General features: G+C 50.9%; 51 protein-coding genes and 1 CRISPR repeat array (2 of these 52 running past the window's edge). Of the genes, 25 read left to right on the forward strand and 26 right to left on the reverse strand.

Features of this window, described 5'->3' with window-relative positions; all coding sequences use genetic code 11:
• The 4 genes from R2103_RS12655 to R2103_RS12670 all read right to left on the reverse strand — a co-directional run.
• Positions 1-472, reverse strand: partial view of an NAD-dependent epimerase/dehydratase family protein gene (locus R2103_RS12655; protein WP_317532097.1) — the beginning only. Its footprint begins 506 nt before the window's first position; 472 of the gene's 978 nt are visible here — the first part of the coding sequence; its start codon is at positions 470-472; the stop codon falls past the left edge of the window.
• A 5-nt stretch (positions 473-477) separates the two neighbouring features.
• Positions 478-1,500 (reverse strand): ketopantoate reductase family protein, encoded by a 1,023-nt coding sequence (locus tag R2103_RS12660; RefSeq protein WP_317531745.1) that lies wholly within the window; start codon positions 1,498-1,500, stop codon positions 478-480.
• 405 nt (positions 1,501-1,905) lie between these two features.
• The gene (locus R2103_RS12665; RefSeq protein ID WP_317531746.1) at positions 1,906-2,469 is read right to left on the reverse strand and encodes a PAS domain-containing protein; all 564 of its coding nucleotides are present in this window, start codon (positions 2,467-2,469) and stop codon (positions 1,906-1,908) included.
• Complete coding sequence (locus R2103_RS12670) at positions 2,466-5,387, reverse strand: chemotaxis protein CheB (RefSeq protein WP_317531747.1); 2,922 nt, start codon at positions 5,385-5,387, stop codon at positions 2,466-2,468. Before R2103_RS12670 ends, R2103_RS12665 begins: the two co-directional genes overlap by 4 nt.
• Before the next feature lie 254 nt (positions 5,388-5,641).
• Here R2103_RS12670 and R2103_RS12675 point away from each other — a divergent pair, with 254 nt between their 5' ends.
• Both R2103_RS12675 and R2103_RS12680 read left to right on the forward strand, forming a co-directional pair.
• On the forward strand, positions 5,642-6,133 hold the full coding sequence (locus R2103_RS12675) for an SRPBCC family protein (protein WP_132424108.1): 492 nt from the start codon (positions 5,642-5,644) through the stop codon (positions 6,131-6,133).
• Between the two features lie 72 nt (positions 6,134-6,205).
• A complete protein-coding gene (locus tag R2103_RS12680) occupies positions 6,206-7,240 on the forward strand; it encodes a methyltransferase (protein ID WP_317531748.1) in 1,035 nt (344 codons plus the stop codon).
• On the opposite strand, the gene R2103_RS12685 is transcribed toward R2103_RS12680, so the two are convergent.
• The 5 genes from R2103_RS12685 to R2103_RS12705 form a co-directional block, all read right to left on the reverse strand.
• Positions 7,237-8,331 (reverse strand): ADP-ribosylglycohydrolase family protein, encoded by a 1,095-nt coding sequence (locus tag R2103_RS12685; protein ID WP_317531749.1) that lies wholly within the window; start codon positions 8,329-8,331, stop codon positions 7,237-7,239. The two genes, R2103_RS12680 and R2103_RS12685, sit on opposite strands and share 4 nt — an antisense overlap.
• Before the next feature lie 134 nt (positions 8,332-8,465).
• Positions 8,466-9,287: a GTP cyclohydrolase FolE2 gene (gene folE2 / locus R2103_RS12690; RefSeq protein WP_317531750.1), complete on the reverse strand. Its 822-nt coding sequence runs from the start codon at positions 9,285-9,287 to the stop codon at positions 8,466-8,468.
• 72 nt (positions 9,288-9,359) lie between these two features.
• Complete coding sequence (gene dxs, locus R2103_RS12695) at positions 9,360-11,204, reverse strand: 1-deoxy-D-xylulose-5-phosphate synthase (RefSeq protein ID WP_317531751.1); 1,845 nt, start codon at positions 11,202-11,204, stop codon at positions 9,360-9,362.
• A gap of 35 nt (positions 11,205-11,239) precedes the next feature.
• Complete coding sequence (locus R2103_RS12700) at positions 11,240-12,133, reverse strand: farnesyl diphosphate synthase (protein WP_317531752.1); 894 nt, start codon at positions 12,131-12,133, stop codon at positions 11,240-11,242.
• On the reverse strand, positions 12,123-12,377 hold the full coding sequence (locus R2103_RS12705; RefSeq protein WP_317531753.1) for an exodeoxyribonuclease VII small subunit: 255 nt from the start codon (positions 12,375-12,377) through the stop codon (positions 12,123-12,125). The genes R2103_RS12700 and R2103_RS12705 overlap by 11 nt, the downstream gene beginning before the upstream one ends.
• Before the next feature lie 454 nt (positions 12,378-12,831).
• Between R2103_RS12705 and R2103_RS12710 the strand changes: the two genes are divergently transcribed.
• The 10 genes from R2103_RS12710 to R2103_RS12755 all read left to right on the forward strand — a co-directional run bounded on the left by R2103_RS12710 (position 12,832) and on the right by R2103_RS12755 (position 22,219).
• On the forward strand, positions 12,832-13,296 hold the full coding sequence (locus R2103_RS12710) for a hypothetical protein (RefSeq protein WP_317531754.1): 465 nt from the start codon (positions 12,832-12,834) through the stop codon (positions 13,294-13,296).
• Positions 13,297-13,390: 94 nt separating this feature from the next.
• Complete coding sequence (locus R2103_RS12715; RefSeq protein WP_317531755.1) at positions 13,391-14,542, forward strand: N-acetyltransferase; 1,152 nt, start codon at positions 13,391-13,393, stop codon at positions 14,540-14,542.
• A complete protein-coding gene (locus R2103_RS12720) occupies positions 14,539-15,378 on the forward strand; it encodes a nucleotidyltransferase family protein (RefSeq protein WP_317531756.1) in 840 nt (279 codons plus the stop codon). Before R2103_RS12715 ends, R2103_RS12720 begins: the two co-directional genes overlap by 4 nt.
• Positions 15,379-15,445: 67 nt before the next feature.
• Positions 15,446-16,528, forward strand: a complete 1,083-nt coding sequence (gene lptF, locus R2103_RS12725; RefSeq protein WP_317531757.1) for an LPS export ABC transporter permease LptF — start codon at positions 15,446-15,448, stop codon at positions 16,526-16,528.
• On the forward strand, positions 16,525-17,589 hold the full coding sequence (gene lptG, locus R2103_RS12730) for an LPS export ABC transporter permease LptG (protein ID WP_317531758.1): 1,065 nt from the start codon (positions 16,525-16,527) through the stop codon (positions 17,587-17,589). Before lptF ends, lptG begins: the two co-directional genes overlap by 4 nt.
• A gap of 101 nt (positions 17,590-17,690) precedes the next feature.
• A complete protein-coding gene (locus R2103_RS12735; protein ID WP_317531759.1) occupies positions 17,691-18,923 on the forward strand; it encodes a CDP-alcohol phosphatidyltransferase family protein in 1,233 nt (410 codons plus the stop codon).
• 25 nt (positions 18,924-18,948) lie between these two features.
• Positions 18,949-19,953 (forward strand): diacylglycerol kinase family protein, encoded by a 1,005-nt coding sequence (locus R2103_RS12740; protein ID WP_317531760.1) that lies wholly within the window; start codon positions 18,949-18,951, stop codon positions 19,951-19,953.
• Positions 19,954-19,968: 15 nt separating this feature from the next.
• Entirely contained in the window at positions 19,969-20,943 is a 975-nt protein-coding gene (locus R2103_RS12745; RefSeq protein ID WP_317531761.1) for a hypothetical protein, read from the forward strand.
• A gap of 42 nt (positions 20,944-20,985) precedes the next feature.
• The gene (locus R2103_RS12750) at positions 20,986-21,633 is read left to right on the forward strand and encodes a DUF2959 domain-containing protein (RefSeq protein ID WP_317531762.1); all 648 of its coding nucleotides are present in this window, start codon (positions 20,986-20,988) and stop codon (positions 21,631-21,633) included.
• 37 nt (positions 21,634-21,670) lie between these two features.
• Positions 21,671-22,219 carry a YaeQ family protein gene (locus R2103_RS12755; RefSeq protein WP_317531763.1) on the forward strand — a complete coding sequence of 183 codons (549 nt, stop codon included), beginning with the start codon at positions 21,671-21,673 and terminating at the stop codon, positions 22,217-22,219.
• Positions 22,220-22,238: 19 nt separating this feature from the next.
• Here the strand turns inward: R2103_RS12755 and R2103_RS12760 are convergent, their stop codons facing one another.
• From R2103_RS12760 to R2103_RS12775, 4 genes are all read right to left on the reverse strand, one after another.
• Complete coding sequence (locus tag R2103_RS12760) at positions 22,239-22,499, reverse strand: hypothetical protein (protein WP_317531764.1); 261 nt, start codon at positions 22,497-22,499, stop codon at positions 22,239-22,241.
• A 35-nt stretch (positions 22,500-22,534) separates the two neighbouring features.
• Positions 22,535-22,840 (reverse strand): hypothetical protein, encoded by a 306-nt coding sequence (locus R2103_RS12765; protein ID WP_317531765.1) that lies wholly within the window; start codon positions 22,838-22,840, stop codon positions 22,535-22,537.
• Positions 22,841-23,008: 168 nt separating this feature from the next.
• Entirely contained in the window at positions 23,009-23,359 is a 351-nt protein-coding gene (locus R2103_RS12770; protein WP_317531766.1) for a DUF488 domain-containing protein, read from the reverse strand.
• A 79-nt stretch (positions 23,360-23,438) separates the two neighbouring features.
• Positions 23,439-23,822 carry a surface-adhesin E family protein gene (locus tag R2103_RS12775; protein WP_317531767.1) on the reverse strand — a complete coding sequence of 128 codons (384 nt, stop codon included), beginning with the start codon at positions 23,820-23,822 and terminating at the stop codon, positions 23,439-23,441.
• Between the two features lie 321 nt (positions 23,823-24,143).
• Between R2103_RS12775 and R2103_RS12780 the strand changes: the two genes are divergently transcribed.
• From R2103_RS12780 to R2103_RS12800, 5 genes are all read left to right on the forward strand, one after another.
• Entirely contained in the window at positions 24,144-24,791 is a 648-nt protein-coding gene (locus R2103_RS12780; protein WP_317531768.1) for a MotA/TolQ/ExbB proton channel family protein, read from the forward strand.
• Positions 24,778-25,179 (forward strand): biopolymer transporter ExbD, encoded by a 402-nt coding sequence (locus R2103_RS12785; protein WP_317531769.1) that lies wholly within the window; start codon positions 24,778-24,780, stop codon positions 25,177-25,179. Before R2103_RS12780 ends, R2103_RS12785 begins: the two co-directional genes overlap by 14 nt.
• Positions 25,180-25,189: 10 nt before the next feature.
• Positions 25,190-26,053 (forward strand): hypothetical protein, encoded by an 864-nt coding sequence (locus R2103_RS12790; RefSeq protein WP_317531770.1) that lies wholly within the window; start codon positions 25,190-25,192, stop codon positions 26,051-26,053.
• Positions 26,054-26,199: 146 nt separating this feature from the next.
• Entirely contained in the window at positions 26,200-27,537 is a 1,338-nt protein-coding gene (locus R2103_RS12795) for an HD-GYP domain-containing protein (RefSeq protein WP_317531771.1), read from the forward strand.
• Positions 27,538-27,566: 29 nt separating this feature from the next.
• Positions 27,567-28,868 (forward strand): GGDEF domain-containing phosphodiesterase, encoded by a 1,302-nt coding sequence (locus R2103_RS12800; protein WP_317531772.1) that lies wholly within the window; start codon positions 27,567-27,569, stop codon positions 28,866-28,868.
• Positions 28,869-28,884: 16 nt separating this feature from the next.
• Here the strand turns inward: R2103_RS12800 and R2103_RS12805 are convergent, their stop codons facing one another.
• Positions 28,885-29,274: a hypothetical protein gene (locus tag R2103_RS12805; RefSeq protein ID WP_317531773.1), complete on the reverse strand. Its 390-nt coding sequence runs from the start codon at positions 29,272-29,274 to the stop codon at positions 28,885-28,887.
• 116 nt (positions 29,275-29,390) lie between these two features.
• On the reverse strand, positions 29,391-29,990 hold the full coding sequence (locus tag R2103_RS12810; RefSeq protein WP_317531774.1) for a glycoside hydrolase family 19 protein: 600 nt from the start codon (positions 29,988-29,990) through the stop codon (positions 29,391-29,393).
• A gap of 100 nt (positions 29,991-30,090) precedes the next feature.
• On the opposite strand from R2103_RS12810, the gene mutL reads away from it, so the two are divergent.
• From mutL to R2103_RS12825, 3 genes are all read left to right on the forward strand, one after another.
• Positions 30,091-31,881 carry a DNA mismatch repair endonuclease MutL gene (mutL, locus tag R2103_RS12815; RefSeq protein ID WP_317531775.1) on the forward strand — a complete coding sequence of 597 codons (1,791 nt, stop codon included), beginning with the start codon at positions 30,091-30,093 and terminating at the stop codon, positions 31,879-31,881.
• A 114-nt stretch (positions 31,882-31,995) separates the two neighbouring features.
• A complete protein-coding gene (locus R2103_RS12820; protein WP_317531776.1) occupies positions 31,996-33,315 on the forward strand; it encodes a carboxypeptidase-like regulatory domain-containing protein in 1,320 nt (439 codons plus the stop codon).
• Positions 33,316-33,387: 72 nt separating this feature from the next.
• Positions 33,388-33,780, forward strand: a complete 393-nt coding sequence (locus R2103_RS12825) for a surface-adhesin E family protein (protein ID WP_317531777.1) — start codon at positions 33,388-33,390, stop codon at positions 33,778-33,780.
• A gap of 346 nt (positions 33,781-34,126) precedes the next feature.
• Here R2103_RS12825 and R2103_RS12830 read toward each other — a convergent pair whose 3' ends face one another.
• From R2103_RS12830 to R2103_RS12845, 4 genes are all read right to left on the reverse strand, one after another.
• Positions 34,127-35,395 carry a lipase family alpha/beta hydrolase gene (locus tag R2103_RS12830; protein WP_317531778.1) on the reverse strand — a complete coding sequence of 423 codons (1,269 nt, stop codon included), beginning with the start codon at positions 35,393-35,395 and terminating at the stop codon, positions 34,127-34,129.
• 192 nt (positions 35,396-35,587) lie between these two features.
• On the reverse strand, positions 35,588-36,418 hold the full coding sequence (locus tag R2103_RS12835) for a pyruvate, water dikinase regulatory protein (RefSeq protein WP_317531779.1): 831 nt from the start codon (positions 36,416-36,418) through the stop codon (positions 35,588-35,590).
• The gene (gene ppsA / locus R2103_RS12840; protein ID WP_317531780.1) at positions 36,415-38,790 is read right to left on the reverse strand and encodes a phosphoenolpyruvate synthase; all 2,376 of its coding nucleotides are present in this window, start codon (positions 38,788-38,790) and stop codon (positions 36,415-36,417) included. Before ppsA ends, R2103_RS12835 begins: the two co-directional genes overlap by 4 nt.
• Before the next feature lie 63 nt (positions 38,791-38,853).
• The gene (locus tag R2103_RS12845; protein ID WP_090316580.1) at positions 38,854-39,813 is read right to left on the reverse strand and encodes a LysR family transcriptional regulator; all 960 of its coding nucleotides are present in this window, start codon (positions 39,811-39,813) and stop codon (positions 38,854-38,856) included.
• A gap of 177 nt (positions 39,814-39,990) precedes the next feature.
• Between R2103_RS12845 and R2103_RS12850 the strand changes: the two genes are divergently transcribed.
• From R2103_RS12850 to R2103_RS12865, 4 genes are all read left to right on the forward strand, one after another.
• Positions 39,991-41,451, forward strand: coding sequence for a ribulose-bisphosphate carboxylase large subunit (locus R2103_RS12850; RefSeq protein WP_218131630.1), 1,461 nt, complete (start codon positions 39,991-39,993; stop codon positions 41,449-41,451).
• A gap of 20 nt (positions 41,452-41,471) precedes the next feature.
• On the forward strand, positions 41,472-41,906 hold the full coding sequence (locus tag R2103_RS12855) for a ribulose bisphosphate carboxylase small subunit (RefSeq protein ID WP_090316586.1): 435 nt from the start codon (positions 41,472-41,474) through the stop codon (positions 41,904-41,906).
• Positions 41,907-42,041: 135 nt separating this feature from the next.
• A complete protein-coding gene (cbbX, locus tag R2103_RS12860) occupies positions 42,042-42,983 on the forward strand; it encodes a CbbX protein (protein ID WP_317531781.1) in 942 nt (313 codons plus the stop codon).
• 33 nt (positions 42,984-43,016) lie between these two features.
• The gene (locus R2103_RS12865) at positions 43,017-43,364 is read left to right on the forward strand and encodes a hypothetical protein (protein ID WP_132423988.1); all 348 of its coding nucleotides are present in this window, start codon (positions 43,017-43,019) and stop codon (positions 43,362-43,364) included.
• 114 nt (positions 43,365-43,478) lie between these two features.
• Here R2103_RS12865 and R2103_RS12870 read toward each other — a convergent pair.
• Positions 43,479-44,242, reverse strand: a protein-coding gene (locus R2103_RS12870; protein ID WP_317530936.1) for an IS5 family transposase whose coding sequence is annotated in 2 segments (ribosomal slippage) — positions 43,479-43,927 and positions 43,927-44,242 — 765 coding nt in all. Because the reading frame shifts where the segments join, the coding sequence is not laid out codon by codon here.
• Between the two features lie 41 nt (positions 44,243-44,283).
• On the opposite strand from R2103_RS12870, the gene R2103_RS12875 reads away from it, so the two are divergent.
• Positions 44,284-45,420 carry a class II fructose-bisphosphate aldolase gene (locus R2103_RS12875; protein ID WP_317532098.1) on the forward strand — a complete coding sequence of 379 codons (1,137 nt, stop codon included), beginning with the start codon at positions 44,284-44,286 and terminating at the stop codon, positions 45,418-45,420.
• A gap of 90 nt (positions 45,421-45,510) precedes the next feature.
• On the opposite strand, the gene R2103_RS12880 is transcribed toward R2103_RS12875, so the two are convergent.
• From R2103_RS12880 to R2103_RS12905, 6 genes are all read right to left on the reverse strand, one after another.
• A complete protein-coding gene (locus tag R2103_RS12880) occupies positions 45,511-46,215 on the reverse strand; it encodes a TIGR02594 family protein (protein WP_317531782.1) in 705 nt (234 codons plus the stop codon).
• 185 nt (positions 46,216-46,400) lie between these two features.
• Positions 46,401-48,481: a CRISPR direct-repeat array (repeat unit 36 nt; unit sequence GTTCCGGCCAGAGCACAAATCCCAATATGCTAAACT).
• A 69-nt stretch (positions 48,482-48,550) separates the two neighbouring features.
• The gene (cas2, locus tag R2103_RS12885; protein ID WP_317531783.1) at positions 48,551-48,877 is read right to left on the reverse strand and encodes a CRISPR-associated endonuclease Cas2; all 327 of its coding nucleotides are present in this window, start codon (positions 48,875-48,877) and stop codon (positions 48,551-48,553) included.
• Between the two features lie 6 nt (positions 48,878-48,883).
• On the reverse strand, positions 48,884-49,813 hold the full coding sequence (cas1, locus tag R2103_RS12890; RefSeq protein WP_317531784.1) for a type II CRISPR-associated endonuclease Cas1: 930 nt from the start codon (positions 49,811-49,813) through the stop codon (positions 48,884-48,886).
• Between the two features lie 5 nt (positions 49,814-49,818).
• The gene (gene cas9 / locus R2103_RS12895) at positions 49,819-52,938 is read right to left on the reverse strand and encodes a type II CRISPR RNA-guided endonuclease Cas9 (RefSeq protein WP_317531785.1); all 3,120 of its coding nucleotides are present in this window, start codon (positions 52,936-52,938) and stop codon (positions 49,819-49,821) included.
• A 174-nt stretch (positions 52,939-53,112) separates the two neighbouring features.
• A complete protein-coding gene (locus R2103_RS12900; protein WP_317531786.1) occupies positions 53,113-57,597 on the reverse strand; it encodes an Hpt domain-containing protein in 4,485 nt (1,494 codons plus the stop codon).
• Between the two features lie 40 nt (positions 57,598-57,637).
• Positions 57,638-57,671, reverse strand: partial view of a methyl-accepting chemotaxis protein gene (locus tag R2103_RS12905; RefSeq protein ID WP_317531787.1) — the final stretch only. It continues 2,072 nt past the right edge of the window; only the last 34 of its 2,106 coding nucleotides appear in the window; the start codon falls outside the window, past its right edge; its stop codon occupies positions 57,638-57,640.

The following is a 57,671-nucleotide window of genomic DNA, read 5'->3' on the forward strand; positions in this document are numbered from 1 at the left end:
GAGCGCCTTCTTCCCTGACCAGACGAAAAACCTCTTTCTCCGCATGAAACTTGCTAAGGCAATAAGGTCCCACCATATCACTGGCCTTGAGGCGAAGTTTCTCAACGAAGCGCTCCTCCACATTATGCGACGACAGGATGCTCTCCGTACTGGTATACAGGATTCGTTTAGCCCCGCTGTCAAGCGCGGCGCGCATGACATGGACAGTGCCGAGATGGTTTATCTTGTCAAATTCCCTGCGGTCACGGCACCAAAGATTAGGATCGGCAGCGAGATGATAAACATAATCGCAATTACGCGTGGCCTTACGGATGGAGGGCTCATCACGAATGTCAGCACTGACCAGCTCAATTCGATCCAGCGGCAGATGACTGACGGAGGCTCCCGGACGCTCCAATACGCGAACGGACTCATTCGCATCCAGTAATTGTGTCACCAGATGCGAACCCAGGAAGCCAGCGCCGCCTGTCACCAAAATCAAGATAGAACTCCCGCTGGCAACTGCGCAGCCAAATCCCGCAAATGCTGATATTGAGGCTTCAGACCTTCAGAGGTTATCTTTTCCATGCGCGCAAACGTCGCGCGATTCAAAGCACAAGGAAACTCTCCGGCAAGCCGGATAAGATGACCGGTGTAGGCGTCGATTTCTGTGCGCGCATTTTCGGCGTGAATATCCGGAGCCATTGAGCAATACGTCCCGCGTAACGATGGACGGAAAAACATCGCCATGAGTGCCGGTAACCAAGGCGTGCGCAGGATCATTGACACCGTATCGGGATGAAACGGTCCGATACGCGCCAGAGGAATTTTTGCCTGTTGCAGAATGGCGTAATTTTCAAGCAGCAAGGCAAAGAAGAGCTTCTTTGCCAGCACGTCGGTCAATAATTCCCCGTTATCCACGCCAGCCATCGCCGCCAGCGGCGAGATGGCAGCGTTGTACATCAGCTTGGTTGCTTTATAAGGCCGGATATCCGGAACAAGTTCGACGGGAAATAATATGTTTTTGCCCAGCGCCATTGCCAGTGACGTTATTTCAACCTGCTCACCGGCAGTGGTCGACCGGCGCGCTCCGATATGCAGTTTTCCGGGTCGCGTGATTCGGGTGATGGGGCGATCGCGTTCGCATTCCGATACAAAAGAAGCAATGCCTTCGCACGCATGTCCGCGCCGCTCCAATTCCGGATCAAAGCCATTCTGAATCGGCACTAGGAAGGCATCGTCCGGCAAACGGGAAAGTATCGCGGGATTATCATACGTTTTAGTGCACAGCAGAATAAAGCCTTCATCCGGCGGCACCCAGTCAGCAAAATCCACGATGGGTATCCAACGGGTTTTCAGTCCAACCACCGATATACCCTTCTTTCTACCTTCTGCGACTTTACCGGGATGATTGTCAATCAGGATCACGGAATATCCGTCACGAGCCAGAGCCCATCCAAGTGCTGTGCCAATACCGCCTATGCCTAAGATATGAATCGGTTTGTTGAGAAATTGAGGCATGATAGAGACCCGTAAAATTGATCGCGCTAAGCAGCCTATGCGGACGCACCGGAATGAATCCACACCCAAAAACATAGGCGGATTCAAGCACTCGCTACAGCTAATGATGTTAATTACTTAGGCCAAGGGTGCATTGTATAAACCCCCATGAACAGCGTATGTGCGGTGACGTACATACGGTATATTTGATTGCAAGATAGGCGGGTGCCACACCCATGCGCTACTCAGGGTGGACTATCAATAACAGCAAGTAGGAGGCAAAGCGGCGTGCGCTTCATGCATATTCAATGAAGCGATTCATTGTGATTACAGATGAAATCAAGCTGTCTTGCAGCTACGGCAATTCAATCCATCGTCAGGGATTGGATAAGCACACAGTGCGCTGGAAATACAGCGATTACCTGCTCAATCCGGTTTTTTTTGTTGCGTGATATCGGTCAGAGCAACTCGCAGCACCGGGGGTTCATCTACTTTCACTTTGCGCAGGCAGTCGAGATGGCCATCAAACTTCGATCCATTGGTACGCACCATCTCCAGACGAAATTTTTGTGGCTCAGAATACTCATGCTCCATCATATTCATGAACTGACGATGCCAATGATCTCTATCGCTGTCGGCGACAAATGCCGAGAAACGATGATTGATCAGTTTTGCGCGCTCGGCAGCCAACAACACAGCGCCCGTCAGATTAATTGTGTTAATCAAGCCGTTCCGGTTGATAGTGATGTAGCTGATCGGAGCAAACTCATAGAAATCCACATAGCGATCGCGCGCTTCTTCCATTGCGGCATGCGCTCTTCGCAACTCTTCATTTTGCGTTTCCAGCTCAACTTTATGCACCAAAAGCTCGTGCACCAGTATTTCGGTAGGATTGGCTGCATTAGCACTTCCCGAGAAACTTTCCACCATAGCCTCGGCCTCTGCTCTCAACAGTTCGCGCCGTTCAATACCATCCCACTTTTTTTTCATGCGCTAGTTTCCTTTATTTCACTGAAAGGCGGTTGATCGCCGGCACTTTCAATCATCAATAGAATCAACGATAATTCACTGGATTTTCCGACAATGCGGCGGGCATTCAAGCGTATCTTTTGGTGCCCGATCACAGGAAAATCATGTTCTACTATAAATCCCTCAAAGGCCTGATCACGCGGCAAAATAATCTCCAGCAGTTCCCGCAAGGCTGGGATATTCCATTGACCGTTACCCAAATCGTAAATCTTCCGCTCAATTGTATCAGCAGCGGTTACTTGGAAATACTGAAAAAAAACACGATTGGCCGAAATAACCTTTAACCCCCCATCCATGACTAATAGCGGCTTATCGATAGTATCGACGACGCTCTCCGCCAGATCACGCGTCAATCGCATATCCGTCTCTGCTTGGACGCGCTTGCTGATATCGGTGAACGTCAGCACAACGCCATCTATCACATTATCCAAGGTACGATAGGGTTGAATACGCACGAGATACCAGATCCCGTTATCGGTTTGCACCTCCTGTTCGAACGGTATCAGCGTTTCCAGCACGGTATGCGCTTGCGTCAACAGTGCTTCACCGGCGATATTGGATTTAATATCGCTCAAAGGCCGCCCCACGTCGGTAGGTACCAGCCGGTAAATCATGGTCGCATCACGCGTAAATCGTCGAATAATCAACTTTTCGTCAAGGAATACCGTGCCAATATGCGTATTATCAAGCAAATTCTTCATGTCATTCTGCATGCCAGCCAGCTGCTCAATTTTGGCTTGCAGTTCAGAATTGACAGTGATCAGCTCTTCATTGACCGATTGCAGCTCCTCTTTGGAAGTTTCCAGTTCTTCATTGGTTGACTGCAATTCCTCATTGGTCGATTGCATTTCCTCATTGGTCGACTTGAGTTCTTCGTTAGAGGCCTGCTGTTCCTCCAAGGTGGCTTGGTAGTTTTCTTTCAGGTAGGCAAGATCACGCTCTAATTCTTCGATGCGCCCCAGCTCTGCCGGCTTAGCACCCCGTTTGGATCGCGGCTTCACGTTTTTTGGACTAGCGGTCTCTTGGAAGCTCACCAACAGAAGGCTCTGATGGCTATCATAGCTCGCAAGCGATCGGACACTCAGCTCAACCGTTGTGACACCATCATTCGTTTTGATCTGCACGGCCTTGTTCAGGGTTGGCGTGCCTTCATTGGCTGCTGCGCGAATGGCCGCACGCAGCTCCAGTTCCAATCCCTCACGAGCCATCTCAATGACATTCAGGCTGGCCTGCCCTGGCGCCGGACGCAAATATTTGCCGGTCTCGCCATGTACATAAAGGATATCACCATTGAGGTCGGTCACTACCGAAGCCGGTGAAAAACATTGCAGCAGCACGCGGCGGGTGAGTTCAGCAAAATTGGTTTCCTTCGGTTTCATCATGATTTCCTCAGGTGCTTTTCCAGCCACTCCTGTAGTCCAGGTTAAAACGTTCGTCATCACGGCACGAGAAGAAGCGATCGAATGGATAGCCCGGTAGAATTTCCATTTGCGATTGATGGGAGAGAACAGCTCGGTATGATTGCCAATGCTTTCCGAGGGTGAAAGAAACAGAACGCCGCCGGGCCTGAGCGCGTAATGGAAGGTTGGAATTAATTGGTTCTGTAATTCCGATCCGAGATAAATCAGCAGATTGCGGCAACTGAGCAGATCGAGTTTGGTGAAAGGAGGATCTTTCAGTACATTCTGAATGGCGAATACCACCATTTCGCGGATTTCCTTCTTTATCCGATAGCCAGTATCATCTTTGGTAAAGAAGCGGCGCAATCGTTCCGGGGTAATCTCCTGAGTGATATTGGATGGATAGATACCGGCACGAGCGATAGCGATAGCCTCATCATCCAGATCCGTGCTGTAGATTTGCACTTTGAATTCACGATGATTTTCCTCCTTCCATTCTTTCAGCAATATCGCGATAGAGTAGGCTTCCTCGCCGGTAGCGCAGCCTGCAACCCAGGCGCGGAATGTGGATTGTTCCGATTTGTCTTTGCATAACGCCGGCAGAATCTCTTCCCGCAGCACGCCAAACGCATCCGTATCGCGAAAAAAACTGGTGACATTGATCAGCAGTTCTTTGAATAAGGCGGTTACTTCCGCGGGATTTTCTTTGAGAAACCGGGCATACACATCCGTATCCGCAATCGCATGATGCAACATGCGCCGTTCAATTCTACGGGTGATGGTGCTTTTTTTGTAGAGTGAGAAATCGTGACCGGTTTTGGCGCGCAATTGCATCAAGATACTACTCATTCTACTGGCCCTTTTAGGGTCATGGAGCGTTTGATCATGCTCATTCAACGGACGGACACCCAATTGCAGCGCTTCCGGCATTTTGTCGACCGGTAGCACATGCGTGGCACAACCTGCCTGAATGGCGCTGGATGGCATACCGTTATATTTGGCGGTAGTTGGTTCCTGCACCAGCGTCACGCCGCCTGCACCGAGAATGGCGCGTAACCCCCGCGTGCCGTCAGATCCGGTGCCGGATAGAATGATCCCGATAGCATTTTCACGCTGATCTTCAGCCAAGGATTGCAGAAAAGCATCGATGGGCAGACGCTGTCCACGCGGCTCATCAGGCAAGCTCAATTGCAATTTTCTGTGAAAGATCGTCATATCGCGATTAGGCGGAATGACATAAACGTGATTGGGTTCAACTAATATTTCATCTGAAGCTTCGGTCACCGGCATGGCCGTAACACGCTGGAGAATTTCAGTAAGCAGACTGGTATGGCTGGGATCAAGATGCTGCACCAGCACAAAAGCCATACCACTGCTGGCGGGAACATAGCGGAAGAATTGTTCCAAGGCTTCCAAACCACCGGCTGAAGCCCCAATGCCCACAATAGGAAAAGCAACTGCTGTGTTTTCAGAGGTCATGAAAGCAACACTGAACTAGTAGGTGGCAGATAGCTGATCTCGGATGGTTGGTTTGCTTTCAAAAAAGTTCTTTTACAGGGTTTCCCGAGGCTTTCTTCATTATATCCTTCATGTTCTTGATTTGCATACCCGCTCTCATCTTTTCACTCTCACCCGGCAAGCAACCAAAGTACTTGTAATCCTCTCTTGATTGGTTTAACGTCTCGGTTGGCAATCGATTAACCTGCTGAACTCGACGGCAAGGGCGCAACGCTATGTTCAACTTAGGTTCCATGCTCAATCTGGGCTCTACCGAGCCGGTCATCGGACGGGCGCACACCATCGTGTCCTGCTCGGCCGCGGAGCTTTTCCAGTATATTGGCGTGGGTCTATTCGATAACTATCCGAAATGGTCTCCGGAAGTGAAAGAGCTGGAGCAAATCACGCCCGGCCCTGTCCAGCTTGGAACGGAAGGGCGGCAGGTGCGCGTTGATCAGGGGCGGCGTTCGGAATCGAAGTTCAAAATTTCCGCCTTTGAGCCAGGTCAGCGCATCACATTGGTTGGCGTATCCGACCCTTTCCGCTGCACTTATGAATTACAGGAAATCAGTCCGGCGCAATCCACTAAATTGACATTTTCTTTTGAGCTGCTGGAAATTCTGGCGATTATGCGGCCTTTTGAAGGATTGGTACGGGTTGCCATCAAAGACGGCGCGGGCAGGACCGTACAAAACATCAAGCGCTTGGTTGAAGCGAAGCCATCATGAAAATTCCCGTTTGTCCGCAACCGCTTTGGCTGATGATCTTCACCGCAATCGCTTAATGTTCAAGGAGAACTAATGACACAACCTACCTCTTCCAACATTCAAATACCGCGTGTCGATGATCGTCCGGTATGGGATGTGGTGTTCGCGGTTTATGGTTATCCTGCTTTATTGCTGGCGCACCGGCTCAAAGTGTTTGCCTTGCTGGAGGATAATCCGCGCACGTTGACAGAGATTTGCGATGCGCTCAATCTCAAGCCGCGTCCGGCAGAAGCGATTCTGACCGTCGCTACCGCACTGGGTTTTTTGTCGCTACAGCAGGAGCGTTATGCTCTCACTGCGGTGGCGGAAGAATACTTACTGCTGAAAAGTCCCAATTACTTCGGTTTTCTCTGGGATCTGATGATCGACAATTATCAGGTATGCTCCTTCACAAGCCTGGAAAAATCCATTCTGACCGATTCACCGCAGATTTACGGCGGCGGCGACATTTATCAATCGCACGAAGAACAGCTCGAATTGCTGCATCGCTTTACCAGCGGCATGCACAGCATGAGCATGGCTTCCGCGCTGATTTGGCCGGGCATTCTGGATTTCTCCCGGCACCGGATGATGCTGGATATCGGCGGCAGCTCCGGCGCGCATTCGATCGGCGCGGCTCTGCGTTTGCCTAATCTGCAAGCGATTGTCCTGGATTTTCCACAGGTATGCGAAGTGGCCGAAGGATACATTGTGGAATACAACCTGCAAGAGCGCATTAAAACCTGCGGCGTCAATATCTGGAACGATCATTGGCCATCCGCCGATCTGCATTTCTTTTCCAACATGTATCATGACTGGCCGCCGGAAAAATGCCATTTTCTGACCGCAAAAAGTTTCAGGTACTTGGAATCCGGCGGGCGTATCGTGATTCATGAAATGCTGTGCAACGACGATAAGACCGGCCCGTTCGCACCGGCCGCTTTCGGCATGATGATGATGGGCTGGACGGAAGGGAAGCAATACTCCGGTTTGGAACTCTCAACCATGCTGAAAGAAATCGGCTTTGAGGACATCCAAATCCATAAGGCTTCCGGCTATTACAGTATCGTAACCGGGCGAAAGCCTTAATTTCCAGTGATTGCGCTATCCGTCTGCGCAGCGAGGCTTTTCGCTAGATTTATAAGTGATTCCGAGTCCTCGAGTCCATCGAGAAAGCGCTGAGGGATACCAGCCAACCCCACCTGGGCACCCACTAGCGCACCGGTAAGAATCGCACGCGCTTGATTCTGGCCTCCGCCATTGACGGCATGCAACACAGCGGACTCAAAATCATCCCCAAAACGAGCAGCAAGATAATACACGGCGGGCAGTTGGTGATAAATGGCGCACGGCATGCCATAGACGATCGACACTTTCCACGCCGGTTCGATGCGAATATCCTCATCCGCCGCCGCTTGGGCCATATAAGACGGCGTCAGCAATGCATCCGGCGATGCAAAACGCCCGGCGCGTGGCGGATCAGGATCGCCTGGGCGCGGCGGTTGCAAATCGGTGAAGGTTACGGCATGAAAGGGCAGTTTCCCGGTTTTCACCAGTTGCATCAATTTTCCGGACAACGCCGCATCCAAAGCATGCCCTTGCATCAGCATGCTCAGCACGGCCGCATAAGCAACCGTCATTGAAATTACCGTATCGTCGATCTGGGTCAGGTGAGTATTGCTTGCTACTGTAGCGGCCAGCTCGGCAGGCTGGAAAGCATAGCGGACAGCAAGCGCCAACGTGCGCTCAATCGCTTCGGTGGTATCCGCATGTCCGCCTGTTTTCCCCCACGGCAATTTTTGCTCCACCCGGCAGCGCCAGGCATCACGAATCGATTGGCTGGTGTAACCGCCCGGCCCGCTCATGGGCGTGCCGTCGAGAAATGGAAACAGTTGTTCGTCCAACCTGCGGCAAAAATCGGCTTCGTCGTATCGGCCATTTTCAACGAGGGAATGCAACATGTGCGTGAGGATGATGCCTGATTGGGAGAGCTGACCGGCCTTGCGTCCGCTATGGTAGCGGCCCGGTTTGGGATCGGTATAAGTGGTGATCCATTCCCCGTAATCACGCCGCAATTCGGCGAGATTGTAATACCAATGAGGACCAAGCGCCAAAGCATCGCCGATGAAAGCGCCCATAATGGCACCGGCGGCGCGTTCCTGGTTAGTCGTGTGCGACATGAAAGCCTCCTTGACCGGTCACAAGTGCTGCGGCAGCACTTCTTATGCTGCTGAAACCATTGACAGCTGCGGCGCCTCCGGTTTCAGGTGCATTCCTAGCTGTACTAGCCGCAAAAAAGCTTCAAAGCGGCGATTTATTCCAGCGCTATCCCCGAGGATTGGGTTTTGTCATTCTTAATCAGTGCATACGCTGAATGATTATGAATCGATTCAAAATTCTCCGACTCAACCACATAGGCATCGATTCGTTCATCGCGGTTCAACACTTCGGCGATATCCCTGACGATGTCTTCGACAAATTTGGGATTGTCGTACGCTTTTTCAGTCACGTATTTTTCGTCCGGCCGTTTCAGCAAGCCATAGAGTTCGCACGACGCATTCGTCTCGGCAATCCGGATAACATCCTCAATCCATACAAAACTGTTGGTGCGTACGGAAATCGTCACATGCGAGCGCTGGTTATGCGCGCCGTAATCGGATATTTTCTTCGAGCACGGACAAAGGCTGGTGACCGGAATGATGACTTTCATGGTGAACAGGTACTCACCATCTTTAATTTCACCAATAAAGGTCACTTCGTAATCCAACAAACTTCTGACCTGAGAAACCGGAGCGGATTTATTGATGAAATACGGAAAGGACATTTCGATATGACCCGAGTCCGTTTCCAGCTTCTGAATCATTTCCCGCAAGATGACCTGGAACGACTCAACGGAAATTTCTCGTTCATGGCTGTTGAGGATCTCGACAAAGCGGGACATGTGCGTGCCTTTGAAGTTATGCGGCAAATTCACGTACATGTTAAATACCGCGATGGTATGTTGCACACCATCGCTTTTATCCGCCACAACCACGGGATGGCGTATAGCTTTAATCCCTACCCGGTCGATCGCAATACGCCGGGTATCGGGCGAGCTTTGCACATCGGCAATCGGCAAATCTATCTGTTTATTCATGTCTCTCTCCTGTGCGATGAGGAATTCATTCCCGGCAACATCGAATCAAATATTCAGCCGATCCCAGAAACGTTACGCAGGCAAAATTGCTCGCACTGATTTAATAATACCGTCTTTATCCAGCCCGCAATCCGCCAGCATTTGCGCATGATCGCCCTGGTCGATAAAAACATCCGGCAAACCCAGTTGCAGCACCTTGACATTGATCCGTTGACTGTTGAGTGACTCTGTTACAGCACTTCCAGCGCCACCCAGAACCGTATTCTCTTCCACCGTCACCAGCACATCGTGACTGGCTGCCAGAGAGGCCACCAAATCATCATCTAAAGGCTTGATAAAACGCATATTAGCGACCGTCGCGTTCAATTCTTCCGCTGCGCTCAGACACGGTGTCAGCATGCTGCCAAACGCCAGCAATGCAATCTTCCCCCCCTGGCGGCGGATTTCCCCCCGGCCTATGGGCAACGCCTGCATGTCCTTTTGAACCTTCACACCCGGCCCGGTTCCCCGCGGATAGCGCACCGCCGACGGTGTATCCAGTTTAAAAGCAGTATACAACATCTGCCGGCATTCATTTTCATCCGCCGGCGCCATGACGGTCATATTCGGAATACAACGCAGGTACGACAAATCAAAGCTACCCGCATGCGTCGGCCCATCCGCGCCCACCAGACCGGCCCGGTCAATGGCAAACACCACCGGCAAGTTCTGGATGGCGACATCGTGAATCAGCTGATCGTAAGCACGCTGCAAAAAGGTCGAATAAATCGCCACCACAGGCTTCAAGCCGTCGCAGGCCGCGCCTGCGGCGAAGGTGACGGCGTGTTGCTCGGCAATACCGACATCAAAATAACGTTCGGGATATTCCTGTGAAAAACGCACCAATCCCGAGCCTTCGCGCATCGCCGGAGTAACGCCGATCAAGCGGGAATCCTGCGCTGCCATATCGCACAACCAATCACCAAATATTTGCGTATAGGCTGGTTTTCCAGCCGGCTTGGCGACAATGCCTTTTTCCGGATCGAATTTTCCAACACCGTGGTACAGAATCGGATCTTCTTCGGCCACTTTGTAACCGGCGCCCTTGCGAGTCACCACGTGCAGAAATTGCGGGCCGTCCAGTTGTTTGATGTTGTTCAGCGTGGTAATCAAGACATCCAGATCGTGGCCGTCGATCGGGCCGATATAATTAAATCCGAATTCTTCAAACAAAGTACCCGGTGTCACCATGCCTTTGACATGTTCTTCGGCGCGTTTAGCCAGTTCCAGCACCGGTGGAACGACTCCCAGCACTTTCTCACCGGCGCGCCGTGCCGTGGCGTAGAAACGTCCCGACATCAGCTTGGCCAGATAATTGTTCAATGCACCGACCGGCCGCGATATCGACATATCGTTGTCATTCAAAATAACCAGCAAATTGGCGTCCATCACACCGGCGTTGTTCAATGCTTCAAACGCCATCCCGGCGCTCATGGCGCCATCGCCGATGATCGCAATCGCGCGCCGGCCGGTATGATTCAGACGCGCGGCAACCGCCATGCCCAGCGCGGCACTGATCGAGGTGCTGGAATGCGCGGTACCGAAGGCATCGAATTCACTTTCGTCACGGCGCGGAAACCCGGCAATCCCGCCGTGCATGCGCAGCTTGCTCATGCCTTCGCGCCGTCCCGTCAGAATCTTGTGCGCGTAAGTCTGATGCCCCACATCCCAAACCAACTGGTCGTGCGGCGTATTAAAGACATAGTGCAACGCAACGGTTAATTCGACCGTACCCAGATTGGAGGACAAATGCCCGCCGGTTTTTGCTACCGATTCGACAAGAAAGTCACGGAGCTCATTGGCAAACTGCGGCAATTTCTTTTGCTCCAGTTCACGTAACTGGGATGGCGAGTTAATGGTATCTAACAGTGGATACATTCAAGACCTGAAAATAAAAAAGAAAGAAGAAAAACTTAGAATTTACGTTTAATTATAAAATCGGTTACCTGGCGCAATCTTGCCGCGGCTTCACCGAAACCATCCAGTGCTTGATCCGCATCGCGTTGCAATTTTTCCGCCAGCTCACGCGCCTGACTGATACCCAGAATACTGACATACGTGGGCTTATTGTTTTCCGCGTCCTTACCGGCTGTTTTGCCCAATGTAGCGGTCGTCGCTTCGGCATCCAGCAAGTCGTCGACCACCTGAAATGCCAGACCGACACACTTGGCAAAATGATCCAGCTTGTTTAACTGTTCGTCAACCAAACGGCCGCTGCACCGCGCGCCCAGCATCACCGCCGCGCGAATTAATGCGCCGGTTTTATGGATATGCATGAATTCCAGCTCCGGCAGGCTGAGCATTTTGCCGACACTATCCAAATCAAACGCCTGTCCGCCCGCCATGCCGCGCGAACCCGAAGCCAGCGCCAATTGCGCAATCATTTCCAGTTGCGCTTGCGGTGTATCCGCCAAACGCTTTTCCGCCAACAATTCAAAAGCCAGTGTTTGCAAACTATCGCCCGTCAACAGTGCGGTTGCTTCGTCAAATTCAATATGACAGGTCGGTTTACCGCGCCGCAACACATCATCATCCATACACGGCAGGTCGTCATGCACCAACGAATAGGCATGGATTAATTCCACTGCTGCCGCGGCGACCGTTACGCGCTCTACATCCGCTGCCGCAAGCTCACCTGCCGCAAATGACAACAGCGGACGGACTCGTTTGCCGCCACCCAGCACGGAATAACGCATGGCTTTATGCAATCGTACCGGAACGCAATCGCTCGCGGGCAGTCTCGTATCCAGAAACGTTTCAATCCGTGCCTGACAACCGCTTGCCCAACTCTGAAAATCAACGCCCATCGCTATCGGATCTAGTGAAGTTTTTTAACATACCGGCTTCCAGCACACGCACCTGCTGTTGCGCGCCTTGCAGTTTATTTTGACAATATTGCAACAACTCCGCTCCCCGCTGATAGGCTGCCAGAGAAGCTTCCAATGACATCTGCCCCGCTTCCATGGCCGTCACGATTTTCTCCAATTCAGCCGACGCCGCCTCAAAGCTCTCCGGTTGCGATGGCGCAGCCTGTTTAGATGATTTGGTCATAAGACGCCAGCAAGAAACTCATATGCAGAATAATAAGTGGTTCAATTACAAAAAAACAGACAAAAATAACGCAATTAGCCGTATCAGGTCAATTCAAATTTAGAAATGGCTATCATCATACCTTCTTGAAGCCGGGGACAAGCACTCAAGAAGCCGCACAGATCACCGGTTACCTGTGATTGCAATTATCGCAGGAAAATTGACTGCGATTTCCCGATGACTTGTTTGCACTGTCAGCCGCGCACTGGTAATCATATTGATCCATGCATATTACTATGGCAAGATACGGGCCTTGGATGGCATCATCGAAACCGGTAAGCATATGTGATGAAATAAAAATGGCCGCTTGCCTATTTTGATCGCCACACCCGCTTATTTCAGCAATATTCTTGGTAGCGGTTCGCAGTATAAGAACCTATTCTATTTTTTCTAACGCACATTAATTGAGAATATCGTGAACGAAATCCTTGATCAAATCGCCTCATATTTTGAAACCGTGCCGCTATGGCCCTTTGTCTTATTCGGCTTGCTTGGGGTAGTGGCTATTATGGTCGATATCGTTAACCGCAAGCGCCGCGCCATGGCCATCGAAAATTTCCGCTATACCATCGAAATTGAATTGGCCGATATGTATCCGCAACATAAACGCTGGCCGCCCAACATTAACCATTACCTGACATCCCGGTTGCCGGAGATGTATCAAAATTTTGAAGTGCTGCGTGTTTTCATCCGGCAGGATCATTTACTCAAATACAACACGGATTGGAACAATTTTCGTGATTTCTGCCGCACGCTTACCGATGAAAAAATTGCCGCAGCGGAACAGAACGCTACCGGCCAATCCGCCAGCAACGAACCCGATCCCAAAGCCGTTTTTCATCAACTGGTAACAAACTTACTGAAGCATACTGAAAAGTAGCAATTCCCGGCCACGCCGGTCAGAACAGCAAATCAGCATGAATTTATAATTCTTTTTCGCGGCACTATCATCAAAACGACATCGTTCACCTGCCATGACTCAACACGATAAGCCGGTCAATCCCAGAGTAACGGTGCGCCCGGTCATGTCTTACCGCGATATGGGTAAGTTTATCGAGGTGCCGTGGCATGTCTATGCGAACGACCCGATGTGGGTGCCGCCGCTACGTCTGGAGCGGCGTTTTCATTTTTCCCGCTTCAATCCCTATTTTAAGCATGGCGAATGGCAAGCCTGGGTCGCCTTTCAAAACGGTCAGCCGGTTGGGCGCATCAGCGCGCAAATCGATTCGCTGCATCAGGAACGCTATGGCGCCGACAGCGGCCACTTCGGCCTGCTGGAATGTATCGACGATGCGGAAGTTTTCGCTGCGCTGCTGCTGCACGCGGAAGCTTGGCTCGCTTCACGGGAAATCCGCCGGGTCAGCGGCCCGTTTAACCTGTCGATCAACCAGGAATGCGGCATTCTGGTCGAAGGATTCGATACGCCGCCAGTGGTCATGATGCCGCATTCGCCGCGCTGGTATAGCCGTTTACTCGAAGCACAAGGCTATCTTCCGCAAAAGGATTTATTGGCTTACAAAGTCAAAGTCGATTTTGAAATACCGCGTGTCATGCAAGCAGTAATTAACCGGTTCTCGCCGAAAATCAAATTACGCACATTACAACGCGATCGATTCGATCAGGAAATGGAGACGCTGCGCGACATCTTTAACGATGCCTGGTCGGAAAATTGGGGTTTTATCCCGTTTACGCGTGAAGAATTTGCTGAACTGGGCAGCAGCCTACGGCTGTTATTGCCCGACGACTATATTCAAATCGCCGAGGTCAACGGCGAACCGGCGGCATTTATGGTCGCACTGCCCAACCTCAACGAAGTGTTGATCGAACTCAACGGCAGTCTGTTTCCGTTCGGCTGGCTGAAACTAATCAATAAAGTCCGCAGCCACCAAATCCACACTGGGCGCATTCCGCTGATGGGAGTGCGAAAAAAATATCATAATACTCCGGTCGGTTTGGCGCTGGCCTGCCTGGTCATCGATGCGCCCCGTCAAGTAGGCATGAAGCGGGGTGTCAAGGAAGTTGAGATGTCCTGGATATTGGAAGATAACATAGCGATGCGCGGCATCCTCGACAGCATTGGCAGCGAACAATACAAGCGCTACCGTATTTATGGAAAAACACTATGAGCGCTGAACCCCATCCGGCAGCGCAGCGGTTCGCCGCGGTGGTTCTAGCTGCCGACCGCACCGGCAAAGATCCCATTACGTTGCATACCGGCTCGGCCTGCAAGGCTTTCGCACCGGTGGGCGGGGTACCGATGATTATTCGCGTTTTGGATACATTGAAGGCTTGCGATCTGATCTCCAGCGTCATCTTGTGCGGGCCTCCCGAATCGCTGCACGATCGCTGCCCGGAATTAAAGCAGCGTATCGCTTCCGGGCAGGTGACCTGGCTGCCGAATCTGGATTCTCCCAGCCGCAGCGCTGATCGCGGCCTCAGCCACATACCGCTCGACACACCGGTATTATTAACCACGGCCGATCATGCCTTACTCACTCCCGGCATCGTGCGCAGTTTTTTACAGAATGCCCTGACCATGCAGTGTGATGCCGCGGTAGGCGCCGTCAGCGGGCAAGCCATCGCCGATGCATTCCCCGGTTGCAAGCGCACCATTATCCGTTTGCGCGATGGCGGATTCCGCGGCTGCAATCTGTATGCATTCAACCCGCAAGGGCGCGCACTGGTCGGATTCTGGCAGCAAGCCGAAGATTTGCGCAAACGTCCGTGGCGGTTGATCGGACAGGTGTTGGGATTCAACGCAGTATTGTTATATGTCTTTGGACTGCTCACATCGCAACGCGCTTTAGCTGCGGTATCGGAAAAATCCGGGGTCAACATCCAGCTGGTTATGCTGGACGATCCTCGCGCCGGTATCGATGTCGACAAGGTTGAAGATTTAATGCTGGCGGAAGCAATCCTCGGCCGGAAAACCGGTTCCGAAGGCAGCACTGATCCATCTTGAACAATATTCACCTGTATTCCCGATGATATTCGCCTTATTGTCAGTCAATAACTGATCAAACCGATGTATGAAATTAATTGAACGGTATATCGCGCGCGAAATATCACTGCCTTTCACGGTAGTTATCCTTGTTTTGGTCGGTCTATTCGCCAGTTTCATCAGCGCCCGGCTGTTAGCAGGCGCCGTAACGGAAACCTTGGGCGTTACCGCGCTGCTCAAGCTGGTATTCTTAAAAACGCTGATCGCGCTGGAAGTATTAATCCCCATCGCACTCTATATTTCGGTCATCATCGGCCTCGGCAGGCTCAGCAAAGATCAGGAACTCAACATCATCCGCACGATGGGGGTCAGCGGCACGCGCATTGTACTCACGGTATTGACGGTAGCAATACCGGTTGGCCTTATCAGCGGCATGCTGTCATCGTATGTGCGCCCGTGGGCCTATGCCGAAAGCTATATGCTCGATGCGCAAGCGGAAGCGGAACTCAACACCAATCGTTTCCAAGCCGGGCGTTTTTATGGCAGTGAAAAAACCGGCCGGGTTGTGTATGTGCGCAGCAAAAACGACGCTGACAAGGAAATGCAGAATATTTTTCACTACATCAAGAAAAAAGAAGGCAGCGAAATTGTCATTGCCAAGCAGGCCCGTCAGATTCAACCGGCAACTAAGGAAGAAAGACCGCACATTCTGTTATCCGACGGCGTAGTGTACGAGTTGAGTAAAACAGCCAATATCGACGATGTCATACAGTTCGAGAAGATGACTTATTTCATCGACAACGACTATGTGCTGAATTACCGGCGCAAGGCAGCCGCCACTCGCACCTTATGGGAATCCACGCAGCCGCGTGACATCGCGGAACTGCAATGGCGGCTTTCCCGCCCGCTCTCGGCGATTCTAATGGCTTTGATCGCGGTGACATTCATTCGTATCTCGCCGCGCCAGGATAAAACCGAGCGAACCTACATCGCCGCCGCCCTGGTTTTCGCCGCCTATTACAATCTCAGCGGATTGGCCAGATCCTGGGTTGAACAAAGTGTGGTCGGCAGCATACCGGGTGTCTGGTGGCTGGATCTGCTAATGCTGACAGGACTCGGTATGTACGCATTGTTATCAAACAAAAAACAGCTCTTCGCGCGCCCGCAATGATTATTTATCGCTACATTGCCTACCAGGTCCTGATCGGCTTCGTGATGTCCACCGCCGTCCTGCTGCCATTATTCAGTTTCTTCGACCTATTGGATCAACTGGATGACGTGGGTAGAGGAACTTACCGCGCCCAAGACGCGTTCCTCTACACAGCCATGATATTGCCGCGCCGGTTTATTCAGATCGCACCTTTTATCGCATCTCTCGGCACGGTGGTTGCGTTGGGAAAACTAGCGGTCAATTCGGAATTGATCGCCATGCGGATTGCCGGCGTTTCCCCGTTGCAGATCAGCTTCGCGCCGTTGAGCGTTGGTATTGCGCTACTGTTGCTTGTCGCCATCCTGGAACAATTTGTCGCGCCGCAACTGCAACAAAAAGCCATCACCAATCGCGCCATCGCGCTGGAACAAAGCGCGGAACTAGGCAAGAACCTGGGGATCTGGACGCGCAACGAGCATAACATTCTGCGCATCGGCATGATCGTGCACAACAAACGCGCGGCCGATATCGAGATTCTGCATCTGAGCGCGGAAGATCGCCTGCTCTCGCATACCGTTGCTGAATATGCCGACATTGTGGAAGATCAAGTCTGGGAACTCAGCAATGCAGTAATCAGAACATTCCACGACGACGGCCGGATCTCGGTGAATCATGCCAGTTCGATCCGCTGGCCTTCCTTCGTCAATCCGGAAGATATTGCAACATTGACCAAGCCGCCGGAAAGCTTGTCCCCGCTGGAATTGGTACGGCATGTGGAATTTCTCCGCAGCACCGGCCAGGAAGCCGACTCCTACGCCCTGGCGCTGTGGCGCAAAGCGGGCGGCGCAATAATGACGGTCGCCATGTTGCTGCTATCGGTTCCGCTGGTATTCGGGTCGATCCGCTCCGGGCTGAGCAATAAGCTCATTCTCGCCGCGTTGATTGGTCTTGCGGTTTACTTGCTCGATCAAATTATCGCCAATGCCGGTCTGATCCTGCGCTTGAACCCCGCGCTCGTCGCTCTGGCGCCGGGATTGGCGTTGATCAGTCTGGCCATGCTCTGGTTACGCCGGACTTCTTAACAGCCGTGTATTAACTGCTGTTATTGTTACCGCAAAACATCTAAAATCTCATAGTTTGGCGTAACGTGTTGCACTTGAATAATCCTAATTCTCCATCACACATGTCGACTGCAACTTATATCTATTTTTTCGGTGAAAGTGAAATAACCATCTGGGGATTGACCGGACGCGAGCGCTTGCGGCGCATGCTGCAAACGCATAAGGACATCATACTGACCGATGACGTTGAAAAAATTCCCGTTACCGCTACCGCCCTATTCCTGAATTCCAATATTCTATTCGATGCCCGGGTGCTTAGCGCATTGCTCGGCATGGATAAGAAAATCGCCTTGTATAGCGACGAAGGCTGCCCCGCGGCGATCCGCACCGACGGCAATTATGCGCCGCAATTGTTGCGCAATCTCAATAACAACAAGGATCAGAACTATAAATTCGCGCTGCTGACGATCCCGCGCGTTGGATTAAAAGATCTGCATATCGATTACCAGCAGAATCTAAAAAAGAAAGATCCGCCGTACATTCTGCCGGTCAGCGAAGCCAACCGTCCGTTACTGGAACAAGAGCTGTTTTCCGGATCGTATAAAGGCGTCACCGATCTGGTCACCAAATGGGTCTGGCCGGTACCGGCATTTTGGACCACGCATTTTTGCGTGCGCCACGGCTGGTCACCCAATCACGTGACCTATCTCAGCGTGGTGTTTGCCGTGCTGGCGGGATTGGCGTTCTGGGGGGGATTCTTCGGTATCGGATTACTGATGGGCTGGTTCATGACCTTTCTCGATACGGTGGATGGAAAACTGGCACGCGTCACGGTGACATCCAGCCGCTTCGGTGATGTCTTGGACCACGGCTTGGATATCATTCACCCACCGCTGTGGTATCTGGCTTGGGGATTGGGTCTGGAAGGCACAGCGACGCCGCTGGCTCCTTTGGGAATTCTAATGGGACTGATGTTTTTGGGATATGTCGGCGGACGGTTGTGCGAAGGCGCATTCCAGTTCTGGCTGGCGCACTTCGACATGTTCATCTGGCGCAAAATGGATTCTTTCAACCGCTTGATCACGGCCCGGCGCAATCCGAACCTGATTTTGCTCACGTATGGCTGGTTAAGCGGCCGCCCGGACATCGGATTGCTCTTAGTGGTGCTGTGGCACCTGGCTTCAACCGGCATTCTGCTCTGGCGCTTGGCCGATGGCTGGCAAACCAAACAAAAGGAAGGCTCGTTGCGTTCCTGGTTGCAGGATATCGATCCGGCGCGTGATCGCGAACAATGGGCAGTGAAAATTTTCACGCGCGCCCCGATCGATCTTAGAAAACCGTTTCCGCTTTCGTAACAGCTACATTTCATAACAATACCTGATGACGTTACAAGCGCGGATTGACCGTCTGAAAAGCGGAACAGCCAAAACCGGTTGTTTGCTCAACCCCATGGGCGGTCAGGTACGTAAACGCAAACCGGCGATCCGGCAAGCGCTGGACGACATACCCGGCATGCTGGTGTGCGAAGCCAATGATGCGATCACTTTCAAGAGCGCGGTTGATCAATTGCTCCAAGCGGATATCGACTTACTGGTGATCGTAGCCGGTGACGGCACCACGCACGCCATCTTCGGCCATTTATTCGCAGCACGCGCTCCCGCTGACTGGCCGCTCATCACGATCATACCGGGCGGCACCACGAATATGACGCCGCTGGACCTGGGCGTGCGCGGCAAACCCGAACAAATCATCCAGCGCTTGCACGCCTATTTGCGCAGACCATCCGCTCCGAAACTGGCGCAACGCCCGGTTTTACGTATCGAACAGGCTGGCATGAATCCCATTTATGGCATGTTTTTCGCTGTCGGATTGGTCGCGCGCGGCGTAAAATTTTCACGCAGCCCGGTCAAGCAAATCGGTATCACCGGCGGTATTTTCACCGCGATGATCATGCTGCGATCGTTGATCGGCATGCTCGCCAACATGATTCTGGGCCGTCAGCAAAGCGAATGGGCGCCGGTCAACATGACCCTGACGGAAGCCAGCGGACGGATTCACCAGGGCACTTATCTGTTTGCATTGGTCAGCGCGCTGGATTGCCTGTTATTGAACATCCGCCCGTACTGGGGAACAGAACCGGCGCCGTTGCATGTGACATTGGTCGATCAGCAACATAAGCGTCTGTGGCGCTCGGTATGGCCGATATTATCGGGTGGCGGCGCGGTGCTACAGGAAAAAGACGGCTACTACAGCCACAATACCGGCTCCTTATCGGTGCACATGGACGACGAATATATTGTCGACGGTGAATTGTACCGGTCGGTTAATCCGCAAGCGCCAATCAACATTACCGCCACCGATCCCGTGACATTTCTCGTGCTATAGCTATAGGATATCGCCATGACCAACCCTTTACTCTCAGCCATTGCGCAACTGCCCGCCGAATTGATCGATGAAGTCGCGGCGGAAAGCAAAAAAGCGGTTTCCGCCGATTTCGCCCCTTTGGTGGATGCGCTTATCATGCGCTTTGGCGAGTCGCTCGATGCCGTGATTCTGTACGGTTCCTGCCTGCACTCCGCCGTGAGCCTGGAAGAAGGCATCGTCGACCTGTATGTCGTCGTCGACAGCTATCACAAAGCGTATCCGGAACGCTATTTGGCGACCCTCAATGCCTGGCTGGCGCCCAATGTGTTTTATCTGGAAGTTCCGCACCAGGAAAAAACATTGCGCGCCAAATACGCCGTCATTTCCACTGCCGATTTTGCACACGGCGCGCAGTTCTGGTTTCACTCCTACATCTGGGCGCGCTTTGCGCAACCGTCACGGCTGCTGTATGCGCGCGACGATACGGTGCGGCAGCGTATTTATGCCGCATTGGCGCATTCCGTCATTACCTTTTTAAAATCCGGCGTACCTGCGCTGGAAGCCGACACCCTGGATGTCGAGGAAATCTGGACTCGTTGCCTGATCCTCACCTACGCCGCTGAGTTGCGCGCCGAAAATGAAACGCGCGCGCGTCATCTGGCGCAAGCCAACCGGGATGCATTTACCCGCCTGACAGCCGCCGCCAGTCCGCTATTGACAGAAATCCTGGAAAAACAGGGAAACGGGCAGTACCGCTGCCTGACCCGTCCGGTCAGTCAACGGCAAGCATTGTTGCGCTGGCGGCTGCGCCGCTGGCAGGGCAGAGTCCTGTCGATCCTGCGCTTGGCCAAAGCTACGCTGACCTTCAGCAATAGCGTCGACTACGCCGCCTGGAAAATCGAGCGGCACACCGGTGTGCGCGTGGAAGTCACACCGCTGCTGCGCCGCCACCCTATTTTATGGGGCTTGAAAGTAGCCCGGCAATTATTACGGCGCGGCGTATTGCGCTGACGAACATCATCTGATTAACATAAACTTTCATTGGAGACACGCATGAATCATGTCATTCGCTTATTTAGCCTGCCGGTATTGTTGATGCTGAGCGCTTGCACCACGATGTATCTCGAAGGCCTGGAAAAAGTCGGCATTCCCAAACGCGACGTGATGGTCTACCGCGTTGAGAAAGCGCGCGACACGCAGCAAGAAACCAAGGAACAGTTCAAGTCCGCCCTGGAACAATTCACCGCCGCGACGAATTTCCAAGGCGGCGATCTGGAAGCCACCTACAAAAAACTGAACGATGCTTATGAAGCCAGCGCCGGTAAGGCGGAAGAAGTCAGAAGCCGCATCGCCGATATCGAAAGCGTCTCGGAGGCGCTGTTTACCGAATGGAAGCAAGAGATCACGCAATACAGTAATGCATCACTGCGGCAAAACAGCCAGAAAAAACTCGACGCCACCCAAGTGCACTACCGCCAGCTGATCGCATCGATGAAACAGGCGGAAGCCAAAATCGAACCCATCCTCACCGTGTTTCACGATCAGGTCATGTACCTCAAACACAATCTGAATGCGCGCGCCATCGCTTCGCTCAAAGGCGAATTGGGCAACATCAAATCGGATGTTTCGGTTTTGATCGCTTCGATGGAAAAATCCATCAATGAAGCGAATACGTTCATCAGCACGATGGAAAATAAATGACACCGGCCACTCGCTTAAAAAATTCAATGGGGTATCTGTGGCACTGAAACCGACCATTTATAAATTCAAAATCGCGCTGACCGACCTCAACCGCCAGTATTACGACACACTCAACCTGACCATCGCGCAGCATCCGTCCGAAACGCTGGAACGGATGATGGCGCGCATGCTCGCGTTCTGCCTCAATGCGCAGGAATCGCTAACGTTCACCAAAGGACTCAGCAGCGCTGAAGAACCCGACCTCTGGGCGCACACCCCGGATGGCCGGATTGCGCTCTGGATCGACGTCGGCGAACCCGCCCCCGAGCGCATCAAAAAAGCCACCCGGATCGCGCAAACCGTCAAGGTATATAGTTTTAACACAAAATCGACTGTGTGGTGGATGCAGGAACAAGCAAAATTCAACGAATTGACCGCGGCCATTTTGCAGTTTCAATCTCAGGACATTCAGGCATTGGCCAAGTTGGTACAACGGACGATGGATATCTCCGTCACCATCAGCGAACAATCGGCTTATGTGGCGGCGGAAGCGGGGGAATGTGAGGTGAATTGGGCAATGCTATGTAATGACTTATATAAAACATAATAGTTTTAGCTTAAAAGCATTAAGAATCAATTAATGATTGCAGTTCAGAACTATGCAATAGCTCATAGGCCATTTGCCGAATTGCGACAAAGTGAGCATTGGTAATTTGCTCGTCACATTCTATACCATCCTGATTAACCAATAATAAGCCAAGACCTCCATCCTTTGAAAGCTCTGCATAATTAGGCTTAAGCCTGGAATCAACATGCGCTCCACCATCTTGATTTGCGGCAGCTAGTACAATGTCTTTTCTTGAAAGCCTGACATCTGGATTGAGCACGTAAACGACTTGCTCCCACCACTGCTGCGCAGGTATTAGCTGCTTAGTCCACCCCCCCCTAATCCAGGTTGGTAGGACGGACCATCAGAACCAACCTGCAAAATACCTAATCCCATATAATAAAAAACAGTTTCAATATTTTCACACTCAGCTGTGCTCAGAAGATTGATTTTCTCCGCACTTAAGTGCTGTAATAATGAAGTTGATTGAGAGGTCTGATGCAGCAATACACGCATTACCGTGGCCATGCGAATTGCTTCGTCATGATAACCTAGATCATAAGCTGCGGCTGAACGTTCCAAAAATGAGAGCTGCCGTTTTAATTGAGCGACAAAATCCATTTCCATTTTGCTTTCTGACCAAAATTAACAAACCACAAATTAAAACACAAAGCTCGTTCAATCCATACAAACCGTCTCTTCAATATAAAGGAACATCGAATTCGCTGCAAAGCCAAACCAATCCAGAGATTCTTCATGTTGTGCGCCGATCACGCCATCTTAGCGACGTTACGTTAAGTCCTCGAGATATGCTTTGAGTACCAGCGCGTGAGTATGCTCCTTATCCTTTGCACCGTACACGAGTGTAACCGGTCCACGATGGACCTGTTCCGCGAGTTGTTCCACTGCTTCAGCATTATGGCGCAGCTCTGAAAAGTAACGATCGCTAAATTCGCTCCATTTTGCTGGATCGTGATCAAACCACTTCCGTAGGGATGTACTGGGGGCGATATCCTTGAGCCACAAATCAATGCGCGCCGAATCCTTGGAGACTCCCCGCGGCCAAAGCCGGTCTACCAAAACCCGGAATCCATCATCCGGCCCGGGCGGTTCATACGCACGTTTCAGCAAAATGACCATCGGCGGTTACTCCATGAATAATCACTGAATTAACATTTGTTTCAAATTCCCCCACACCGCGAAATACCAGCCGGTGGATTCAATCTATGCAAACCGTTTCCTCAATATGCCGGAACATCGAATTCGCTGAAAAGCTAAACCAATCCAGGGATTCTTCGTGGTGTGCGCCGATCACCATGCCGGTGGCTTCTTTATCCGGGTACAGCAACATCGTGATTGAACGGGCTTTGTGGCGGGTGCAGTCGAATTCGTACAAAGTTTTCACCGCATGATGCCCGCCTTTTTGCTTCTCAGCGTAACTGGACAACACCCAGATCTTCCTGAATTGACCGTCTTTCCGCAGAGTTCCGGGATCAAAATAGTGCGTTTCACCGGATTTCCCGGCAATATCCACGCTCACCCATTTGGCCTGCACGGGTAGCGCAGCTAGCAGTAAAACAAGTACCAATACACATTTTTTCATGATTAATCGCTATAATTGATTGTGCAATTTTATTTTCTTCTCCCCCAGAATCCCCACGCCGCAGGTCATTCCCACCGGGGCTTCTTCTTTGTTGCAGAAAGCAATAAATGCCGGTCATTTTGCCACTAAATAGTTTCCACTGTGGGTGTTTTCAACTATTCTTAGCATCCAGTCAGCCTCGTCATGGCAGCAATGAGAATTTATTTTGTGCGGACATTTTGCATCGTTTGACTGACTGCAAGAATTGCTTGTGTGCATTAAATCCGCCGGGTACTGGAAGTCTACCGCGTTATGAATAGCATTAATCTGGAGTTAAATATAATGGAAGAGTTGAATCAAGCCTGGGTCATGTTGAAGCTTGGCGGGATCATTATCGTTCCGCTGGCTTTACTGGCGATTGTCGCGCTGGCAATCATGTTCGAGAAAGCGTTTATCTACTGGCGCTACGCACGGTTATCCAGCGATTTGCTAAACCTGGTGGAAACCTATGGGTTCAAATGGAATGATCTGGAAAAAATACTTTCCGGATTGGACAGCCGCCACTATTACAAGCGTTTTTTCGAGGTCGTGATTTCCAACCGGCATCAACCGGCCTGGTGGACGGAATCGCGCGCCGCCGATGAAGCGCAGATTATCGAGGAAGCGCTGGCGCGCCGTCTCTGGGCTTTGGAAACCATCGTCACCGCCGCGCCGCTGCTGGGGCTGGTCGGTACCGTGGTCGGTATGATGCGCGCCTTCCAGGTGATCGGCAGCGAAGGCGTGGTGAATCCCACAGCGGTTACCGGCGGTGTGGCGGAAGCGCTGATTGCGACCGTGGTTGGGTTGGCGATTGCGCTGGTAGCGTTGTTCGGTTTCAATTACTTTTCCCGCTTGCAATCGCTGACGATGGATGAAATGGAACGCCTGGGTACGCGGCTGATCGACAACATCCGTCTGGATCAACAGAGCACTAGCAATGAAGCTCCGTAAATCGCGCACGGTTCAGAAAGGCAGAATCGAGATCATCCCGATGATCGACGTGATGTTTTTCTTGCTGGCGACATTCATGCTGGCTTCGTTATCGATGCAAAATCTGGATTCATTGCAGGTCGACCTGCCCGAAGGCCAGGCGGAAAAGCTCAGCGCGGAAAAACCGGCTACATTGACACTGACCAAAGACGGCAAAATCTATATCAATCAGACTGCGGTTACACTGGATACACTGGCCAACACGCTCAAACCGCTGCTGGCAGACTCCAAGCAAAAATTGATTGTGTCGGCGGATAACGAAGCGCCCCAGGGTATCGTCGTGCAAGCCATGCTGCGAGCCCGCGCCGCCGGTGCCCAGCATTTTCTGATTGCAGTGAAACACAAATAACGTACAAAGCATGGCCAGCTCCCGATCGAGAGAAATTCGCCTATGGTGGCCGTTGCCGCTGGCTGCGCTCGTCTGGGTACTGATTATCTGGGGTTTGGGATTTTTTCTGTCCATGCCGGAGGTGGAAATTGACACACCGCCGCCCATCGCCGCCAGTTTTATCGATCTGAGCGAAGACGAAAACGCCACCAGTTCGATGCCCGCATCCGCGCCCAGCCCGCCCCCGCCACAACCGGAAAAACCCAAAATCGAAGAACCCAAGCCCGCGCCCAAATCACCGCCGCTGCCTGCTCAGGCAAAGCCGCAAACCAAGCCCAAGGCAGCCGATAAACCCATAAAACCGAAAGCGCCCATTCCTGCGAAAGAAGTCGCAAAAACCAAAGCGCCGCCGCAACCGCCCGCCGATGCGCCGTCGGATCTTTCCGAATACATCAATCAATCCAAAGCACGCCGCCGCGCGGAAGGGCTTTTCGATACGCCGGATTCCGCTCCCGCCGCCACGGCCAAGCAACTGTCCGCGGATGAAATCCGCATGGCCAATATCCGGCGCAATCTGCAAAACCCCGGCACCAGCGGCATATTTCAGATTCTCCGTATCGGCCCGCGCACCGCCGATTTCTCATTTCGCGCCTGGACCACGGGGCAAAGCAATCCGCGCCTGCAAACGGTTCACGTCGAAGCCGGGCCGGATGGCAATGTCGAACTGGCCATTATCCGCCGCATGATTCAATTGATCCGCGAACATTACAAAGAAGATTTCAACTGGGAATCGCACCGCCTGCATCGTGTCGTGGTGTTATCTGCACGCGAGAAAGATACCGCGGGGCTGGAAGAATTTCTGATGCGCGAGTTCTTTATTAATCCTGTACGGTAAAGTCTGCCGGACTTAAGAAACACTCCCAATACGTCGTAACAATAAAATATGAGAAAGCTTCCGCGATCTCTATTTTTATTTACCTGGAATTAAACATTAAACTCTGATAGATAAATATTATCTACCTACCCGCCAGCCTTCATAGAATGATAAGCAATAGCACAATCGAAGTTTCCGTTAGTGACTTACAACTGGGAATGTTTGTCAGTGATCTTGATCGCCCCTGGCTTGAAACACCTTATCTGATTCAAGGCATTCTGATCCAGTCGCAGAATGACATTGACGAGCTTAAACGCTATTGCGCGCATGTTTACGTGGACATGGATAGAAGCGAGCCATTCATTGCGCAACAACGCGCGCCGCATGCCACCACTGCGCCGGATTCTTTGCTTCAGCAATCTCCAGGGCGACCCATGCCTCACGCCGATTCTCGCACTTCATCCAGCGCTACAAGCTGGCACCAGCCGCCAACAGGAACGCAAGAAGCCGAACCGCTGGATGTGCTGCGGCGCGTTAAAACCTATGCGGATATTTGCACGGCTGAACAAGAAATCCCGGCAGCAGTAAAGGCACATGACATTGCCTCCACTTTATTCAACGATATCAGTTTCAACCTTGAGCACGAAATCAAGATTGATATGCAGAAGGCTCATGAGGTCGTCGACACATTGTGTGAAAGCGTTATCCGTAACCCCGATGCAGCACTTTTACTGGCGCAGCTTAAAACCACTGGCAAAGCGCTTTACGATAGCGCGATCAAGACCTCGGTCCATCTGTTGGCGTTCGGGCGGCATCTTGGTCTGCCGCGTAAAGAACTGGCAATACTGGGTTTGGGCGGATTGCTGATGGATATCGGCAAATTACGCTTACCCAAAGCGATTCAAGCCAAAAGAAACATGTCGCTCACGCCGGATGAGCGCAAGCTGATGAAACGCCACATCGCCTATGGAGAAGAGATAGCTTCTCAGCTGAGTGATGCACCGGAAGAAGTCATTAAAATTATTCTTCAGCACCATGAGCGCGAGAACGGCAATGGCTACCCTTTCGGTTTGTACGCCAATCAACTACATGCTTATTCGCGCATGGCGGCTATCGTCGATTGCTATGAAGAGATCATCTGGGGAGAGCCCAGCATGCCGGGCATGAAACCATTCCAGGCTTTGAAGGAACTCAAGGAAAATGCGCAAAACGGCCTCAATTATACTTTGGTGGAACAATTTGCCCAGTGTGTCGGCATGTTCCCGGTAGGCAGCCTGGTTGAGCTCAATACAGGCGAGATTGCCATCGTGCTCACGCATAATCGCACACAACGCTTTCTTCCTTGCATCATGATCATTTGCGATGCCGGAAAAAAACCCTACAGCACCCCGTTGACCCTAGACTTAAGAACCGCTGGAGCAAGCCCGAGCGGTATCCAGTATGCCATAGTCAATGATTTACCCCAGGGTGCTTATGGAATCGATCCCCAGAAATATTACTTATAAGCTGTTGCACTTACCGGCGCCGTGAATTTATGACTGTACTTGTTTATCAGGATTTCTTGCAACACGCTTCCCGCCAATTGGGCAGTGCCCACCCCAGCGGTCTGCGCAGCGCGGTGCTGATCGTCAACTTTGAGCGGCTAGCGGAATTGGACGGCGTGCTTGGCTTTACCGTCGTCGACGACATTCTGCAACAAATCGCCGGTCAGCTCAGAAACGCTTTAAATCCGCAAGATCTGGTCGGTATAACCGGACGCTATCAATTGTGCTGTTTACTGGCCGATTTGCTCACCGATGCGCATGCCATGCTGGCTGCGCATAAAATTATCCGGATTTTGGCACAGCCTTTTGCATTTGGCAGAAGAAACATCATCCTTGCTCCGCGCATTGGCGTGGCTTTACCCGATGAAAGCAACCATACGCTCGATCAACTGATGAGCAGCGCCAGTTCGGCGGTACGTCAGGCAAAACTGGAGCAAGAGCCGATCAAGCTTTTTGTGGCCGAATTGCAAGACCCCTTGCTTTTTCATATCGATCTTTGGTCCGATCTGGGAAACGCCATCGAAACAGGCGGATTGCATTTGGGTTATCAACCGCAAATCGATATACCCAGCGGCAAGATCAAAGCAACCGAGGCGTTGCTGCGTTGGAATCACCCCAATCATGGACCGATTCGAACGGATAAATTAATCCAGATCGCGGAAGGAACCGCGCTCATGCCCAAACTCACTTTATGGGTTTTCCACACCGCGTTGAGAGAATGTGCTGAATATCGCAAAGCCGGATTACATGCCGGTATTTCGATTAACTTTTCCGCCGACGATCTGCGCGATCCGGAACTCACGGAACTCGTCGCGCAAGGCTTAGCCTTGTGGAATGTCCCGGCTGGCGATATCACCATCGAGCTGACCGAAACAGCGGTAATGGCTAGTCATGCTGGCACACTGGACACTTTGCATCAGCTTAAAAACATGGGCATAAAACTCGCCATGGACGATTTTGGAACGGGATATTCATCAATGGCGCGCATGTTGGATTTGCCTTTGGATGAAGTAAAAATCGATATGGTGTTTGTCCGGCATATGGCAACCCGCCATAAGCATGACCGTATCGTCGATTCCATGATCACTCTCGCGCACCGCCTGAATCTGTCGGTGGTTGCCGAAGGCGTGGAAGATCTTGCGACTTATCAGCGTCTACGAACATTAGGATGTGACGTCATTCAAGGCTACCTCATTGGCAAAGCCATGCCGTTGCCGGAGCTCATCAAAGCAGTCAATAATCAATCCTTCGATTTTCTACGAACCTCGCCGCACACGGCAACTGAAAGCTGAATTACGTTCTGCCGGATTAATCAAGCCCCGGAATCTGGAATTCATCCCGGTCAGCAGGCAAGTTTGCATGGCTGAAAAATTCCTCGCTTAATTTCGACACCGGCACATCCCGGCATTCCAGGTTAGCGGCTAATTGCCCGTTCTTCTCCACCGCAACACCGTCCTTCGCGCCCCATCCCTTGCCGATTGCGGTATACACGATGTAGTGATGCTGTCCGTTGATAAAACGCAGATAACCGCCGCCACCGCCCGCAAACATCAGTGTTCGCGCTTGCACGTACGACGCAGCCGGGGCAGCTTTCGTCAAATCGGGAAACACCAGCTCAGGCGCGCCTTTCAATCCGAAACGGTATTGCAGATAACCGCTGCTGGCGGAGAAATCGTGCGATGCGCACACAGAAACCATTTTTTTTCCGAATGAACACGAAAATATGATTTGTTCATCCGCTTGGCAATGCGATTCCCCTGCCCAAACGGGGGCGGCAATCAAGCCGAGCAATCCGCCAATTAACGAAACCGTTTTCAAGCCAATAACGCGTAATATTGTTTGAAATGGTTAATCCGGTCATCCAGCCCCAGCGTTCCGCCATTCACTTTCTTGGTGATCCTGGTTACCACGTCATCGCTCGCGCCTTGATCGGCCAGATCATTGAGCGCTCTGGTACTCCAGAACCACGCCGCGGATAACAGCGGATATTTGGTTTTGACCCAATCCGGATTGGCGGCTACATCATCGCCGATCGCCTTGGCCAACGCGCTGTAATTATCTTTACCGGTCAGTTGAATATAGCCCCGGCCACGGTATTTATAGCCTTCTTTGCTGGCTTCATCGCCGTTTCCCATACGATTGGCATAAACGCGCGAGGCGATTTTTTCCGGTTGACGGGCATAGCTATCCGCCAGGTCGCCGGGAAAGTATTTTGAAAATACTTTTTTCAATCCATCGGCGGAATAATTCAGATTTTCTTCCAAGGCTTTGAACTCTGCACTTTCGTGGGCGCATTGCGCGAGAAAATGCGCCAGACGCAATGGTGAATCGATGCCAAACTTGGCGGCGCAATCCGGGATTTGGGCCAGTACGGCATCGGGAACATGGGTTTTCAGTTTATCCAGGGGTAACATCTTCGCTCTCCCAAATGTTTAACAGTGAAATGACTGATCGACATACAATGAACTCGTTTGTTTCCGCATTATAATCACAATTTTATAACCGCAGCTTGTTATGCCGACGATTAAACCGCTCCCCGAATTATTGATTAATCAAATCGCCGCGGGCGAAGTGGTCGAACGCCCTGCGTCGGCGCTCAAGGAAATGCTGGAAAACAGTATTGACGCCGGCGCCAAAAAAATCACCGTGCAATTGCAACAGGGCGGGGTGAAGCAAATTCGTGTCACGGATGACGGCAGCGGCATCGCCAAAGACGAATTATTGCTGGCGCTAACGCGCCACAGCACCAGCAAAATCAGCACACTCGAGGATTTACACCGGATCACCAGCTTGGGTTTTCGTGGCGAAGCACTCGCCAGTATCGCGGCCGTTTCCCGGTTGACCTTGACCAGCCGCCAAGCCGGGCAAAGCCATGCGTGGCAGATCGGCATTGAAGGCAAAGCGGTCTCGCAACCCGAGCCCGCCTCGCTGGCCAGCGGAACAATGCTGGATGTCAATGATATGTACTTCAATATCCCCGCCCGGCGCAAATTCCTGAAATCCGAAGCCACCGAGTTCGCGCATTGCGACGAAACCTTCAAACGCCTGGCGCTATCGCAAGCCGGGATTGAATTCGTGCTGCAACATAACGGCAAAGTGCGCCGCCTGTTACGCGCCACCAGTTCCGCTCAACGGATCGCGGCGGTTCTGGGCGAAGAATTCGGGCAGACGGCGGCCCCGGTAGATGAACAATCCGCTGACATGCGCTTGCATGGCTTGGTGGCATTACCGGCTTATGCGCGGTCTTCACGCGACGCGCAGTATTTTTTTGTCAACAACCGCTTCGTCAGCGATAAATTGATTTCGCACGCATTGCGCGAGGCCTACCGCGATGTATTGCACCTGGACAAGCACCCGGCCTTTGCGCTGTTTCTGGAAATCGACCCGGAAAGCGTCGATGTCAATGTGCATCCCACCAAAACCGAAGTCCGCTTCCGCGAAGCGCGTGCATTGCATCAATTCATTTTTCACGCGATCAACAAAGCGCTCGCCACGCCCAACAGAACCATCAATACCGCTGAACCGGAACAACCAGCCCGGTCATTCCCTGCCTATCCTAAGACCGGTCAGGCACAATCCGCACCGGTGTCACAACCCAGCAGTTTTTACGGCACCTTGTTTGGCGTGGAACCGCGCGCATACCCGGCCCCACCCGTCAACGTCTTAGTCACAACGGCGGAAAAATCCGGGCAACCGGTTGCAACGGAAGAAAAACAGGACAGCCACCCGCTCGGTTTCGCGCTGGGACAACTGCACGGCGTCTATATCCTGGCGCAGAACGCGCGCGGCCTGGTGGTTATCGACATGCATGCAGCACACGAACGGATTATGTACGAACAACTCAAGCAGTCGCTCGACCAGCATGAAATACCGATGCAGCCGCTGCTGATCCCGGTCGTTTTTCACGCCGATAGCCTGGAGGTTGCCGTTGTTGAAGAAAATCACAGCACGCTGGAGCAACTGGGGTTTGATATCGCGATCCTGTCGCCCGCCACGCTGACCGTGCGCGCGGTTCCAGCCACGCTGAAAGACGCCGATATCGCCCAGCTCGCCCGTGACATTCTGCGTGAAATCCGCGAATATGGCGCCAGCCAGATTCTTACCGCGAAACGCAATGAAATTCTCGCCACCATGGCTTGCCACGGCGCCATCCGCGCCAACCGCAGATTGACTCTCGAGGAAATGAACGCCTTGCTGCGCGATATGGAACAAACCGAACGTGCCGGTCAATGCAATCACGGCAGGCCGACGTGGTTTGAAACCAGTCTGGCTGATTTGGATAAGTTGTTTATGCGGGGGAAATGAAGCGATGCCGCCGATTCATATCTTTACGATACAAATCACTCACATTACGCTAACATCAGTGTGCTGGGAAAAGTTCTTTTTCTTGATACTGGACATTGAAAAAGGGGAAACAACATGAGTGTGAGCGCAGGTCGCGGAGATTTCTTTGCGGAAATGAAAGAATGGGCAAAAGTTAACGTGCTATGGATCGCCGCTCATGTGATCAACTTATTGTTTGGCATAGCCATCTATATCTTTAAAATACTGGATGGCGAAAGCGGCATTCCCATTCTCCCAATCGTCATCTCCATGTGCATCGTCTTTGTGCATATCTTCACTTATCCGATTGAAGCGTTACCGGCGGAAGGATCGACGCAAGACGAAAGAAAAAGAATCGAAGACATCAGATCCCGGCAGCGCAATAAATGGATGATCTTTGCGTATAGTTTCATGTTGATATCACTGTTGCTGACTTTTTATCCTTTCATCAACCCGCTGTTCAGTTTTGTGGAAAAAACATCCGGTCAATCCGGCGGAACCGTTCAGCAGGAATCCACTGAACAAGAAAAGACAAAACCCGATGCAGGACGATACCTCAAAACATTGCGTGAACGGCCGATCGCTGTATTTGTCGGCTGCTCCTTGGATCCAAAAGCAAAAACCTTGCTTTGCTCCAAATCTGATGCCGAACCGGAAGGCGATGCTCAAAAAGCGCAAAATCCGGGAGGCGGAACTGCTGGCAAAGCATGGGTCATCAACATCGGCGGACATATCGACCAGTGCACTAAAGACGACGACCCAAATTTCGGCAAGTCGGTCACCTGCCAAGTAAAAGACGGCCTGCTCATCCCGCTCTATTTCATCATTATGGCGTTGATGGGCGGCAGTATCAGTCTCACCCGGCGGCTGCCGGAACTGCAAAAGCAAGCGGGCTCGGAGCACATCGCCACAGAACAGCAACCCAAACTAACGCAATACGAATTCCGCGAGCACCTGATCTTTCAGATGGTGCAGTATATCTCGGCGCCGTTTCTGGCAATCCTGGCGTATTATCTGATCGAACCGGGCAATATTACCAATTCGGTCGTGCTGGCCTTCACCGCCGGATTCGCATCGGAAACGATCCTGCTCATGGTGCGGTCGATCGCCAACAAAATCACCCCGGGAAGCGGCGAAGCACTACAATATGGCGCGATTGCCGGTGTCGTCACGATTCAAGACGCTGCCGGGAAAAAAGCGGAAGTATTCCTGACCGAATTACCGCAAATTCACTCGATTACCGACGAGCAAGGATTTTATGTGTTGAGTAACGTACCTGTCGGCGAGCATAGCATCAGCGTCAAATCGACCGACAATGAAGCAATTCTGAAAAAAGACACGGTAAAAATCGAACGCGCGCAAGCCATCGTGAAAAAGAATCTGACAATTGCCGTCGATGATGGAGGACAAAAATAACGGAATATTACGTTCCGTTATTTTCACCCGGAGCAATTCCGCCCGGATAACAAAAAACAACAATAAGGCTTTATGAGAAAAATATTCTTTGGTTTAACCCTGATGTTCGTCAGTACCGGCACAATGGCCGAATGGAACCGCATCAGCGAAAGCGACCGCAAAGGCGGTTCAGTTCTGTATAACGACCCGGCCTCGCTCCGCAAAGCAGCGGGCCGGGCTAAAATGGCGGTTCTATTCGATTACCCAACGCTGCAAAAAGCCGCTGGGGCGGAGTTTCTATCGGAAAAAATCCGGCGCGAATACAACTGCCAGGAAAAACAAATCCGCACCCTCGCCTACTCACTTTTCAGCTTGAACATGGAACACGGCGACCTAGTGCGCTCGTACAACCAGCCGCAGAAATGGGAAATGGTGAAGCAGGGCAGCACAGAGGAAATGGAGTGGAAGGTGGCGTGTAGTGAGTAAACTCGCGACACCGGAAAATTCCCGTCAATCAGCCGCTGGCACCGGGTCGGATCGTTTTCTATGCAACAGAGAAAAACGGAATTAATGGAAAGATCAAGATTCTTTCCAGCAGAAATTGCCCGGAACTGGTACCTTTTCACAAGCGAATACGGAATGCGCAGATTGAATTTTCAAATGAGCGCTGGTTTACATGGAGGCTTTGACGCTGAAAGATGCCATCCATGTGAATACAACAGTGAATGAAGAAAACATCGCGTACCCAGCCGACAGCAAGTTGGTGGTCAAGATCATCAACCGCCCGAACAAGATTGGCAAAGCACATAGTGTTTCCAGTGATGCACTTTCGTCAAGGAGTGTTTTTTTTCTGCAGCCAGTTAGGCCAATCAGTCTCAGTGACACCCGGTACTGGTCGTCCCCAGGTCTCGCCGCGGAAGGTATTGGATAGATGCCGGATGATCAATCGTTGCACCAGATTAACGTTCGGCAAAGTGGCATGAAAACCGGCAGTCGCCAGCATAGTTTTGTCTTGAATTTCCCATATGCTTAAATCATCCGGCGTCACACCCACCAATTGTTCACGAGGCAAAAAGCCGGGGCAGGCGCCCAGAAAAGGTACTATGCCATCGCCGGTATCCTCACTGTTCGCGCCCTGATCATTAGGATCAGGTAAGACAAAAACCGGTTGATTTTTTTTGAATTCAATTTTGGCATTGAGCGAGGTTTTGGCACCCAAACCGACAATCGCCAGCCAGCCACTCCGCCCGCCACTGATAAGTTCACTATTATTCAAGTCCAACCCATTAGCCGTTTGCGCCAGTTCTTTCGCATTGGTTAGAAAATTCTTTAACAGGTCTTTGGCTTCAATATCAGCACCAATGCGTCGAATGAATGAACCCATCGTATCAAGAATCGATTGTTGCCAATTATCGGCTTCGAACAAGTCAATGCTTTCGTCATTTTTGCCGGTGACTGCATTTTCAAAGTTAGGCAACAACTGATAAAGGGATGGCATCATCCTGGCGGTTTCTCGTTCGCGGTCGCGGGGTAACGGACCGGTGAGTTCACCCATGCCGGTGGTAACCTTGCGAATGGCATCGATTGAGCCTCTGAATGGCGTGGCGACAGTCACCACCTTGCCAACCTTAGTGGGTATTTTTTGCGTTTGGCATTGATGCAAATAGATCGTTAGTACCAAACCACCCATCGAATGCGCCACCAAATCGACCTGATTTGCTGAATCTTTTTTGTAGTGCGGCAGCAAATTGGTTCTAGCCAGGACTTCGTCGATAAACAAACCTAACTGTTCAGCGGTCTGAAAATTATCCTTGCGCCAATCGTAACCAAAAGCAAAAACAGGAGTTGGTTTTTCAGGTGTTTTGGTAAGATCATAACGCAAAGCCTCTACCAAATCGCCGTAAGCCAGCGGGAATGGATTTGTCGCCAATACTCTGGCGGGCTCTCTGGCTTCATAGCGTAGGTCATCGGGATGCAAGGTGATGCGTTCGTACTCCTTGCGCAACACCGCCGTCCATACCTCCTCCACTGAAATCGGATAATAATCAGCCAGCGAAGTGCCGGTAATACCGGGAATCACGATCACGGGATTTTGTGACACAACTTGCTCCTCATGGTTGGTGGGCTGTAGCGTAAAGATTCACCGAGACCGGATTGCATTGCTCCAGACAAACACCGTATCAGTTGACTGGATAATCGGCTTTGTTTGAAGTACCGCAGATTTTATTCACCGATTTCTCGCAACTTTTTTGGATCATACCGCGTTACCAGCCGGTTAGCAAAGGCTTAGCGGTTACCCATACAACCGCCGCTTCAACCCGCAACGATTCAGTATGATCGCGCTGATTTCCTCGATGGAAATGCGCGTGGTATCCAGATACGGAATATTGCACTGGCGAAACAACGATTCCTGCCATTGAATTTCCCGCTGGCATTGCGCCAGTGAGGCGTATTGACTGTCCGGGCGGCGTTCCTGGCGGATGAAGTGCAGTTGTTCGGGAATCAGCGTCAAGCCAAACAATTTACTTTTTACGTTTTCCAGCACGTCCGGTAACCGCATGACGGGCATGTCATCCGGCGTCAGCGGATAATTCGCTGCGGCGATACCGTATTGCAAGCCCAGATACAGGCAGGTTGGTGTTTTGCCGGAGCGCGAAACACCGGTCAGGACGATGTCGGCTTCGGCGAGATGTTTCGGATTGACGCCGTCGTCGTGCGCCAGCACGTAATTGATCGCGGCGATGCGCTTGAAATACGACGGATGATGCTCGACGCCATGCGAACGTCCGGCTTTTCGCACCGACGATTGATGCAATTCTTCCTCGACCGGATGGGTGAAGGTTTCAAAAAAATCGTAGACGCGGCAGTTTGCCTGTTTTATGACTGCGAGAATTTCCAGCTTCAACAAAGTGCTGAATACCAACGGACGGTAGCCATCGCGCCCGGCGGCTTGGTTAATCTGCATCAACACCGCTTTGGCTTTCTCAAGATCGTCCAGAAACGGCACGTTGACGGTCTCCCACTCGATACCGTCAAATTGCGTCAGCAAACTATGTCCGAGCGTTTCCGCAGTGATGCCGGTACGGTCTGATAAGTAGAAAACCGTGCGTTTTTGTTTGCTCATGGTTTGTGCAAGCTGGCGATGTGCAACCAGGTATCGACCACCGAATCGGGATTCAGCGATAGGCTGCCGATGCCCTGTTCATACAGCCAGGCGGCGAAATCCGGATAATCCGACGGTCCTTGCCCGCAAATACCGATGTATTTGCCTTGCTTGCGGCACGCGTCGATGGCCATTGCCAGCAATTTCTTCACGGCCGGATTGCGTTCATCGAACACAGGCGCGACCAAACTGGAGTCACGGTCAACGCCGAGCGTGAGCTGCGTCATGTCGTTGGAGCCGATCGAAAAACCGTCGAAATACTGCAAAAATGCTTCCGCCAGCAGCGCATTGGATGGAATCTCGCACATCATGATCACGCGCAAGCCGTTTTTGCCGCGCTCCAGCCCATGCGAAGCAAGCAACGCAATCACTTGTTCCGCTTCTTCCAAGGTGCGGCAGAACGGAATCATGATCTCGACGTTGGTCAGCCCCATGTCGTCACGCACCTTGCGCAGCGCACGGCATTCCAGCGCAAAACAATCGCGGAACGCGGGCGCGAGATAGCGCGATGCGCCGCGAAAGCCGATCATCGGATTTTCTTCGTGCGGCTCGTAGCGGTCGCCCGCGAGCAAATTGGCATACTCGTTGGATTTGAAATCGGAGGTGCGTACGATCACCGGGTGCGGATAAAACGCCGCCGCCAGGGTGGCGATGCCCTCGGTCAATTTGTCCACATAAAAACTGATGGGGTTCTGATAACCAGCGATGCGGCTAGCGATTTCCCTTTTAAAATCATCGGACAGTTGATCGAATTCCAGCAACGCCTTGGGATGGATGCCGATCATGTTGTTGATGATGAATTCCAGCCGGGCCAGCCCCACACCTTGATTCGGCATGCGCGAGAAAGAGAAAGCGTGCGACGGATTGCCGACATTCATCATGATTTTCAGCGGCAAGTCCGGCAATTTTCCGGCATCCGCAGTGGTATGTTCAAATGCCAGTAAACCGTCATACACATAACCGCTATCGCCTTCCGCACAGGAAACCGTGACTGCCGCGCCTTCCTTGATCTGCGCCGTGGCATCGCCGCAGCCGACCACGGCGGGAATGCCCATTTCGCGCGCGATAATCGCCGCGTGGCAAGTCCGTCCGCCACGATTGGTGACGATCGCCGAGGCGCGTTTCATAATCGGTTCCCAATCCGGGTCGGTCATGTCCGTCACCAAGACATCGCCGGGCTGGATTTGATGCATCTGATCAATCTTCGTGATCAGTCGCGCCGTTCCCTGACCGATCTTGCTGCCAATCGCACGTCCTTCGGCCAGCACGGCCCCTTTGCCCGTCAGCTTAAAGCGCTCCAGCACCAATGAAGAACGGCTTTCCACCGTTTCCGGCCGCGCCTGCACAATGTACAGTTGCCCATCCTGCCCGTCCAAAGCCCATTCGATATCCATCGGACGGCCATAATGCTGTTCGATGATCACCGCTTGCCGCGCCAGCGCTTCTACTTGCTCATCCGAAAGCGAAAAACGCATGCGCCGCGCGGTTTCAACATCGCGCGTCAACGTCAATGCAGCGCCGTCACTGTTTTTATCCGCGTACACCATCTCAATGGCTTTAGTGCCCAGCCGCCGCGACAAAATGGCAGGCTTCCCGGCGGCCAGTCCGGGCTTGTAGACATAGAATTCATCCGGATTGACGATGCCCTGCACAATGGTTTCACCCAATCCATACGCCGCCGTGATGAAAACCGCCTCGCGAAAACCGGATTCGGTATCCAGCGTAAACATCACACCGCTGGCGCCGAGGTCGCTACGCACCATTTTCTGAATTCCGGCGGACAGATACACTTTGTCGTGCGGGAATCGCTGGTGCACGCGGTATGCAATTGCCCGGTCGTTATACAACGAAGCAAACACCACCTTGATGGCTGCGATGATTTGATCCAAGCCATGCACATTCAGCAACGTTTCCTGCTGCCCGGCAAACGATGCGTCGGCCAGATCCTCGGCAGTCGCCGACGAGCGCACCGCAAACGACACATTTTCGCCGCTATTGGCGGCCAATTTTTCATAAGCTTGCGATACCGCTTGCAGCAATGCATCCGGCAGCGCGGCATTCAGCACCCAGCCGCGTATCGCCTTACCGGCAGCGGATAGCGCTTGCGTGTCGTCGACATCCAAGCCGTTCAACAACTGATTGATGCGATCCGTCAGTCCATTGACATTCAAAAATTCCCGGTATGCCTCGGTGGTGGTAGCAAAACCCGCCGGTACATTAACACCGGCTTGCGCCAGATGACTGATCATCTCCCCCAGCGAAGCATTTTTTCCACCCACCAGGGCGACATCGTGCATCGTCAATTGATCAAACCAGGCGATATAGTGTGTCATTGGGAAACTCCTATCGGCGAATAATTAACAAATAACTTTCCAGTAGACGGTTACGCAGCAAACTTAATGCTGGCTGTCTTTTAATAATGGGCAATGCCCGGAAATTGCATGACGGCATGATAAATCATCTAGGTAATCCGATGCCTGACGCAAATACTCCAAGAACGTCTGCGCTACAATCGATAACTGTTTACCGGATGGATAAGCAAAGTACCAGTCACGTTCAATTGGAAATCCATCAACATCGAGTATCGCCAGCTGCCCCATCGGCGCATCGAGTGTCAAAGTATGTCTGGATAAGACAGCGATACCCAGTCTACCGACAATAGCTTGCTTAATCGCTTCATTGCTTCCCAGCTCCATGCGGACTTTCAATTTTTTATTTTGCTCTGAAAAAAAACGTTCTGTCGCCATTCTCGTTCCAGAACCCGGTTCGCGCATAATGAAGAGTTCATCGCAAATACGCTCAATGCTGATATTTTTTTCGCAAGACAATGGATGATCGGCCGATGCCATAACAACCAGCGGATTGTCTAAAAACACTTCCGCTACGGCATCAACCGCATCCGGAACTTGGCCCAGAATGTAGAGATCATCTTGATTGTTGGTTAATCGCTCCAAAACACGCTCACGGTTCGTCACTTTTAGCGCAACATCGATATTTGGATATTTCTGACAAAACATACCCAGCAAACGCGGCGTAAAATATTTCGCAGTAGTCACCACTGCGAGCCGGAGCTTGCCGGATTTCAGACCTTTCATATCCGATGCGATCATTTCAAAACGGGAGAAATGTTCAAAAATACCCAGACAAGTTTTATATAGCTCTTTTCCTGCATCAGTCAGATAGATTTTTTTACCAATTTGTTCAAACAATGGCAAGCCAATTTCATCCGTCAGTTTTTTGATTTGCATCGATACTGTCGGTTGTGTCAGAAACAATTCTTCGGCCGCACGCGTGAAGCTCTTCAATCGCGCGATCGCTTCGAATACCTCCAATTGTCGTATGGTGCTATGGCGCACGAGACTCTCCTTTCCATTTTAATCATAGACAAAATCTATCAATACCATTGTAACAATTGATTGTTATTTATGATTGAATGATTCTACTATAATTTTCACTCGCTGATAGCTACTTCATGACCAAAGTTTATAGCGTGTGCTTTCAATAACTTGGAGAAAATTATGGCTTCTGAAACTATGAAAGAAGGTAAAGAGCGTTACAAATCCGGTGTTATCCCTTACAAAAAAATGGGTTATTGGGAGCCCAGCTATGTCCCCAAAGATACGGACGTCATTGCGCTGTTTCGCATTACCCCTCAGCCAGGAGTAGATCATGAAGAAGCAGCGGCGGCAGTCGCGGGCGAATCATCTACAGCGACATGGACCGTGGTATGGACTGATCGACTAACTGCTTGTGAGCTCTATCGTGCTAAAGCATATAAGTCTGAGCTGGTACCAAACACTGGTCCGGGTACTAACAACGAGGCGCAATACTTCGCCTATATCGCCTATGATATAGATTTGTTCGAAGAAGGTTCGATCGCAAACTTAACCGCTTCCATTATTGGTAATGTGTTTGGCTTCAAAGCTGTCAAGGCGTTGCGTCTCGAAGATATGCGCATTCCCGTAGCTTACCTCAAAACCTTCCAAGGCCCTGCAACCGGTATCGTGGTTGAACGTGAGCGCTTGGATAAATTTGGCCGCCCATTACTTGGCGCTACCACCAAACCTAAATTAGGTCTCTCGGGCCGGAACTATGGCCGCGTGGTTTATGAGGGACTTAAAGGTGGCCTGGATTTCATGAAAGATGATGAGAATATCAACTCACAACCCTTTATGCATTGGCGCGATCGTTTCCTGTATTGCATGGAAGCAGTCAACAAGGCATCTGCCGCTACGGGTGAAGTCAAAGGGCATTATTTGAATGTTACGGCCGGCACCATGGAAGACATGTACGAAAGAGCCGAGTTTGCAAAATCTCTGGGGTCAGTCATCGTTATGATTGATTTGGTGATCGGCTATACCGCGATTCAGTCAATGGCAAAATGGGCGCGCAGGAACGACATGATATTGCATTTGCACCGCGCGGGTAATTCAACTTATTCTCGCCAAAAAAATCACGGCATGAATTTCCGCGTAATCTGTAAATGGATGCGTATGGCAGGTGTCGATCATATCCACGCAGGCACGGTTGTCGGTAAGCTGGAAGGTGATCCACTGATGATCAAAGGTTTTTACGATACTTTACGCGAAACACGTACTGAAAAAAGCCTGGAACATGGATTGTTCTTTGATCAAGACTGGGCATCATTGAATAAATGTATGCCGGTTGCTTCCGGCGGTATTCATGCCGGTCAGATGCATCAGTTGATCGATTACCTCGGCGAAGACGTGATACTGCAGTTCGGTGGCGGTACCATTGGCCACCCTCAAGGTATTCAGGCTGGCGCAGTAGCAAACCGTGTAGCACTTGAAGCTATGATTATGGCGCGCAATGAAGGCCGGGATTACGTAAAAGAAGGCCCGCAAATTCTTGCAGATGCTGCGAAATGGTGCACGCCGCTTAAACAAGCATTGGATACGTGGAAAGACATCACCTTTAACTACGATTCCACGGATACCGCTGACTTTGTGCCATCCACAACTGCAAACGCTTAATCTTTTCAGGAGAAACAATCATGATGACCAATCACGGGAATTTACTCACACAGGGCCAATTCTCTTTTCTGCCTCCGTTGACCGACAAGCAAATTTCAGCACAGCTCAAATATGCGTTGAAAAATGGTTGGGCAATCGGCATTGAATACACTGACGACCCTCATCCACGCAATACCTATTGGGAAATGTTTGGCAACCCAATGTTTGATTTGAAAGATCCAGCAGGAATCTTGCTGGAAATCAATAGTTGCCGCAAAACTTTTCCAAACCACTATATCCGCGTGACTGCATTTAATTCGACACGCGGGGTGGAAAGTCCAACCATGTCGTACATTGTTAACCGGCCCAAGAAAGAACCAGGGTTTAGTTTAGTACGCCAGGAAGGTGCTGGACGAAGCGTTAGTTACACCATTCATTCCTATGCAACTGACAAGCCGGAAACTGAGCGCTACTAGCATAATAAAAATAAGGTATCTCTCTCCCTCATGGGGAGAGATACTAATAATACAAACAGTTACCAGAGTAAAGGCATTAATATAATTCAGCCTGTCACAATCTCCATCTCATGAGGCCTCAAAGAGTGATTAAACATGCCTAAGCAATCTAAAAACTTAACTTCATCCGAAGGTACATTAATTGATTTAGATGCAGAATTCCGCGAATCGAATATCCAGGAAGTACTGGATAAACTGGATCGTGAACTGATAGGTTTAATCCCTGTGAAGACTCGCATCCGCGAAACGGCCGCGTTGTTACTGGTCGATCGTGTTCGCAAAAAACTGGGACTATCTGCAGGTGCGCCCAGTCTACACATGTGCTTTACTGGCAATCCTGGTACCGGGAAAACGACTGTAGCTCTGCGCATGGCAGAAATCTTACACCGCCTCGGCTATGTGCGTGAAGGACACCTGGTTTCAGTGACCCGGGACGACTTGGTCGGTCAATATATTGGACATACCGCCCCCAAAACAAAAGAAGTGATAAAAAAAGCGATGGGGGGCGTTCTTTTCATCGATGAAGCTTATTACCTTTACAAACCAGAAAACGAACGTGATTATGGCGCAGAATCAATAGAAATTCTGTTGCAAACGATGGAAAATAATCGCGAAGACTTAGTCGTTATTTTGGCGGGTTACAAAGATCGTATGGATAAATTCTTCCATAGCAATCCCGGCATGCGCTCGCGCATAGCGCACCATATCGACTTTCCGGATTACGGTCCGGATGAGTTAGTTGCGATCGCTAAATTGATGTTAGAAAGCCAAAATTACTGTTTCAGTTCAGCCGGGGAAGAAGCATTTGGAAAATATATACGTCTGCGCATGAAGTCGGAGCATTTCGCCAATGCGCGCTCGGTTCGTAACGCGCTTGATCGTGCTCGCCTCCGCCAAGCAAATCGATTATTTTCCGGAACAAAGAAATCATTATCCAAAACTGATCTCATCACATTAGAAGCGGAAGATATTCTAGCGAGTCGTGTTTTTCTTGAAAGTACGTTGGATAGTGAACCGAATACAAAAAATAAAAAATAAAGACTCAAGACTCAAGACATATTTTCGATAGCGATGGAAACGCTGACACTACCCTGGCGCATCTTCCCAAAAACGATCGAAGCAGCATGTTATAACCGCGGGCGGCTTGCGCTGCTGCGATTAGGCTATCCACTGCGAGTTACATTACTGAAACATCGTGGATTAGAAGTCATCCTAGACAAGACTATGTGGCTATGTGTTGATAGCAATAAAGATGACCAGCCTATTCTGGCATGGCGCGAGTTTCAGATTCACGGACGACGTAACTTACATCTGCCGATTTCTTGTGAATTGTGGCTATACCATAGCTGTGCAGGTCTCATCATGGGCTCAGCGCTGGATGATTTGGATCAGGTACTTGAAAATTATGCATTGAAATAATTTTCTCACCCCCTAAATTTCTGAGGATAAAAATGCCACTTGTAGATATGCGCGATATGTTGAATCATGCTTATCAAAACAACTATGCAATCGGTGGTTTTGGATTAGGGCCTGTTAACACAATCTGATTGCTTCGACGATGAGAGCGAAGTGGATAAAGGAGATGAAGACGACATCGAGCTTATCGAACCTGGAGAAGATGCGGCGAAATCCCTTGAGCCTTCTGAACAATCGTTCGATCTCGTTGCGTTTTTTGTACATGGCACGGTTGTATTCCCAGGGTGACAAGCGATTTGCTTTGGGCGGAACAACCGGGATGTAACCCAAATCTAGTGCCAGTTGCCGGGTTTGGTCGCCCTCATAAGCACGATCCATCAGCAGGTAGGTGGGCGTATTGACGGGACCGAGGGAAAGCAAAAGCTGCCTGCCCTCTGGCGCATCGTGGGCGTGACCGGGCGAGAGGGCAAAGCTTATGGTTGTTCTGGAATCTGCGGCAACCAGATGAATTTTGGTGGTCCATCCACCTCGAGATTTTCCGATGGATTGGGGGCCGTTTTTTTTAACGCACCCGTACCGTCGGGATGGACTTTGATGCTGGTGCTGTCCAGCGAAACAGTTTCAATACGGATACGGATGATTTGCTGATGCTGAAGTTGCCCAAATACATGGCTCAGTACACCACTCTTTGCCCAGCGATTCATGCGGGTATAGATGGTATGCCAGTTGCCGAATCGCTTGGGCAATCCTCGCCACTTGCAGCCATGCTCGGCAACGTAAAGAATGGCATTGAGAACTTGCAGATTGGAATGGCTGACGTTGCCACGCTGACGCGGCAGGCAGTGCTCGATCTGTTGATATTGAGTTTCGGTGATTTCCATCACCAAATTATATCAAATAGCGTTAACAGGCCCTAGTAAGCCTGGATTTCCTGGAAGCTATTATCAAAGCAGCCGAATCCTGCCGTTCACCCGCCATTCTTAATATTTCCGAGCCGCTCTTCACAACGAACGATTTCAGATTAATCATTCCAGCAGTTGAACGCGCCGCACATCAGGCTAAAGTACCGGTAGCTATTCACTTTGACTATGCAAAAAAGCGTGAATCCATTGCCGAGGCTATTAACTTGGGATGCAATAGTGTCATGCTGGATGTTTCCTCAGAATCGTTTACCGGCAATATCGCTCAAACCAGCCGTGCCGCAGAATTAGCGCACGCATGTGGCGCTGCAATTGAGGGTATGCTTGGTTTTGCAGGTGGCACGGAAGGGGAAAACACGATCAATCACCTGGGCGAAGCTATTTATACTTCAGCCGAAGAAGCAAAAGCATATGTCAACCGTACCGGCATAGACTTTCTCGCCGTATCCATTGACACTCTGCATATCCGCCAGCACAACCGGATAAAACTCGATTTCAAACGTCTGAAACGAATTAATGATGCAATTGGAATTCCACTGGTGTTGTATGGCGGCAGCGGCTTGATTGAAGATCAGTATCATAAGCTAATCTTAAATGGCGTCGCCAAAATCAATTGCTATACAGAGCTTTCCGATATTGCGGCAGCAACCATTCATTCCAATATTAAAACGCGCGCCAGAAAAGGCTATATCGAGGTTCTCCACGGAGTAACAGAGAACCTATTTGAACAAATCAAGCAGTGGATGCATCTTTGGGGTTCTGCAGGCCGTGCAGCGGAAGTATTGATTCAGTGCCGTCCTTGGCAGCCCGCAGAACAGATTATCCTTTGCTACATTGAAAGCCATCGCTTACGGCAATTGGATGCCCTGATCGAACATAGCCGCAAAACTTTGACGGCTATTCCGGGTGTGCGTCAAATTTTCTCCGGTTGGGCGCCTTCTGAATTGAACCAGTATCGCTTATGCTGGCGTATTCAGCTATCCCATTCCGATGCCATTAACAACCTACAATCCCATCCGGAGTATATCTATTTTTTCAATCAATTATCCCGATCGATTGATCCTGAAAAAATCAGTATTACTTTTGCTCCGGCTTCATCCAATACGGAATCTGGATTTAAGGAATTAGTAGATGCATAACCTATGCTTGCACCTGGCTGTTAAAATCCTATCCTGGTCAAAACCGGGTTACATCCCATACGCCAAGTGCTGACTTGTGAAGCATAAAAATCAAGCTTCATTCACCGACAACCCTTCATTCCTGTCTTTCAGAACAACGCTGGTATTCAGAGAACTAGCGGTTTTAGGCCAGCGCGCGCCGCGCAATCTGTCCTTGCTCAACCACATCAGACACACGGCGTCGGATTGATTGCCGCCAAGAATTTGATAGGCATCGTCATCCTCACCGGCATAGAAACCTACATGACCTTTTCCGCTCGCCAGCGATTCGCGCCAGAACACCATGATAGCGCCCAGACGAGGATTGGTTGAGACGCCGAATTTTTCCCATTGCCGCGCACCCAGTGGATTTCCCGGCAATACTTCCTGCTGCAGGGTGGTTCCGACACAGTGCGCCACGAATAACCCGCACCACGGCACATCGTCACCGGCATAACTGATATCGAGATTCTTAGCCCAATCCATGATGTCAGGATTGTTCTTGTTGCCGAGCACTTCCTTCGTGCCCATTAAATGACGCGCTTCTTCAAACCAAGGGAGTAATGGGGTGTTCACCGGAATAGCCGACGGCGTACCGGAAAAAAGCGCTGCGGAAGTTTTCGGGCCCACGATGCCATCCACTTCAAGACCCTGACGCTGCTGAAATTGCATCACTGCGGCGATGGTATTGCGCCCCCAAATACCGTCGATCTCGCCCGGATCAAAACCTTTATTTTTCAGCGCTTGTTGAATTTGTTTGACTGCACTGCTTGCCATCATCCCTCCCGGAATTTCTATGAATTGAATACATAGCTCAGGGTGGAATTATGCAGTATTTCTTTCTAGCAAAACGTTGAAAACGTACTGAAGACAGTCGATGCAAAGCAAAGACAAGTGAAAAGCGCAGTTTATGCCTAAAAAAATGCATTTTTAGCAAAGGGATTGCAAAGGAAGGAAAGCAAGTTCCGGCCAGAGCACAAATCCCAATATGCTAAACTAATGACACAATGGAGCACAAGGTTAATTTCGTTCCGGCCAGAGCACAAATCCCAATATGCTAAACTCGCGGATTTGAACACCGGTAGGCTGCGCGTGTTCCGGCCAGAGCACAAATCCCAATATGCTAAACTCATGGCTGACAATGTACCTCCAAAGTGCGAGTTCCGGCCAGAGCACAAATCCCAATATGCTAAACTGCTAATCATGAACTGGTCAAAACTAATACAGTTCCGGCCAGAGCACAAATCCCAATATGCTAAACTGGTTCATCGGTAGAGCAGGGTGAAATGCTAGTTCCGGCCAGAGCACAAATCCCAATATGCTAAACTAGCGCTGCATCTACACCGGCGGGGAAGTTAGTTCCGGCCAGAGCACAAATCCCAATATGCTAAACTATCGCTCGATGCAGCCCGTGTGATGGCCAAGTTCCGGCCAGAGCACAAATCCCAATATGCTAAACTAATCTAATTAGACGAAGGCTTTACGCATCAGTTCCGGCCAGAGCACAAATCCCAATATGCTAAACTTACTGGTGATATATCCGGCGGGGCTAATATGTTCCGGCCAGAGCACAAATCCCAATATGCTAAACTTCATTGGTTGAAGCGCACTGGATTCAGGAGTTCCGGCCAGAGCACAAATCCCAATATGCTAAACTCGGATAGGCTGGTAATTCTTGGTAGTGGGTGTTCCGGCCAGAGCACAAATCCCAATATGCTAAACTTGGAAAGAATATCTTCAGCTCTGTTTCGCTGTTCCGGCCAGAGCACAAATCCCAATATGCTAAACTATGTGTGTCCGTTTGCTCATCTATTGTTCCGTTCCGGCCAGAGCACAAATCCCAATATGCTAAACTTCTCGGGAAAAGCAACCGGCTGACCGAGAGGTTCCGGCCAGAGCACAAATCCCAATATGCTAAACTGCAAATGCGCTCAACAGATCGGCTTGTTGAGTTCCGGCCAGAGCACAAATCCCAATATGCTAAACTACTGCGTTTGCAGGGGTGGACATACCAATAGTTCCGGCCAGAGCACAAATCCCAATATGCTAAACTAAAGATGTAATACTGCGACAGCTGGTTTTAGTTCCGGCCAGAGCACAAATCCCAATATGCTAAACTTTGCTCGAATATTTTAAAGGCGATTGAGGAGTTCCGGCCAGAGCACAAATCCCAATATGCTAAACTGGTACTGCACTAGCCTTGCAAGCCAGTTGAGTTCCGGCCAGAGCACAAATCCCAATATGCTAAACTGTGTTCGGATTCTGCGCGCCATGTAGAGACGTTCCGGCCAGAGCACAAATCCCAATATGCTAAACTCTAATAAGTCGGTCAGTTCTCGCCGCCTGTGTTCCGGCCAGAGCACAAATCCCAATATGCTAAACTAACGACGGGATCGTATAGCACTGCGACGGGGTTCCGGCCAGAGCACAAATCCCAATATGCTAAACTCGCAACGTGGCGAACAATAATCGCCCTGCGGTTCCGGCCAGAGCACAAATCCCAATATGCTAAACTCAATGATTCCAAAGCACGAATCATCGTCTGGTTCCGGCCAGAGCACAAATCCCAATATGCTAAACTAGAGCTTTACAGCAACTGCCTGGATGAGGGGTTCCGGCCAGAGCACAAATCCCAATATGCTAAACTGATATTCAAGTTTTCTTCGGCAATACGACAGTTCCGGCCAGAGCACAAATCCCAATATGCTAAACTCTAGTGAGGCGGTAGTGTCTTGCACAGCACAGTTCCGGCCAGAGCACAAATCCCAATATGCTAAACTCGTGGAACAGGTCGTTCGCAGTGTCGTATTGTTCCGGCCAGAGCACAAATCCCAATATGCTAAACTACCGGCTATGCTGTTAACAGTGCCTAACCAGTTCCGGCCAGAGCACAAATCCCAATATGCTAAACTCCAGGTGGTTGAAATGTTAGTGGCCCAGAGGTTCCGGCCAGAGCACAAATCCCAATATGCTAAACTTCGTAGAAAATATTAAACAATTGGCGTATGTTCCGGCCAGAGCACAAATCCCAATATGCTAAACTAGCTGCACATTAACCTCATGATTATTAATAGGGTTAATGTGCATGCAAGCAAAAAAATCTTGATATTTCTTAAAAAAGTTCATACTGCTCAGGTGGTTTTTTACTCGGTTGTTTGGCTTTTCCGCTAAAAGTAATAATGCGTTCGTATTGCTTGTCGGTAAATTGCAAGATATTTACTTCCCCCCCTACAGGCAAGTTTCTTTCTACCTGTGCGCAATACGTGTCGATCTGACTCTGACTGCTACAGAAACGCATATAAACAGAGAACTGCGACATCTCAAACCCCATATCTAGCAAAGTATTACGAAAATCTGTTGCCGCTTTACGCTCAGCTTTCTCAACGACGGGTAAATCGAACATGACTATGATCCACATTAACCGATATCCGGAAAGCATGACACATTAATCCTCCAGAAATGATGCGGCAAGGTCAAGTGGCAATCCTGGTAAAGGCAAGTCCAGCTTATTTCTTTCCCCCATAAAAACTTGCGCTAGTGAGACGGCAAGTTTCTGTGTGCAAACTATCAGAGGGGTTGCGCCTGCACTAGTTTGCATATCATCGTATAGCGTTCTCACTAATTCACGTTTGCTTTCTGGTGTTACCTGGGTTTCCCCGTGTCGATATAATTGCCAGACTTTCAGATCTATTACAGGACGAAAAGGCTCCATTAAATCATCCACCAACCGCATGGCATTACCTTCGTTGCTGTGATGCAATCCAATGGTCGGATGCAATCCTGCCGCAACCACTGCGCGCGCGGTAGTTGCGCGCAAAACGGTATAACCGTAATTGAGCATGGCGTTAACACCATCACTTTGTTGATCGCGGCGGAAATCATCTCCAAACAGAAGCCCCCAATAACGTCGCGCCCCTTGGGCTTCGAGATTGTCTGGATCACCCGAACGCACTTTACGGACTAAGGCAGACAAAGGAATAAATGGTGCCCCCGCAGCTTCCAATGCATCAGCCTGTTGTTGCAGCTTTGACTTAACAACTTCCGCCCAAAGACGCTTTTTAAGTGGTTGACTAGCAGCAAGTTGGGCGTCAAATCGTTTTGCCTGTTGATAGTTGCCATCTATCGTCAACACCATGCCTACCGCATTGTGATTGGCGGCACATAGTACAAAAGGGGCGCAGCGCTCGGCCAACGCCACTAAGAGGTTATTGGTATAGCTCAAACCATGTGCATTGGCGATAACAGCGACAATATCGTCCAGCGGTATCTGCCCCAATTCCTTACGTTCGCCTTCGGTATCTTTTACCACCAGGAAACCACGTGATAGGAACAGATGCCGCCGGTCATCCGCCACTTCGACAATGCGGCCTATCATCTGAGTTACCCTTTAAAACCAGGGTCGCGAAGCTCGCCAATAGGGGAGATACTGACTTGTCGAGCTCTAGCTTTCTGTAGGGAGCCCGCCATTTTTGAAATATAAGCAAATGAATCTTCTGTACTGCGATTTCTTGCATCGACATTTGCTTCGCTTACGTCAGCCATGAATACCTGCCCGTTACCGCTCAATTTCGCTATTCGCATTGTGCGTGATTCTCCATCCACATCTAAACGCACTACGTCATCGATCATTAATCGCATCACCAATGGTTTCCCGCTGGCACCTAAATCCGGATGTCGAAGCTGCGCCACACCGTGCTCACGCACCAACTGATAAGCATTGAATGTGGAAATAACTTCGCCTTCCCATTTGCCCTTTTCATTACGCACAATCTCGATACAGTAGTTACTATCACCCTTGTATCCTTTGTATGGTTTTGGTTTGCCAGTAGGCAGCGAACCATGCCGATCTATGGCTTTGGCGTCGGAAATTTCAATGACTTTAAGGTTATCCTCTATGCATTCACGTTTTCCATCCACTATTTTATGAAAATTGACTTTGCCATTTTCCCGTAAGCCATAAGCTGTATCGTTATGCATTGCGCCTTCATGACTATGATCTGGCTTATGACTAACCCAAATAGTGTCAATGGCACGCTGCACGTGTTCCCGGTAGCTCTCCCACGGCAATGGCATTGTCTCTACCAAACGATTAAGCTGCCGCTCGCGCGCACTGGCACTGGCTTTTGCAAAACGCTGCAACAAACCCTGATCAGTCACGGCAATCACGCAGGCATCGACTGCATGGTGGCGATGATCGTTACGATTCTTTTCGCCATTTAAACCGAGAACGTCGTTCAGACCAAATTTCGCGCGTAGCATGGCGGTCATTCGGCCGGGAATAACGCGCGTATTGGGACAAATCAAGCTCATGTATTCACGTGTTACTTTGCTGAGGTAGCGAGTGTCGTTTAGTGCTCGTGCCAAAAAACCCGCATCGTCTTTCAACCAGTGTTGGTAGCCATCTTCGCCAAAACGATAACGCTTGGCTCTGGACATTTGTTCAGCTCTAGCGAGAATGCTTGCATAAGCCCAATCTTGAGCGGCAAAATCGTTCCGTGCATCCCAAGGCGTGCGATTACCTTTGATACGATTAGCCTGACGAAGCGCCACTGTTTTATTGTTAAGACTGTCATCCAATGTTTGTGAAAAAGGCAAAATATGTTCAATTTCCACTTCATCGCTTAACAACATGGCGGCACTGATTTGAGCGCCAGAATACGGGCAACGGCGATCTGCGGCATTTCTTGGGTTAAGTTCCTCCCACAAGATCATTTTTTCAATGTCGTCCCGTCTGACACGCTCTTCACTAATTTGTAAAGTCTCTGCAATGATAGTGCGCAGTCGCTTGTTGCGATTTTGATTCTCGGTTTGCCGCTTGCTTTCTTCATCGCGCTGATCTTTGCTTTGTTTTAAGTCACGCGCCACTTCGACAATCACTTCACTGGGGTGTCCATAGCGTTTGATGAGTGCATTTACCACAAGGCGAACTTGGTTCAATCCGATATGCACGGTGGGGTTGGCTATTTTGCCATACCGTTTCTCCGCAGAATCTTCTGGTTTTCCACTACCGAAACCGGCATGACGTTGGAGATATTCGCCGTAGTAAGGCAACTTCTTGTGGATATGAAGTTCCTTGATTTCACCTGAATCCTGATCAACGCTTTCGATCTTGCAGGTGACGCCGGGAATTTCAGTGTTTGAACCAAGCCGACTATGATGCTCAAAACCAGCCGATTGCACAGCTTTATCATAGGTCACTACATTCTGCCGCAATTCCGGCAGAATGCGTGCCAGTGCTTTTGTACATAAGCTGCCATAGCCTTCTGGCAATCCTACATTAGCGATGGATTCTGCGCATTTCTCATCAATACCTGTCTCATCTTGCAGCCAGCGCACAAGCTTGGCTTCGTTTTCTTCCTTGATCAATTGCAACACAATGGCATCTTGCTTGGTTTCATCAAATGCAAACCAGGCATCGCCAAAATGTTCTTTTTTACTAAGAATAGCGCTGGTGGTATTGCCTTTGAGTTCCTCACGTTTTGGATCTTCAAAATTGAACTGAACTGCACCGCCAACTCCAAGTAATTTCTTGATTTGCGTAAAGGTACGCTTACTGTTTTTTTCCAACGCGGCAATCAGCTCATCACGCTGCTGCAAAGTCAGCGATTCTTCCTTCAATCCTTCCCGCAGGATACGTAGATTATTAACCTCCTGATACATGCGGAACCTTTGGGTGCTGGGTAAAGCCAGCGGCGCACGCTCTTCGTCTGGCATGAATGTGCAACGCCCGGGTTTAACAGGTTTAAGCTGGCGCTGATGCAACAGAACATCTTTCAGGTCGGTGCGAGCAGCTTCGGTGAGCAAGGTTGGATTCAATTCCGCTTGTTTTTTCCATAATTGATCAAACTCATGCTCAATCATTGCGCGATCAATGTAGAGATCATAATATTTATCAATTTTTGCCTTGCCATCATCCTTTATGGTTTTATTCTGACGATAGCGGGCACGAACGGTTTGATTTGCTTCATTGCGCTTGTGCAACCATTCACCTACTGTACGGCAGTTTTCTGCACTAAGTGTTTCGCGCAGTTTGTTGATGGCGGTCTTTAACGCACCACTGTCATTGTCTTTTTTATCGGCTTTACGATTGCTTTTAAATCCGCGTCGCTGATTAATGTGAAACAATGCACGGCCAAATTCAGAAGGTGTGAGCGCTTCATCCAATCCTTTAGCACGTAACGCATAAGGATTCATGGTTTCCAGTGCCTTACGCTGTATTTCTTCGGCAGGGAATAAGCCGTACTCTATGAGAGTGCGCATCATGCGCGCTTTGCGCTTCAGTAAACGGTCACGGCGACGGCGCATGGCGCGCGCTTCGCGGCGCGTCACAGCCAAAGAAGAACCATCTTTTGGGTTACGTCCATTTGAAAAAATACGTACCCCTGCTTTGATGACTGCACAAGGTTGTTGATTGACACCTAACCTAATCATTGCCCAACCCAGTGAAGTTGACCCTAAGTCGAGGGCTAAGCGATAACCCATCTTATTCTTATGCAGCAAGGTATATTCTCCAGCTATGATTAAAGTTTCTATATGATTTTATTGATCGTCTTGAGCTTTGTCATTAGAATGTACTTCACAATTGTATATTGGGATTTGTGCTCTGGGCGCTAACAAGCAGAAAGATGCACCAAATGAGAGGGCCGCTATATGCGGCCCTTATTTTTATGGGTGCTATTTCCTGATCAGGTCGGACAGATGATCGAGCAGTTCATCCTCTTTGTAAGGTTTGCCAAGAAATACATCAACGCCCAGATCCTTGGCAATTTTCCGGTGTTTTTCCGCAGTGCGCGATGAAATGATGATCACCGGCATATGCACCGTTGCGGGATTGTCACGTACTTTCCTGATCAATTCAAAACCGTTCATTTTCGGCATTTCCAAATCGATCAGCATGACATCCGGAATAGTTTCCTGAAGAATGTCGACCGCTTCCGCGCCATTCTTCGCGATCAGCACATCGCAACCTTCCCGCTCCAACAGACGGCAGGTGACTTTGCGCACGGTCAGCGAATCATCCACCACCATGACAGCAGGTGGCGCGGCGGTCTTCTTTTTCTTCGCTGGAGTCAGCGCGGTAACCGGCGTACTGAGCACTTTCTGCACATCACTGCGCTGCATCAGTTTTACCGGATTCAGGATCAGAATCACTTCGCCGTCACCGGTAATGGTGGCGCCTTCCACGCCCGGCGCTTGCGCCAGTTGCGCACCGATATTCTTCGCCACCACTTCGTTGCTGCCGAGCAATTCGTCGACATGGACCGCCAGATGCTGGGTACCACTATGCAGGAACAAGACCTGACTGTGTTTGGCGGTTTCCGGCACAACGCCGGATTCGCCCAACAAATGCGATAGATGTGCAAACGGATAGGTTTTCCCATTGAGGGTAACACAATGATCCTGGTAAATTTTTTGCAACGTTTCCGTATCGAATTCACATTGCTGTTCGACAATAAAAGCGGGAATCGCATAGGTTTGCTTGCCGGTGCGAACCATCAACGTTTGCGCAACCGATAAGGTCAGTGGCAAGTTAATCGTGAAAACCGTTCCCTGATTGGGCGTGGATTCCACGCTGATGCGCCCGCCCAGCATCGCAATCTCATTCTTCACGATATCCAGGCCAATGCCGCGCCCCGCTATTCCCGTCACCGAATCGGTGGTCGACAAGCCGGGCATAAAAATCAGCGGCATCACCTTGTCATCGCCAAGCACCGCATCGTTACGGATCAGACCCAGCCGCTGCGCTTCCTCGCGGATGCGCGGCAAATTCAGACCGCGGCCGTCGTCGCTCAACGTAATGGTCACTTCGTTGCCTTCCTGGCGCAAGCGGATTTCGACTTGTCCGGCCTCGGATTTGCCCAGCCGCTGTCTTTCCTCCGGTTCTTCGATACCGTGGGCGATGGCGTTGCGCAGCAGGTGTTCCAGCGGCGGATTGATTTTCTCCAGCACATTGCGGTCAATCTCAACGTCAGCGCCATGAATCTCGAGACTGGCTTTTTTGCCCAAATCCTCGGCCACTTGCCGGGCGATACGATAATAGCGTTCGGCATAGTTACTGAACGGAATGGTGCGGATTTGCAGCAACGATTGCTGCAACTGCCGGTTCATCACCGCTTGCTGCGCAACCGCTTCTTCAGCGGCAATCTGCGTAGTCCGCAAGCTTTTTTGCACGCTGATGATGTCATCGACGCTTTCCGCCATCAGCCGGGTCAATTCCTGGAAACGTGAAAAGCGGTCAAATTCGAGCGGATCAAACGCTGGTTCGCTTTCCTGTTGATGGGCAAGATGCGATTGCATTTGCGTTTCCGCTTGGATTTCCACTTCACGCAACTGATCGTGCAAACGGTGTGTGCTTTCCGTCAAATCCTGCAAGGATTGTTTGAAATTGTTCAGTTGCGCCTCGATTTTTGAGCGCAGAATGCTGGCTTCTCCGGCATCGTTGACAAGGCGGTCAATCAGCTCGGAATTGATGCGCAGCAACGTTTTGGATTGCAGCAGCCCGGTTGTTTCGGCGGGCGGTTGCGCCAGTTCGGCGATCGCCACGGCTGCGGCCGTCAGCGCATCGCTTGCTGGAACCGCAGCATCTTCAGTGCGCTGAAGCTGTTCGATCTCGCTGCTGATCGCGTCAAATTCACTTTCCAGCTGATCCAGCGCGGCATCGGTGATATTGCGCTCGCGGAAAGCCGTTTCCACATGGCTTTCCATCGCATGAATCAATTCACCCAATTGCATGGCGCCCGCCATGCGCGCACTGCCTTTCAGGGTATGCAGTAAACGCAGCAATGCATGATGGATATCCTCGTCTTGCGGCAACATGCGCCACGCACGCAGTTTTGCGCCCATGCGCGGAATGATGTCGTGTGTTTCTTCCAGAAATACCGCAAGCAATTCCGGATTGATCCGATCGGCCGGTGCGACAGCGGGCGGTAGCTGTTCCGGCTGAGCCGGTTCGGCCGGAACCGCAGGTGCTTCGACGGTTTTGACGCGCGTCAGCAGTTCTTGCGCCACTCGCAGTAATGCGTCCGCATCAACCTCGGCAACGCCATGTTCGCGCAAATCGTCACACCATCCGCCATACGCCTGGCAAGCCCGGTCAACCAAGTCGAGCAGCGGATCGGAAGCGGATCTGTTTTCACTTAACCAAAGATTCAGCACTTGCTCCAGATTCCAAGCCACTTCACTCAAATCATCAAGCTTGACCATGCGGCCGCTGCCTTTCAAGGTGTGAAATCCGCGCCGCGCACTCGCCAGCGCTGCTTGATCGGTCGGATTGATGCGGCATTTGCGTACATCACCGGCGATCCCCGCCAGCACTTCACCCGCTTCTTCCAGGAAGATGCCGAGCAACTCGGGATCGATAGCAGTACTCACCGCCACAGCGGGTGCGGTATCAACGCTTAGCGCGGCAGCAGGTTGTGTAACCGTTGGCAATGGCTGAGTTGCATTGGCCGGACTTGCTGCGGCCTGGAACAGCTTGATGGCTTCCTCGACAATCTGCTGGCTATCGGGTTGCCCACTGCGCAATGCTTCGATGTAGAAACCCAGGCTGCTCAATCCGTCGACGAGCAGAATTTGCTCGGTTTGGACAATTTCATAGGCTGGCTTCGATAGTTTCTCAACCAAACCGTAGCAAAGATGCAGCAGCGTATGCGCACGCTCCAGATCCAGCATGACGAGGGTACCGGAGACTTGCTTGAATAAATCCGGCAACAGTGGCAATTCCGAACGTTGGGCGGGTTCAAAAAAGAATTTATCCAGAATGCTTTCGATATGCGCCAGATTGGTCAGAATTTCCTGCGCCACCTGCGCCAATAATTCTTGTTCCTGTGTTTTGCCATCCAGCACTTTGAATGTGGGTGCCGGTGGCAATTCGCCGATCTGGATATCGCCCGTCGTGATGCCGTGCAGACGGGAATCAATCACATCGATCTGGGAGGGCAGATCGTCCGGCAGCTTATAAAAATCGTCAATAATGCTTTCAACCAGCAGTAGTGCCGTGGCCATTTCCATCGCCAGCTCTTCACTCGTTTCCTGCGGATGATCGTGCAAGTACGTGACCGTATCGCCAATGGCATCGATCAATTTCACCAGCGGCGCACATTCCGTTTGCCGTGCTTGGTGGCTGAGCCAGTCCACGTATTCCAATAGCGAAACCAGGCTTTCCTGATGCCCGGCACAGAACTCGCGCCAGATATCGTTCGCTTGCATCAGCGTATCACGCAACCTGTCCAGTATCGGACGCAGCGTTTCCGATTGTTCAAACGTCGGTGTATCCTGGTCCTTGGTTTGACCGGGCCAAGTGTAGCTGTGCTTGATCGCATTGATGCGCGCGCTGTCCGATTTACTGTGCGCGATGTGGTACAGCAATTCGCGCATTAACATGGACGTGTTACCGGTCGTACCCGCCGCCAAATGGCGGATGGTTTGCTCAATCTTTCCGCACAAACGGCGCACCGGCAAATCGATTTGGTTGCTGTCCAGTTGCAGCAAATCTTCCAAAAAACCGGCCGTCACCCACCAGAATGCACGCGCATCGGTAGTTCCGGGAAACGCCTCGATTTTATCCGTCACGGCAGCCATTTGCCGCAAGCCGTCCTGATTCGATGGATCGCGCAACCACTTCAGCAAACCGGCTTGATATTCTGCACCCAATTGTTTGGCCAGGATCTTGGCGGCAGCCGCGTCAATAGAGGCGGCTTCGGCTTTTAATGCCGGTGCAGCCGCTAAACGGGGAAAAAACAAATCGCTTTCGGGCGCGTTCTCAAAACCGTACACCTGCATCAAACCGCGATACGCCGGGAACAACCGCAGCGGATTCTCTTCCGCGCCATCGATCAATTCGTTCAAGTAAAACAGCAACGCCTTGGTGGATTGCTTCAGCGCATCGAATACCGGCGGACTGGGCTCAATTTTCTTACTGATCAGCGCCTCAACCAGTTGCTCCATTTTTCCGGTGACGATGGTAATGCTGGTCAATCCCAGCATCTCGAGCAAACCGTCCAGTTGATGAATATAACTGCGGCAATCCTTGACGAGATCGGTCTTGCCGGGATGCTGGCTGTATACCTCCAAATTCTGGTCGATCAATGCGAAGACTTGGTCAATCCCGTCCTTGATCCCGATAATCGAAGCAATATTCAGTTTGGCTTGCGCGCTCATATTTTTGTACCATCAATCGATAGAGAAACCGGCACGGGCATCACACCTTGAAGTTCGATACCGATGCTTTCAGC

It is taken from the genome of Nitrosomonas sp. Is24, from assembly GCF_033063335.1.
Taxonomy (GTDB): domain Bacteria; phylum Pseudomonadota; class Gammaproteobacteria; order Burkholderiales; family Nitrosomonadaceae; genus Nitrosomonas.

Excerpts from the sequence above, each read along its gene's own strand:
- R2103_RS12660 (WP_317531745.1), bottom strand. The coding sequence starts at position 1,500 with ATGCCTCAATTTCTCAACAAACCGATTCATATCTTAGGCATAGGCGGT.
- R2103_RS12665 (WP_317531746.1), bottom strand. The coding sequence starts at position 2,469 with ATGAAAAAAAAGTGGGATGGTATTGAACGGCGCGAACTGTTGAGAGCA.
- R2103_RS12670 (WP_317531747.1), bottom strand. The coding sequence starts at position 5,387 with ATGACCTCTGAAAACACAGCAGTTGCTTTTCCTATTGTGGGCATTGGG.
- R2103_RS12675 (WP_132424108.1), top strand. The coding sequence starts at position 5,642 with ATGTTCAACTTAGGTTCCATGCTCAATCTGGGCTCTACCGAGCCGGTC.
- R2103_RS12680 (WP_317531748.1), top strand. The coding sequence starts at position 6,206 with ATGACACAACCTACCTCTTCCAACATTCAAATACCGCGTGTCGATGAT.
- R2103_RS12685 (WP_317531749.1), bottom strand. The coding sequence starts at position 8,331 with ATGTCGCACACGACTAACCAGGAACGCGCCGCCGGTGCCATTATGGGC.
- folE2 (WP_317531750.1), bottom strand. The coding sequence starts at position 9,287 with ATGAATAAACAGATAGATTTGCCGATTGCCGATGTGCAAAGCTCGCCC.
- dxs (WP_317531751.1), bottom strand. The coding sequence starts at position 11,204 with ATGTATCCACTGTTAGATACCATTAACTCGCCATCCCAGTTACGTGAA.
- R2103_RS12700 (WP_317531752.1), bottom strand. The coding sequence starts at position 12,133 with ATGGGCGTTGATTTTCAGAGTTGGGCAAGCGGTTGTCAGGCACGGATT.
- R2103_RS12705 (WP_317531753.1), bottom strand. The coding sequence starts at position 12,377 with ATGACCAAATCATCTAAACAGGCTGCGCCATCGCAACCGGAGAGCTTT.
- R2103_RS12715 (WP_317531755.1), top strand. The coding sequence starts at position 13,391 with ATGACTCAACACGATAAGCCGGTCAATCCCAGAGTAACGGTGCGCCCG.
- R2103_RS12720 (WP_317531756.1), top strand. The coding sequence starts at position 14,539 with ATGAGCGCTGAACCCCATCCGGCAGCGCAGCGGTTCGCCGCGGTGGTT.
- lptF (WP_317531757.1), top strand. The coding sequence starts at position 15,446 with ATGAAATTAATTGAACGGTATATCGCGCGCGAAATATCACTGCCTTTC.
- lptG (WP_317531758.1), top strand. The coding sequence starts at position 16,525 with ATGATTATTTATCGCTACATTGCCTACCAGGTCCTGATCGGCTTCGTG.
- R2103_RS12735 (WP_317531759.1), top strand. The coding sequence starts at position 17,691 with ATGTCGACTGCAACTTATATCTATTTTTTCGGTGAAAGTGAAATAACC.
- R2103_RS12740 (WP_317531760.1), top strand. The coding sequence starts at position 18,949 with ATGACGTTACAAGCGCGGATTGACCGTCTGAAAAGCGGAACAGCCAAA.
- R2103_RS12745 (WP_317531761.1), top strand. The coding sequence starts at position 19,969 with ATGACCAACCCTTTACTCTCAGCCATTGCGCAACTGCCCGCCGAATTG.
- R2103_RS12750 (WP_317531762.1), top strand. The coding sequence starts at position 20,986 with ATGAATCATGTCATTCGCTTATTTAGCCTGCCGGTATTGTTGATGCTG.
- R2103_RS12765 (WP_317531765.1), bottom strand. The coding sequence starts at position 22,840 with ATGGATTTTGTCGCTCAATTAAAACGGCAGCTCTCATTTTTGGAACGT.
- R2103_RS12770 (WP_317531766.1), bottom strand. The coding sequence starts at position 23,359 with ATGGTCATTTTGCTGAAACGTGCGTATGAACCGCCCGGGCCGGATGAT.
- R2103_RS12775 (WP_317531767.1), bottom strand. The coding sequence starts at position 23,822 with ATGAAAAAATGTGTATTGGTACTTGTTTTACTGCTAGCTGCGCTACCC.
- R2103_RS12780 (WP_317531768.1), top strand. The coding sequence starts at position 24,144 with ATGGAAGAGTTGAATCAAGCCTGGGTCATGTTGAAGCTTGGCGGGATC.
- R2103_RS12785 (WP_317531769.1), top strand. The coding sequence starts at position 24,778 with ATGAAGCTCCGTAAATCGCGCACGGTTCAGAAAGGCAGAATCGAGATC.
- R2103_RS12790 (WP_317531770.1), top strand. The coding sequence starts at position 25,190 with ATGGCCAGCTCCCGATCGAGAGAAATTCGCCTATGGTGGCCGTTGCCG.
- R2103_RS12795 (WP_317531771.1), top strand. The coding sequence starts at position 26,200 with ATGATAAGCAATAGCACAATCGAAGTTTCCGTTAGTGACTTACAACTG.
- R2103_RS12800 (WP_317531772.1), top strand. The coding sequence starts at position 27,567 with ATGACTGTACTTGTTTATCAGGATTTCTTGCAACACGCTTCCCGCCAA.
- R2103_RS12805 (WP_317531773.1), bottom strand. The coding sequence starts at position 29,274 with ATGGTTTCTGTGTGCGCATCGCACGATTTCTCCGCCAGCAGCGGTTAT.
- R2103_RS12810 (WP_317531774.1), bottom strand. The coding sequence starts at position 29,990 with ATGTTACCCCTGGATAAACTGAAAACCCATGTTCCCGATGCCGTACTG.
- mutL (WP_317531775.1), top strand. The coding sequence starts at position 30,091 with ATGCCGACGATTAAACCGCTCCCCGAATTATTGATTAATCAAATCGCC.
- R2103_RS12820 (WP_317531776.1), top strand. The coding sequence starts at position 31,996 with ATGAGTGTGAGCGCAGGTCGCGGAGATTTCTTTGCGGAAATGAAAGAA.
- R2103_RS12825 (WP_317531777.1), top strand. The coding sequence starts at position 33,388 with ATGAGAAAAATATTCTTTGGTTTAACCCTGATGTTCGTCAGTACCGGC.
- R2103_RS12835 (WP_317531779.1), bottom strand. The coding sequence starts at position 36,418 with ATGAGCAAACAAAAACGCACGGTTTTCTACTTATCAGACCGTACCGGC.
- ppsA (WP_317531780.1), bottom strand. The coding sequence starts at position 38,790 with ATGACACACTATATCGCCTGGTTTGATCAATTGACGATGCACGATGTC.
- R2103_RS12850 (WP_218131630.1), top strand. The coding sequence starts at position 39,991 with ATGAAAGAAGGTAAAGAGCGTTACAAATCCGGTGTTATCCCTTACAAA.
- R2103_RS12855 (WP_090316586.1), top strand. The coding sequence starts at position 41,472 with ATGATGACCAATCACGGGAATTTACTCACACAGGGCCAATTCTCTTTT.
- cbbX (WP_317531781.1), top strand. The coding sequence starts at position 42,042 with ATGCCTAAGCAATCTAAAAACTTAACTTCATCCGAAGGTACATTAATT.
- R2103_RS12865 (WP_132423988.1), top strand. The coding sequence starts at position 43,017 with ATGGAAACGCTGACACTACCCTGGCGCATCTTCCCAAAAACGATCGAA.
- R2103_RS12880 (WP_317531782.1), bottom strand. The coding sequence starts at position 46,215 with ATGGCAAGCAGTGCAGTCAAACAAATTCAACAAGCGCTGAAAAATAAA.
- cas2 (WP_317531783.1), bottom strand. The coding sequence starts at position 48,877 with ATGCTTTCCGGATATCGGTTAATGTGGATCATAGTCATGTTCGATTTA.
- cas1 (WP_317531784.1), bottom strand. The coding sequence starts at position 49,813 with ATGATAGGCCGCATTGTCGAAGTGGCGGATGACCGGCGGCATCTGTTC.
- R2103_RS12900 (WP_317531786.1), bottom strand. The coding sequence starts at position 57,597 with ATGAGCGCGCAAGCCAAACTGAATATTGCTTCGATTATCGGGATCAAG.